This window comes from Nonomuraea fuscirosea, assembly GCF_003001935.1.
Classification (GTDB): Bacteria; Actinomycetota; Actinomycetes; order Streptosporangiales; family Streptosporangiaceae; genus Nonomuraea; species Nonomuraea fuscirosea.
Genome location: NZ_PVNG01000009.1, coordinates 337,349 through 389,560 on the forward strand (window position 1 = coordinate 337,349; position 52,212 = coordinate 389,560).

Below are 52,212 nucleotides of genomic sequence, written 5' to 3' on the forward strand. Positions count from 1 at the left end.
GTGCGGGGCGGTGCGCTTGCCCGCGGTGTAGACCGGCGCGTGCTCCAGGATGAGGACGGTGTCGGTGAGCTCACCTGCGGCCCGCTTGCCGTGCACCCAGCGCTGCAGCGACCAGGCCTGCTCGTAGGGGACGTCGACACCGAGTCGGACGATGGCGAGTGCGTGGGGATCGTCCCCTTGGATGGGGCGCATGAGCCTATTGTGCCGTTCCCTCACCCTTGAAGGGTAATCAGGGGGTCAGCAACCGTGGTTCGATCCTGAACTCCTTTACCCTTCCTTCGCTCTCGCTCTCCACCCGGTACGCGTACGCGCCCGGCTCGACGCTCACCGCCTGGATGAACTCCGTGCCGACGTAGTGCAGGCCCACGCCCTCGTCGGCGGCGTAGCCCATGGGCAGCTCGCCGCTCGCCACCGAGTCGTGCAGCAACTGCCTGCGCTGCGGGTCGGAGTCGTAGTGGACGCCGCACGAGTACGGCAGCAGCGCCATGCCCTCGGCCCACACCCGCAAGTCGGGGCCGAAGGAGTCGGTGTTGCCGCCGACGTGCCAGCACAGCGCGCCCGCGCTCTGGCCGGACAGCACCACCCCGGCCCGCCACGCCTCCTCGAACGCCTCGTCGAGCCCGTGCAGCCGCCACAGCGCCATGAGGTTGGCCACGCTGCCGCCGCTGACGTAGATGACGTCCTGTTCGAGCATCCAGGCCCGCGGGTCGGCCACGTTGGGCATCGGGAACACCGTGAGGTGGCTCAGCTCGACGTCCCAGCCGGCGAACGCGCCGTACATCTTCAGCGTCCAGTCCGACGAGTCGCCCATCGCCGTGGCCACCAGGCCCACCTTGGGGCGGTCCTGGCCGGTCAGGTCGAGGGCGTAGCGCAGCAGCGCGCTGGCCTCGATCTGGTTGTGGCGGCGGCTCGGGCGGAAGGACCCGCCCCCGATGGCGAGGATGTGTGATTGCCCTGACCGGGTCATGTCGGAGTTCTCCCAGCTGCTGAACGAGGATCGGGCACTAGATTACGGCGCGCAGGGCGTCGCCGAGACTCGTATGGGAGAAGGCGTAGCCGGCGGCGGTCAGCTTGGCCGGCTCGACGCGGTGACTGGGCAGCAGTCCCTCGCGGGCGAACTCGCCGATGCCCGCGGCCAGCGCGAACGCCGGCACCGGGATCGGCATCGTGCCCCTGCGCAGGGTCTTTCCGAGCGTCCTGGTGAACTCGGCGTTGGTGACGGGTCCGGGGGAGGTGAAATTGACCGCCCCCTCGATTTCCCGATTTTTCAGGACATGGAGGGCGGCCCCCACCCAGTCGTCGACGGTGATCCACGACCAGTACTGCTTGCCCGATCCCAGCGGCGCCCCCAGCCCCATCCGGAAGATCGGCAGGATGCGGCCGAGCGCGCCGCCGTGCCGGCTCAGCGCCAGCCCCGTGCGCGACCGCACGGTCCTGATCCCCGCCGTGCCCGCCCGCGCGGCCTCGTTCTCCCAGCGCTCGCACAGATCGGCCAGGAACCCGCTGCCCCGGCCCCGGCTCTCGTCGATCACCTCGTCGCCGGTGTCGCCGTAGAAGTCCACGCCGGACGCCGACAGGAGCACCTCAGGCGGCCTGGAGAGCTGGACGAGCGCGTCGACGAGCACCCGGGTGGCGTGCACCCGGCTGGTGACGAGCTCGCGCTTGTAGGCCGGGCTCCAGCGCCTGTCGCCGATCGGCGCCCCCGCCAGGTGCACGACGGCCTCGGCGCCCTCCAGCGCGGCCAGGTCGACCACCTCTTCGCCCGGCTGCCAGTACGCCTCGTCGTCCTTCGCGGGGGTGCGGCGGACGAGCCGGACGACCTCGCGCCCGTCCGCCCGCAGCGCGTCCACCAGCGCCGTCCCCAGCAGGCCCGACGCTCCGGTCACGATGATCGTCATGCCCTCACAGTACGCCGAGGCCGGCCGGAGACGCGAAAGGCCGGGCCGGTCCCCGGAGGGACCGCCCGGCCGATCGGAGAGCCGTGTTACGCGAGCCCGAGCTGCGCCTCGAAACGCCCCTCCTCCAGACGGCGCTTGACCGTCGTGAGGAAGCGGGCGGCGTCGGCGCCGTCGACCAGGCGGTGGTCGTAGGTCAGCGCCAGGTAGACCATCGAGCGCACCGCGATGACCTCGCCCTCGGCGGTGTCGATCACCACGGGCCGCTTCACCACGGCGCCGGTGCCGAGCATGCCGACCTGCGGCTGGTTGAGGATCGGCGTGTCGAACAGCGCGCCCCGGCTGCCGGTGTTGGTCAGCGTGAACGTGCCGCCGGTGATCTCGTCGGGCGTCACCTTGTTGGCGCGCGTCCGCTCGGCCAGGTCGGCCGTCTTACGGGCCAGCCCGGCGAGGTTGAGGTCACCCGCGTTCTTGATCACCGCCGCGATCAGGCCGCGCTCGGTGTCGACCGCGATCCCCAGGTGCTCGACGTCGAAGTACGTGACCTCCATGGTCTCGTTGTTGATCGTCGCGTTGAGCTTGGGGTGCTGCTTGAGCGCCTCGATGGCGGCCATCTCGAAGAACGGCATGAACGTCAGCTTGACACCCTCGCGGCGCAGGAAGTCGGCCTTGGCCTGGTCGCGCAGCCGCGCGATCTTGGTGACGTCGACCTCCACCACGGTGGTGAGCTGGGCGGCCGTCTGCAGCGACTCGACCAGGCGCTTCGACATCGTCTGACGCAGGCGCGACATCTTCTCGGTGCGGCCGCGCAGCGTGGTGTCCACCTCGACCGGCTCGGGCGCCGCGGCGCCCGGAGCCTGCGCGGCCGGAGCCTGGGCGGCGGCGGCCGGCTGGGCGGCGGGCGCGGGAGCGGCGGCGGGCTGGGCCGCCGCGGCCTTCTCGCGCTGCGCCTTGGCGGCCTCCAGCACGTCCTGCTTGCGGATCCGGCCGCCCACGCCGGTGCCGTTGATGGCGTCGAGGTCGACGCCGTGCTCGTTGGCGAGCTTGCGGACCAGCGGCGTCACGTAGGGGCTGTCGCCGGAGGAGGCGACCGGGGCGGGCTCGGCGGCCGGCGCGGGCTGCGCCGGAGGAGCGGCCTGGGGGGCCGGCGCCGGAGCGGGGGCAGGGGCGGGCGCGGCCTGCGCCGGAGCCGGCTGCGGGATCGAGGAGGCCGGGGGAGCCGGGGCGGGCTCAGGCTCGGGCTCGGGCTCAGGCTCGGGAGCCGGCTGGACGGCCGCCTCGGGAGCCGGGGCCGCGGCGCCGGGCTGGCCGTTCTCGTCGATGACGGCGAGCTCGGCCCCGACCTCGACCGTCTCGTCCTCAGCGACGACGATCTTGGTGAGGACACCCGCGGACGGCGACGGGATCTCGGTGTCGACCTTGTCGGTGGACACTTCGAGGAGCGGCTCGTCGGCCTCGACGCGCTCGCCCTCCTTCTTCAGCCAACGGGTTACCGTGCCCTCGGTCACGCTCTCGCCGAGCTGGGGCATCTGTACGGAGACCGGCATCGTTATTCTTCTCTCGCGTTCTGATCTCGAGGGCTGGACTAGTTGTGGACGTGCAGCGGCTTGCCGGCCAGGGCCAGCATCGCCTCACCGACTGCCTCGGACTGCGTCGGGTGTGCGTGGATGAGCTGGGCGACCTCTGCGGGCAGCGCCTCCCAGTTGTAGATGAGCTGGCCCTCGGTGACGAGCTCGCCGATGCGGCGGCCCACCATGTGGACGCCGACGACGGGGCCGTCCTTCTGGGCGATGACCTTCACGGCGCCCGAGGTGCCGAGGATCTGGCTCTTGGGGTTGCCCGCCAGGTCGTAGACCTGCTCGACGATCTCGATGCCGCGCTCGGCGGCCTGGGCGGAGGTGATGCCGACCGAGGCGACCTCCGGGTCGGAGTAGGTGATGCGCGGCACGCCCGCGTAGTCGATCGGCGGCGGGTTGAGGCCGGCGATGTGCTCGGCCACCATGATGCCCTCGGCGAAGCCGGCGTGCGCGAGCTGCAGGGTCGGGATCAGGTCGCCGATGGCGTAGATCCCGGGCACGGAGGTCTGGCAGTGCTCGTCGACCACGACCGCGCCGCGCTCGACGGTGATGCCCTGCTCCTCGAAGCCCATGCCCGCCGACACCGCGCCGCGGCCGACCGCGACCAGCAGCAGCTCGGCGTCGAGGGTCTTGCCGTTGGCCAGGGTGACGACCACGCCCGTCTCGGTGGTCTTGGCGCCGTCGAAGAAGACGCCCAGCTCGTACTTGATGCCGCGGCGGCGGAAGGCCCGCTCCAGCAGCTTGGAGCTGGACTCCTCCTCGGTGGGCAGCAGGTGCGGCAGCGCCTCGACGATCGTGACCTCGGCGCCGAAGGAACGGTAGACGCTGGCCAGCTCGACGCCGATGACGCCGCCGCCCAGCACGATCACGGAGGCGGGCACGCGCTCCATCCTGAGCGTGTGCTCGCTGGTGATCACCCGCTCGCCGTCGATCTCCAGGCCGGGCAGCGTCTTGGGCGCGGAGCCGGTGGCCAGGACGAGGTTGCGGCCCTCGTAGACCTCGGAGCCGACCTGGATCCTGTTGCCGCCGACCAGGCGGCCCTCGCCCTCGACGACCGTCACGCCGGCGCCCTTGAGCAGGCCCTGCACGCCCTTCCACGCGCGCGTGACGATCTTGTCCTTGAAGGCGTGGACGCCCTGGACGTCGATGCCCTCGAAGCTCGCCTTGACGCCGAAGGACGCGCTCTCGCGGGTCTCGTCGGCGACCTCGGCGGAGTGGAGCAGGGCCTTCGTGGGGATGCATCCCCTGTGGAGGCAGGTGCCGCCGATCTTGTCCCGCTCGATCAGCGCGACCGACTTGCCCAGCTCGGCCGCCCTTAGCGCGCAGGCGTAACCGCCGCTGCCGCCCCCTAGGACGACGATGTCATAGGCCACAGGAAGGCTCCTTGTCGGGGTGTTCGTGATGCCGTCATCTTTTCATTTGTTTCAGATGCTCGCGTGCCGCTCTGCGAGTCCGATGAGGGTGCGGGTGAAGGCGCCCGTGCCGCCCTTCGGGATGTAACCGTACGGTTCGCCCTTGTTGAAGGCGGGGCCGGCCATGTCGATGTGGGCCCAGCGCACCCCCTGGGGCACGAATTCCTTGAGGAAGATGCCCGCCGCCAGCATGCTGCCCCAGCGCTCCGGCTGGAGGTTGGCGATGTCGGCGATGGGCGAGTCAAGGCCTTTGCGCAGTTCCTCGGGCAGCGGCATGCCCCACGCGCCCTCGCCCGCCTCGCCCGCGGCCTCGACCACGAGTTCGCGTACGGCGTCGTCGTTGGACATGACGCCGGCGGTGCGCCAGCCGAGCGCGACGATCTGGGCGCCGGTGAGGGTGGCCACGTCGACGATCAGGTCGGGGTCGTCCTCGGCGGCCCGCGCGATGCCGTCCATGAGCACCAGGCGGCCCTCGGCGTCGGTGTCGAGCACCTCGACGGTCTTGCCGCTGTAGCTGTGGATGACGTCGGAGGGGCGCTGCGCGGTGCCGCTCGGCAGGTTTTCCGCCAGGCAGAGGTAGCCGACGGCGTTGACCGGGAGGCCGAGCCTGGCGATGCCGATCACCGCTCCGAGCACCGCGGCCGCGCCGCCCATGTCGGATTTCATCCAGTCCATGGAGGCGGACGGCTTGAGCGACAGGCCGCCCGAGTCGAACGTGATGCCCTTGCCGACGAAGGCGAGCGTCTTGGCCGCCTCGGGGTGGCTGTAGGCCAGGCGGACCAGGCGCGGCGGGTTGACCGAGCCCTGGCCGACGCCGACGATGCCGCCGTAGCCGCCGTCCTTGAGCTGCTTGTCGTCCAGCACTTCGACGCTCAGCCCGGCCTTGCCGCCCGCCTGCTCGGCGAGCTCGGCGAACCTGGCCGGCCACAGGTCGGACGGAGGCGTGTTGACCAGGTCGCGCACGAGGGAGACCGACTCGGCCAGCACGGTCGCGCGCTGGGCGACCTCGTCGGACTGGCCGGTGACCACGGTGAGCTCGGCGACCGGGGCCTTCTGCTCGCCGTTCGTGCGGTAACGGGAGTAGGAGTAGGCGCCGAGCAGACCGCCGAGCACGACCGCCTCGGCCTCGCCCGGGGTGCCGGCCGGCAGCGCGAGCACGGCGCGGGAGGTGCCGGCCAGCGCGCGCACGGCGGCGCCGGCGGCGCGGCGCAGATCCTCGGGCCCGGGGGAGTCTCCGAGGCCGACGGCGACCAGCAGCGGGGCGGCGATGGCGCCGAAGGCCGGCAGCTTGGCCAGCTCGCCGGGCTTGCCGGAGAAGCCCACGGCGCCGAGCGAGGCGGCGAGCTTGCCATCGAAGGCCGCGTCGAGGGAGTCGGCGCCCGACGCGGGAACCGGGCCGTCCTCGCCCGGTCTGAAGCCGACGATCAAGGCGTCGGTGTCGATGGAGACGGGATCTGCTGAGTTCAGCCGCACAGTGGTCACGTAAACCGATGCTATCCACGGTTTCTGCGTACTCACAAACAGGGGTTCATCCTACCAATCGCTGGTGGACGCCCGGGTGAGGAATAGTGCTAGTGTCATTAGCATCATGTTGCTGACGCTCGATCTCCACGACGCCCGCCCCCTGCACGAACAGGTGGCGAGCGCCATCCGCCGCGCCATCGGCGAAGGCTCCTACCGGCCGGGCGACCGCCTGCCGCCGGCCAAGGACCTGGCCGGGGCGCTGGGCATCAACACCAACACCGTGCTGCGGGCTCTGCGCGACCTGCGGGACGAAGGGCTGCTGGAGTTCAGGAGGGGCCGCGGGGTCAGCGTGGCGGGCCGCGCGGACGGCCGCGCCCTGCTCGCCCAGCGGGCGCGCGAGCTGCTGCAGGAGGCCAAGAAGTACGGCTACAGCCGTGACGACCTCATCACCATCCTGGAGGAACTGAAATGAGACCCCGTGCCATAGCCGCCGTCTGGTGGCTGGCCGTGACGGCCGTGCTCATCCTGGCGCCCCTCGCCCTGCGTGACCGGCTGCCCGATCCCATGGCCACGCACTGGGGCTCGGCGGGCACCGTGCCCGACGGTTCCTCGTCGTTGACGGGACACGTGGTCACGAGCTCGGTCACCTGGGCCGTGATGTGGCTCGTCCTGTTCGCGCTGACCAGGCGGGGCCAGGCGCGGCGCGCCTTCAGGTCCACCTGGTGGGGCTGCCTGTTCGGGTTCGGCACGCTGATGCTGGGCCTGACCGCCTCCACCCTGTCGGTCAACCTCGACGCCCCCGGCTGGCGCGCGGCCGAACTACCGGTCTGGCACGTCCCCCTGGTGCTGCTCGGCATGGTCGCCGCCGGCCTCGTGGCCGCCCGTCTGGGCCGGGGCCCGGAGGACGAGCCGTCCGCCGGCGAGCAGGCGCCGCCACGGCTGCGCCTGCGCCCCGGCCAGCGGGCGGTCTGGGTCAGCCACCTGGTCAACCCGTGGCTCACCGCTCTCACCTTCGGCGCGCTGGTGCTCATCGTGGCGGCGATCACGCTTCGCCTGACCGGCAGGTTCGACGCGACCGCCTTGAGCGCCGCCCTGCCCGGGTTCGTCATCGTGCTCGTGGTCGGTCTGGCCACCATGTCGCTCACCGTCAAGGTGGTCGGCGAGAAGGTGGTGATCGGGTTCGGGCCGGTCGGCTGGCCGACACGGACCATCCCGCTGGCCAAGGTCGAGTCGGCGTGGGCCGAGGAGCGCCGGCCGGGCGAGGTCGGCGGCTGGGGCTTCCGGGGCGTGCCGGGAAGCGCCACCATCATGCTGCGCGGTGGCGAGTGCCTGATCCTGCGTTACCGTTCCGGCGGCCGGCTCGCCATCAGCATCGACGACGCCGAACGGGGCGCATCCCTCATCAACACCCTCATCGCGGAGCGTGTCTCGTCGTGAAAAAACCCCTCATCGTCTTCCTTGTCCTGGCCTTCGGGCTGTCCTGGGCCGCGGCGCTGCCCCTGTGGTTCGGCGGCGGGCTCGGCTCGCCGCTGATGCAGCCGCTGGGCGCGCTGATGATGTTCACCCCGTCCGTGGGCGTGCTCGGCGTGTGGGCCCTGTCGCGCACGCCGTTCCGCGAATGGGCCCGGCACACCGGGCTCACGCTGGGCGAGCGCAAGGGCCGCACCATCGCGATGATGCTGGCGGCCTGGCTGGGCGTGCCGGTCCTGACGTTCCTGTCCCTGTGGATCAGCGCCGCCGTCGGGCTCGTCTCGCTCGACCTGTCCGGGCTCAGCCTCTTCGGCGCCGGCCTGCGGGCGAACGGCGTCCAGCCGCCCGTGGACCTGAGCACCCTGGCCATCGTGCAGATCCTGATCGCCGCCGTGGCCGGGCCCGTCCTGAACGCCATCCCGGCGCTGGGGGAGGAGTGGGGCTGGCGGGGCTGGCTGGCGCCCCGGCTCGTCGCCTCGAACGGCGTGTTCGCCGGGCTGCTCATGTCCGGGGCCGTCTGGGGCCTCTGGCACGCGCCGCTCACCCTGCTCGGCTACAACTACCCGCGGCTCGGCTCGTGGGCGGCGCTGGCCTTCATCGGCTTCTGCATGCTGGCCGGGGTGCTGCTGGGGTGGCTGCGGCTGCGCACCGGGAGCGTGTGGCCCGCGGTGGTGGCGCACGCCTCGCTGAACGCCGTGGCCGGGGTCGCGCTGCTGCTCGGCGACGCCGCCGCCCCGCCGAACGAGGTGCTGGCCGGCATCACCGGTGTGATGGGCTGGGTGGTGCTCGCGCTGCTCTGCGTCGTTCTGCTGCGCTTCTTCCCGGTACGTCCGCCGCAGCGGGCGCCGCAGCCGGCCCCGGCCGAGTCGGAACCGGCCACCTGAACGAGCGGCGGCCCGCAGGGCCCTCCCGTGCGGCCGGTCGCCTTCGTGGTGGCCGGCCCGTTCAGGGGAGGAGGACCCAGATCACCAGCGTGGCGGCCGTGGTCGTCTCCACGAGCGCGCCGAGCACGTCGCCGGTGATCCCGCCGAGCCGGCGCCTGGCGTGGCGGAGCAGGAGCAGGGCCACGCCCGTCCCGGCGAGCAGCGCGAGGGGCGCGCCGGCCGGGCCCGACAGCCATCGGACGACGTCCCGCATGAGGAATTCGGCCTCGGTCGGGTAGGTCCTGACCATGCCGTACACGTCCGTTCCCGGCGGAACCGGCTCGGACGACCAGGACACGTCGCCGGGGACGCCGCTCCAGACGCCGGCGAGCAGGCCGATCAGCACGGCCGTGAGCGAGGCGGCCAGGGTGGCCAGCCAGGCGGCGGGGCGGCGTACGGTGCCCGCGACCATCGCCCCCAGCCCCTCGGAGCGGGCGGCGGGCACCCCCTCCCGGCAGGCCCACGCCAGCGTCAGCCGCCCGGCCACGCAGGCCGTCGCCAGGGCCCAGTAACCGGCCTCCGCGACCGCCGCCACCTGGACGAGCAGCGTGCACACCAGCGTCATCACGCCGAACGGCCCGATGTCCGACTTTTTCATGATGTCGAGTGCCTGATCGGCCGGCTTGCCGCTCCCCAGCCCGTCCGCGAGATCGGCCAGGCCGTCCAGGTGCAGCCCCCGGGTGAGCAGTGCCAGCAGCCCCACCGCCAGCGCCGCCCCCAGCAGGGGCGGGGCGGGAAGCAGCAGCGGCAGCCCGGCGAGGAGCCCGAGCACCAGGCCGACGGCCGGGGCCAGGACCATGGCCTGCCCCGCCACCTGCCGATCCACCCGCCGCACGCGTACGGGGAAGACGCTGAGCGTGCCCACGGCCAGCCGCACACCGTCCATCAGCCGCATAACGCACGATCCTAGGGCCCACTAGTGTGGCGGGATGCACGTGGTTGAACTCGAAGGCGTAGGCGTCCGGGTTGTCGGCAAAACACTGCTCGACGGCGTCGATTGGCAGGTGGACTACGGCGACCACTGGGCCGTCCTCGGCCCCAACGGCGCGGGCAAGACGACGCTGCTGTCGCTGGCGGGCGCCGTACGGCATCCCAGCGAGGGCGCCGTCAAGGTGCTCGGCCACCGGCTCGGCCGGGTCGACCTGCGGGAGCTGCGCCGCCACATCGGCCTCGTCGCCTCCAGCCAGCGGCTGGTGGACGAGGAACTGATGGAGGAGGAAGGGGCGACCGCGCTCGCCGTGGTGCTCACCGGGCACACCGGGACGAGCGTGCCGCTGTGGGACAAGTACGGCGACGGCGAGCACGACCGGGCCTATCGGCTGCTGGCCGACCTGGGCTGCAAGGACCTGGCCGAGCGGAAGTTCCGCGTCTGCTCCCAGGGGGAGCGGGCCCGGATCCGGGTGGCCAGGGCGCTCATGGGCGATCCCGCGGTGCTGCTGCTCGACGAGCCGTTCGCCGGGCTCGACCTGCCGGCCCGCGAGGACCTCATCACCGCCGTCGAGGACCTGGCCACCACCCGGCCCGTGCTCACCACCGTCACGGTGACGCACCACCTGGAGGAGGTGCCCGCCACCACCACGCACGCCATGCTCATGCGCGACGCCAGGGTGCTGGCGGCCGGCCCCGTGGCCGACGTGCTCACCTCCGGCCATCTCAGCGACTGTTTCGGCCGTCCGCTGAACGTGGACCGCATCGACGGCCGCTGGTACGCCCGCGCCGCCCGCCCCTGATTCGCCCGTCCTTCCTGCGGAGGTGCTCGTACGGTGAGGGCGGGGTCATAGTTCGAGGGGGCGGCCGGCGACGACCAGCGCCACGTACTCGGACTCGGCGGCCAGCCGTTCGTTGAGCCGGCCGAGCGCGTCCCTGAACGCCCGCCCGCTGGCCGTGGCGGGCACCACGCCCATCCCCACCTCGTCGGAGACCGCCACGACCGGCCGCGGCGCCTGACGCCACGCGGCCACCAGGGCGTCGCAGGCGGCGGCGACCGGCGCGCGGTCGCCCTCCCAGGCGCCGTGCTCGTCGAACACCGCCGTCAGCCAGGTGCCCAGCCCGTCGATCAGCAGCGGGGTGGTGGCGGCGCCGATGGCCGTGACCAGGTCGGTGGTCTCGGCGGTGGCCCAGTGCGCGGGCCGCCGCTCCCGGTGCGCCCGCACCCGCGCCGCCCACTCCCCGTCACCCGCGCCCGCCGGTCCCGTGGCCACATAGGTGACGTACGGCTCGCCCGCCAGCCGCAGCTCCGCCTCGGCCGACTTCCCGGACCTGGACCCGCCCAGCAGCAGCGCCCGCCACGGGCCGGGCTCCCGTGCCGCGCCGATGCCCGCGTCCGGGGCCCCCAGAGGCCGTGACGCCGCTGTGAGGCCGCGTCCCGGCGTGATCTCCAGCTCCGTGCCGTCGGGGACGCTCAGGGCCCCCCACAGGCGCAGCCGCCGGTTCAGCTCCCGCTCGGACCTGATCCGGTGGTCGAGGCCGGTCGCCACCACCACGGTCGCGTCGTCCGCCGATCCGGCCCTGCGCAGCTCGCCGAGACGCTCCGGCCGGTCGAGCAGGTCCATCAGGACGACGTCGTGCCTGCCGTCCGTGGGCACGGCCCGGTCTTCGGGCAGGTACAGCAGCCGGCCGCCGTCCGGGGCGGACAGCCCGAGGCCGCCGGCGTGGGAGCGGTAACCGTCCGGCGGGGCGTCGAAGGGGAAGCCCGCCACGCCGTCCACGACGACGCCGAACGGGCGGCGGTGACCTGGGGGCGGGCTCGCGCAGGAGACGCACCGGCAGCCGGGCTCCGGCCGGCCCGCACCGCCCGCCGTACCGGTGAGAAGGACTTTCACCGCGCCGAGCGTACAAGGAGCGGGAAAACCTGGCGGGGCGGTCTGAGGGGTCAGCGGCGGGCTTCCGCGGGGGCGCGGGTACGGCGGCGGGTGGCCACGACGGCGCCGGCCGTGAGCAGGGCCAGCGCGCCCGCCCCGCCCGCGATCAGCAGCGCCGACGGCCCGTCGGGGGCGGCCGGGGCGGCGGCGGTCAGCTCGGTGCCGCCGCGCTCCCGCATCGGGTACCCGGACACGGACACGACGTCACCCCGGTCGTTCACCCGGACCTGGGCGGCGGAGGCGAGGAGCCGGGCGGTGGTGGCGTCCTCGGCGCCCGCCACGCACCGCAGCACCCCCTGCGCCGGCGGCTGGTCGCCCGGGTAGGCGTCGGCGTCCCCGTCGCCGAAGTCCACCGTCACCGCCACCCGCTTGTGCCCGGAGGCCGCGGTGTCCCTGCCGCACACCGACGCGAACGACGGCAGCTCCCCGCCGGGGGAGTCGCCCGCGGCCCCCTCCGGCGACACGGAGAAGCGCCAGCCGATGACGGAGCCGTCCGGCGGCGAGTCGGCGGGATCGGCCGCGAGCCAGGCCGTCCCGTCGCTGCGCCAGGCGCTCCACGACCGCGTGGCGCCGGGATCGGCCGCTCCGGGGGCCGGCCCGCCGGGGGCGACGGGCGGGGCGGCGAGTGCGGGAAGGGGAAGGGAGAGGAACGCGGCCGCCCCGAGGGCGACCCCGGCCGCAACACGATACGCGCGCAGCATCGATTGACCTCCGAGCTCGGGAGTAGGGTTCCAGTGCCTGCGGAGGGTGCGCCGGCGAACCCGCGGAAAAGGAGCGTATGGCATGACATGGCGGTGGCGTTATGAGAATGCAAAGGGTGGTGAGGTGACGGATCGTCCTTTGCCGCGAGAGGTTTTTCCCAGCCAGGCGGACGCGGAGTCCTGGCTCGGCGAGAACTATCGTGACCTGCTGGAATCCGGGGTCGAGCAGGTCGCTTTGCTCGAAGAGGACCGTGTTGAATACACGGGATTGTCATTGCGCCAGCAGTGAGTCCCGGATAAAAGAAAAACCCCTTGAGCGTCTTGCGGCTCAAGGGGTTTTTGTTACGGGGGCGGGTTATGGGCGGGTCTGGGGGCTCACGGTCTTGGCGGGGTCACGCTCCACGACGTCACCGAGCACCTCGTCGATCCGCTTCAGCACGCCGGCCTCCAGCTTGACGCCGGACGCCTTGACGTTGTCGCGCACCTGCTCCGGGCGGGTGGCGCCGACGATGGCACTGGAGACGTTCTGGTTCTGCAGCACCCAGGCGATCGCCAGCTGCGCCATGGTGAGGCCCAGGTCGGCGGCGATCGGCTTGAGCTCCTGCACGCGGGCCAGCACGTCGTCCCGCATGAACCGCGCGATCATGGCGCTGCCGCTCTTGTCGGTGGCCCTGGAGCCCTCGGGCGGCTGCTGACCGGGGACGTACTTGCCGGTGAGCACGCCCTGGCCGATCGGGGACCAGACGATCTGGCCCACGCCCTCCTTCTCGCTCAGGGGCACGATCTCGGGCTCGATGATGCGCCACAGCATGGAGTACTGGGGCTGGTTCGACACGATGCGGTCGAAGCCCATCTCGTCCGCGATCTTGAGCGCCTGGGCGATCTGGTCGGCGGTCCACTCGCTGACGCCGATGTAGAGGACCTTGCCCTGGCGGACGAGGTCGTCGAAGGTCTTGAGCGTCTCCTCGAGGGGGGTCTCGTAGTCGAAGCGGTGCGCCTGGTAGAGATCCACGTAGTCCGTCTGCAGGCGGCGCAGCGAGCCGTTGATCGACTCGGTGATGTGCTTGCGCGACAGGCCGCGGTCGTTGCGGCCGGGACCGGTCGGCCAGTAGACCTTGGTGAAGATCTCCAGCGACTCCCTGCGCACGCCCTTCAGCGCGCGGCCGAGCACCTCCTCGGCCTTCGTCCCCGCGTAGACGTCGGCGGTGTCGAACGTGGTGATCCCCTCGTCGAGGGCCGCCTGCACGCAGAGTTTGGCGGCCTCCTCCTCGACCTGGGAGCCGTGGGTGATCCAGTTGCCGTAGCTGATCTCACTGACCATGAGGCCGCTGCGGCCGAGGTGTCGGAATTCCATAGGTCCGACCTTAATCCCGGCGCGTGGGGTGATTCGTTTCGGGATAGGGTGCGCGACGTGCTGAAGCTAGTACGGCTGGCGCTGACGGCGGCCATCATGACCGCGATCGCGGTACGGCTGCGCCGCCGTGCCCGCCTGCCGCGGAACCAGCCCGCCCAGCCGGCGGCGCCCGCTCGCGCCCGCCGTACGGGCATGGGGGTGATCTGGGCCGGCATCGCGGCGATCGTGGCGCTGACGCTGGCCCTCGCCCTGCTGCCGGCCGGCGGGTGGCAGGCGCGGGCGGCGTACGAGGAGGCCCTGCCCCAGGACGAGAACCTCGCCACCGTGCCGGAGCCCGTCGCTCCCCCCGTGCTGTCCTCGCCCGCACCCACGGCGAGCGAGTCACCCGATCAAGACCCCGGTTGCGCGCCCGTGCCGCGGCCGGTGACGGTGCGGCCGATCGACCCCAGGGTGAAACGGGCCGTCGACCGGCAGTGGCGGCGGATCGAGCGGTGGCTGGAGGCGAACGCGCCCCGCACGTACCGGACGCTCCGGGCTCCCGGCAAGGCGCGCACGATCGCCGTCGCCGAGGCGCAGATGGGCGTGGACTTCCCCGACGACCTGCGGGCCTCGCTGCTGCGTCACAACGGCTCGCGCGGGGCGGCGGCGTTCGGGCTGGGGCTCGGCGTCCGGTCCGGCGGGGCGTCCCACCTCGGCGTCCGCCAGATCAGGGACGTGTGGCGGACGTTGTGCGCCTCGGAGCCCGGTTCGGGCCGCTGGAACGGTCGGATGATTCCGTTCCTGTCCCGCCAGGGGCGCGCGACGGAGCACTTCACGACGTACGCGGTGGTCGACTCCACGGACGGAGCCGTCGGCTGGGAGGGCGCGGACGGCATGACAGGCCGCGCGCCGTCGTACTACGCGCTCATGCGAGCGGTGGCCGACGCCCTGGAGCGGGGCACGGCCCTCAAGCTCGGCGACGAGCCGGAGGGCCGGCACCCCACGGTCGAGCGCGGCGTCCTGCGCTGGGAGTGAGGGCACCGGAGACCGTGCCCTCCGCCGGACCCCCGGCGACCAACGTCGCACCGCGAAACGCGGGGGCGCTGTACCGGGGAACGGCCGAAATTTCGGAAAAAATCCGTTACTTCTTGGGCGGGACCGGCTTGCCGCCGGGCAGCACCGTGGGCGGCGGGAAGCGCAGCTTGCGGATCTGCAAGGCCCGCATCGCCGCGTAGAAGCCCACGCCTCTGACGCTCTCGTCCGGGAACTTCTCCGCGACCACCTTCTTCACCTTCCAGGCCACGTAGACCGAGGTGAAGAGCACGCCGATCATCATGATCGGCCAGCCGATCGTCACCACGTAGCCCAGCACCTGGGCCCGGATGGCCATCGGCCAGGGAACCCACGTGGCGAGCAGGATGACTAGCGAGAACGGCAGGAAATACTGGCTCGGCAACCGCCGCGAGTCGACCCATTCGCGCGCGAACTTGCGCGCGGGGCCCTTGTCACGAGCGGGAAAATACCGCTCGTCACCAGCGAGCATGCCCTGACGGGCACGATCGCGCTCGGCGGCCTGCTTGGCCCGCATCTGCCGATAGGCCTCTTTGCGGTCTTTCGGCGCGGAGACGTATTGGCGCCGTTTGCCTTCGGCAACGCGGCGCTTGGGTGTGGGACGACCTTTACCCTGGGGCTTAGGATCGTCAACGGGGACGGGGGTGTCGTCCACGGAGGTCTGGGAACGGCGTCGCAACACAGCGTCAACCCTACCTGGACTGCAACTTAGTGACGCCCTCGTGCGTTATGCGTAGGGTAATCCCAAGGCGGCTGCGCTGCACGGGATAACACCAGCACGACCTAGAAGGGGACGGCCGACGCGCATGAGCGTGATGAAGAGACTTTCGATGATCTTCAAGTCCAAGGCCAACAAGGCCCTGGACAAGATGGAGGATCCGCGCGAGACCCTTGACTACTCCTATCAGCGGCAGCTGGAGCTGTTGCAGAAGGTGCGCAGGGGGGTGGCCGACGTCGCCACCTCGCGCAAGAGGGTGGAGTTGCAGATCAACGGCCTGGAGAGCCAGGCCAAGCGTTATGAGGAGCAGGGGCGCAAGGCGCTGTCCGTGGGCCGTGAGGATCTGGCCCGCGAGGCGCTGCAGCGGCGGTCCAACCTGCAGTCGCAGATGACCGACCTCAAGGTCCAGCACGACAACCTGCAGGCTGAAGAGGAGAAGCTGACCACGGCTTCGCAGCGGCTGCAGGCCAAGGTCGACTCCTTCCGCACCAAGAAGGAGACGATCAAGGCCACCTACACCGCGGCCGAGGCGCAGACGCGCATCAACGAGGCGTTCTCCGGCATCTCCGAGGAGATGGGCGACGTCGGCCTGGCGATCCAGCGCGCCGAGGACAAGACGGCGCAGATGCAGGCCCGCGCCGGCGCGATCGACGAGCTGCTGGCCAGCGGCGCGCTCGACGACTACAGCGGCACCCGCGGCGACGACATCCAGGCCGAGCTCGACCGCATGGGCGGCGGCATGGACGTCGAGCTGGAGCTGGCCAGGATGAAGGCCGAGCTCGGCCAGGGCCCGGCGCCGCAGAGTGCCATCGAGCAGGGGCAGCCGCAGCAGCAGCCTCAGCCGCAGGCCCAGCCGCAGCAGCAGGGCGGCACCCAGCAGCTGCGCCAGCCTGGGGAGGGCGCATGATCGTCAGGATCATGGGCGAGGGTCAGGTGGAGATCTCCGCCGAAGACATCTCGGTCCTCAACGAGCTGGACACCGAGCTCGAAGCGGCCATCGACGCGGGTGACGAGCAGTCGTTCCGGGTCAAGCTGCACGCGTTGCTCGACAAGGTGCGCCATGTGGGCAAGGCGCTTTCCGACGACAGCCTTGAGCCGTCAGAGCTGATCCTTCCCCCCGCGGACGCCTCGATCGAGGAAGTCCGGGAGATGCTGGGCGACCAGGGCCTGATCCCGGGCTGAGCCCGTGAGTACGCGGTTCGCGTCCGATCGCGGCCTGACCAGCCGCATGGTCGTGACGATGTTCCTGCTCGGCCTGCTCTACGTGGTGTTCGTCGGCGTCCTGATCGCTCTCGGCGTACAGGCACTGACCGTGCTGGTGCTGGCGGGCGGCCTGCTGCTGGTGCAGTACTTCCTGTCCGACCGCATCGCCCTGTTCGCGATGCACGGGCGGGAGGTCTCCCCGCAGGAGGCCCCTGAGCTGCACGGCCTGATCGACCGGCTGTGCGCCATGGCCGACATGCCCAAGCCACGGGTGGCGATCGCGGATTCCGACGTCCCCAACGCGTTCGCCACCGGCCGCAACCAGAAGAAGGCCGTCGTCTGCGTGACGACGGGCATCCTGCGCCGCCTGGAGCCGCAGGAGCTGGAGGGCGTGATCGCCCACGAGCTGTCCCATGTGGCCCACCGTGACGTGGCCGTCATGACGATCGCCTCGTTCCTCGGGATCGTGGCGGGGCTGATGACCCGCTTCGCGCTCTACACGGGGCTCGGCGGCCGCCGGTCCTCCAACGGCCAGGGCGGCGTGCCCATCGGGCTCGTGATCCTGCTGGTGTCGGTCATCGTGTACGCCGTCAGCTTCCTGCTCACCCGGGCCCTGTCGCGCTACCGCGAACTGGCCGCCGACCGGGCCGGCGCCCTGCTCACGCAGCGCCCTTCCGCCCTGGCCAGCGCGCTGACCAAGGTGAGCGGCGAGATGGCCAGGATTCCGACCAGGGACCTGCGCGAGGCGGAGCCGTTCAACGCCTTCTACTTCGCGCCCGCCCTGGCCAAGGGCCAGACGCTGGCGACCTTGTTCTCCACGCACCCGCCGCTGGAGCGCCGGCTGGAGCAGCTGGCGAACATCTCGCGGCAACTCGGAAGGGGCTGAAGCATCTCATGGGCTGGCTCGACTCGCTCCTCGGCCGGTCGAAGCCGGTCAAGCCCAACCTCGACGCGTTGTTCGCGCTGCCGTCGGCGGCCGTGACGCTGCAGGCCGCGACCGGGCTCGTCCCCACCGGTTCCGGCTCCGTGGCGTTCAGGGCCGCCGAGGGCGGCGCGTTCGCCACGCTCGAACGCGACGTCAAGGCGCTGCTCGGGGAGCGCGTCGAGGAGTCCGACGACGGCTACGGCTACACCTGGCTCCTGGTACGCCGCTCGCCCGACGCCCTCAGCGACCTGGTCACCGAGCTGCACGCCGTGAACTCGTCGCTGGAGGACGCTGGGTTCGGGCCGTCGCTGCTGTGCTCGCTGGTGTCGTTCGCCGGCCCGGACGGGGGGCGGCTGGCCGTGGTGTACCTGTACAAACGCGGCACCTTCTACCCTTTCGCCCCTACCTCCGGACAGAAGCGCGACAACGCGCTCGAACTGCAGGCCAGGGGGGCGCTGGAGGGCGAGCTGCCCTTGGAGAAGGACCTCAGCCGCTGGTTCCCCGTCTGGGGCGCCCCCGGCCTCTGACCGCGCCTTTCGCGAGAGGACTTGTCCACGCGGGGCTCGGTCCCGGTGGGTTGCCTGCCTCTGCGGGTTTCGTGCGAGGCCTCCAGCTGGGGTGCTTATGTGTGACGATCGCCCACAGTGATCTAATCATTACGTGGAGCGAAGGTTGTTCGTGTTCGCCGCGTCCGCGTTCATCGTGGCGGCGGTACTCGGCAGCGCCTGGATGACCGGCCAGTTCACCACTCCCGCCGTGGACCGGACCGACGGCTACGTCGGCGAGCTGGCCGCCCGTGACCAGCCGTGGACGCGCCTGTTCCGGGTCAGCGACGTGCTGGCCGGGCTGGCCTGCCTGCTCGGCGTGACGCTCGTGCCGAGGGTGGCGCGCGAATGGCCCGGCTGGCTGGCGCTGGCCGCCTTCGGGCTGCTCACCGTCGTGACCGGGCTTTTCCCGCTGGACTGCGCCACGGTGAGCGACCCGCTCTGCGGCCGCCAGGGGACCTCGATGGGCCACCTGATCCACCTCGCGGCGGGCGGGCTGGGCACGGCCGCCGTACTGGCCGCGATGGCGCTGCTCGGCGTGAGCTGGCGCTCGTGGGTGTCGTGGCTGTTCACCTGGCTCACCCTGGCCGCCACGGTGCTCACCGTGGCCGGTCTGGCCGGCGGACGCGGCGCCGGGCTCGCGCACCGGGCCCAGCTCACCATGATCGCGTTCTGGCTCGTGTACGTGGCCTTGCGCCTGCTCATCGCCGACGACCAGGAGGGGAACGAAGCCCTGACCCCCTCCATGAGAATCGCGCCCGGCCGCATGGGCGGCGTGGGCGGCGCCAGGGTCCGCCCGGAGGGCGCGGGAGAGGGGTTCGGCGTAGTGAGCGGGGCTGGACACCCGCTGGAGGCGGTGAGTGGGGCGGATGCCGGACGGCTCGCCGGTACGGCAGAAGAGTGGTGCCGGGCTGACACCGCAGGCGGAGGAGGTGAAGAGGGCGGGGACGGCGTCGCGGGTCGGGGTGTCGAGGCGAGTCCGGGTGGGGGCGGTGCTGGGGGTGCGGGCGTCGGGGTGGGTTTGGGTGGGGGCGGTGCTGGGGGTGCGGGCGTCGGGGTGGGTTCGGGTGGGGTGGTTGCCGGGTGTGGGAGGCAGCACGTTGTCGTGCAGGGGGAGGGGCCTGCGGTGCTGATCGCGGTGGGGGCGGCGGGGGCCTGGTTTCATTGGGATGCGGTGGCCGGTCTGCTCGTCGCCGCCGGGCATCGGGTCATCCGGTTCGACCGGCCCGGGCTCGGCCTCAGTCCGCCCTCGTCCGCGCCGCCGACCCTGTACGGCGAGGTGGCCCGGCTGGCCGCGCTGGCTCCGGCTCATCCGCAGCAGGTCACCGTCATCGCGCACGGTGTCGCCTGCTGGCATGCGGAGGCGTTCGCCCGGTTGCATCCGCTGTGCCTGGCCCGGCTCGTCCTGGTGGATCCGGCCTGCGTCACCGAACGGCCCCCGCCGGCGGCGGCCACCGGGACGGCGGGACGCTGGCTGCCCGCGCTCGGCGGGACGTGGGGTGCGACCGTCCTGGCCCGGCTGACCGGACCGGCCGCGCACCGGCTGCTCACCGGGCTGCCCGACCCGTCGGGGATCTCCCGCACCGGCACGACGATCTCCGCGATGGCGGGGGAGTGGCTGGCGCGGGGCGGCATGGCCGCTGACCTGCGCAGGCTCCGGGCCGAGAAGCCGTTCCCCGGGGCGCCGGTCGTCGTGATCAGCGCGGGCGACCCGGACGGCTGCCGGGAGCGGCTGGCGTACGAACTCGGGGGCGAGCACGTCCGCGTACCAGGCCCGGGACGCCGCATCCACCTCCACCACCCACACACCGTCGCCGACGCGGCCCTGCCTTCCGTTCACGCTCACGCTCAGCATCAGCGGCAAGTACCCCAGATGCCCCAAGCGCCCGAATTCGGTGCGGGGCCGCCCGGCAAGCCCGCCACCGGCGACGACCCTCCAGCAGGCGGCGATCAGCGAGACAGCGGCGGTCCCTGAGCCGGCAACGGCCCTCATGCGGGCGGCGGTCACTGGGACGGTGGCGGCCCTTTGGTGGGTGGGGGCGTTGAGCTGGGGGTGGGGGTGGCGTTGGGGGAATGGGTGACGGATCTGTGGGCCACCCACCAGAATGGCGGGGAAAGAGGCCATTTGTGGGGGTGCCAATGCCTGACCTGGCGGGTCTGCGGCCAGGGGATCCGGCGACGGTGGGCGCGTACGGGCTGTCGGGGCGGCTCGGCGAGGGCGGGCAGGGCATCGTCTACCTCGCCACGGCGCCGGACGGCACCAAGGTGGCGCTCAAGCTGCTGCGCGCCGACCTGGCAGGCGACGCCGAGGCGTCGGAGCGGTTCGTCCGCGAGGTGGCGATGGCGCGGCGGGTGGCGCCGTTCTGCACGGCGCAGGTCGTCGAGACCGGCCTGTACGGCGGGCGCCCGTACATCGTCAGCGAGTACATCGACGGCCCCACCCTCGCCGACGTCGTACGCCGGCAGGGCCCCCGCACCGGCACCTCCCTGCACCGGCTCGCCATCGGCACCATCACCGCGCTGGTCGCCATCCACCAGGCCGGCATCGTGCACCGCGACTTCAAGCCGTCGAACGTGCTGCTGGCCTCCGACGGTCCCCGCGTGATCGACTTCGGCATCGCCAGGGCGCTCGACCTCAGCTCGACGCTCACCGTGGCCGTGATCGGCACGCCCTCGTACATGGCTCCCGAGCAGCTCACCCAGTCGAACCCGGGGCCGCGGTCGGACATGTTCGCGTGGGCGTGCACGCTGCTGTACGCCGCCTCGGGGCAGCCGCCGTTCGGGCAGGACAGCGTGCCCGCGGTGGTCAACCGGATCATGCACACCGAGGCCGACACCGGCTCCATCGCGGATCCCGCCCTCCGCGCCCTCGTCACGGAGTGCCTGGCCAAGGACCCCGCCGGACGGCCGTCGGCGAGCGACGCCCTCATGCGCCTCCTCGGCCACGCCCCCGCCCCAGCCCCTCGGACGGCCTCCAGCGGGCAGCGGTTACCGGGCGTGCGGGGATCCGGGCTGCTCCAGGAGGGAAGCGCGGCGGCGGGCCCGCACACGCCGACGACCGGCTCGCACATGGCTGCCGGCCCGCACACGACAGCCGGCCCACAGGAGGGAGCAGGCCCGTACGCGGGGGCAGGCCCGTACGCGGGGGCGGGTTCGCAGGCGGCCCATCCGCACGTGGGAGCCGGGCCGTACGCGGCGGCCGGCCCGCACGCGCCTGGCCGGCAGGCGCGGCCCGGGCCGCACACGTGGCCCACCCGGCGCCGGCGTACCGGCTGGGTGGTCACGGCGGTCGTCTCGGGCGCGCTCACGCTGGTCGCCGCTACGGCGCTGGTGGCCGTCCGGCTCTCAGAAGGATCCGGAGGCGGCGGTACGACACCCACGTCCACGGCCGCCCAGGTCGCCACCTCCGCCCCCGCCACCACGCCCACGACGGCGCCGGCGACCCGCCCCGCCATCCGTTCGATCGCCCTGCCGGGCACGTCGGTGCGGGTCGAGGAGCGCGCCGGCGACCCCATGGAGCTCGTCTCCTACACCCTCGACAGCGGCAAGCGCCTCTACGTCAGGCAGCACGCCACCGGCGCCTTCACCGCCGACAGCCGCTACTTCGAGTACGCCCTCGACCCCAGGACCGGCCGCGCGCTCGCCACCGACGCCGACTACACCACGGACGGCTACGCCACCGTCTCGATCGTCGACCACGCCACCGGCGGCAGGCGTGCGATCAGGCTCAGCCCCAGGCCGGTCTTCCCCACCACGCCGCGCTGGTCCCCCGACGGCAAGTACGGCCTGGTCACCCTCTTCAAGGGCGCGGAGAACAACACGGTCGAGTACGGCTACGGCATCGTCGACGTCACCTACGAGAAGGGCCGCGTGTTCGAGATCAAGGAGCAGGGCGCGGGGAAGTGGCGCTTCTTCTGGGACGCCGGCGGCCAGGCGGTGGGCACGTGGGTCGGCGACCGGATGACGTTCTACGACCTCAACGGCAGGCTCGTGCGCACGCTGCGGGACGTGGGCGCGCCGGTGTGGGTGGAGGGCGACGACGTCTCGCCGACCGGTTCCCGCTTCCTGGCCCACTGCACGACGGACGCCACCACGCTGTGCGCCCGCTCCACCTCCGGCGGCGGCGCGGACGCGGTGACGATCCCGTTCGCCGCCGTCCGCCTCATCGGCTGGTGGGACGACGAGCACCTGGCCGTGTGGCGGATCAAGGACAAGGGTTACGAGGCCGTCGTCATCGACCTGAAAGGGCAGGTCTCGCGGGTGCTGGCGACGGCGGCGGAGAAGGCCGAGTTCGACAAGATGGGATTCCGCTTCGCCCGCGTGCCCGCGTAGCCTCCTGCGGCGTCCTAAGATCGGGGTGGAACCCATGCGAAGGGGCTGGGCCTCGTGGACATCACCGTGATCGGCCAGGGTTCGGTCCTGGCCACACCCGACATCCTGCGCCTGCACGCGGGCGTCGAGGTGCGCAGGACCTCCGCCGCCGAGGCGTTCGCCGCGGTGCGGGCCGCCGCCGCCCGGCTGGCCGAGGCGCTCAGGCGGGAGGGCGTCGCCCCTGACGACGTGACCACGGTGGAGCTGTCGCTGGGGCCCGAATACGCCAACTACCCGGAGGTGGCCGCGTACCGGGCCGTCCAGGGCGTCGAGGTCGTCGTCCGCGACCTGAGCAGGGCCGACCACGTCATCGACACCGTGGCGGGCGTGGGAGAGGAGGCCAGGCTCAACGGCGTGGCCTTCGAACGGTCCGACCCGGCCGGGGCGCTGGCGGAGGCGCGGGTGCGGGCGTTCAGGGACGCCGCGGCCAAGGCGGCGCAGTACGCCGAGCTGGCCGGGCGCCCGCTGGGGCGGGTGACGGAGGTGAGCGAGGACCTCTCCGCGGGGCCGCCGCGGCCGATGGCGCGGATGGCGGCGAACTTCGCGGCCGACTCCGAAGCCTCGATCAGCCCGGGCCGCCAGTCGCTCACCGTCACGGTACGCCTCGGCTACGACTTCGCCTGACCTGAGCCCAGCCGGCCACACGACGCACCGGCCCCAGGCCAGGGCCCGCGTGCGCCGGGCGAGGGCGGCGGCATCACCCCGATCCGCCGTGCGCCGGGCGAGGGCGGCGGCATCGTCCCAGGCCCGGCGCGGCGCCGTGCCCTACGGAAGGGCCAGCATGCGGTCCAGGGCGACCTTGGCCCAGTGGGTGGTGTCCTCGTCCACCGTGATCTGGTTGACGACCTCGCCCAGCACCAGCGACTCCAGCGCCCACACCAGGTGCGGCAGGTCGATCCTGTTCATCGTGGAGCAGTAGCAGACGGTCCGGTCCAGGAACGAGATGTCCTTGTCGGGGAAGGTCTGCGCCAGGCGCTTGACCAGGTTGAGCTCCGTGCCGATGGCCCAGCTCGACCCCGAGGGGGCCGCCTCCAGCGTCTTGATGATGTGCTCGGTCGAGCCCACGTGGTCGGCCTTGAGCACCACCTCGTGCCGGCACTCCGGGTGCACGAGCACGTTGACGCCGGGGATGCGCGCGCGTACGTCGTCCACCGACTCGGCGGTGAAGCGGCCGTGCACCGAGCAGTGGCCCCGCCACAGGATCATCCTGGCCCGCTCCAGCTGCTCGCGGGTCAGGCCGCCGTTGGGGCGGTGCGGGTTCCACACCACGCAGTCGTCCAGGGACATGCCCATCTCCAGCACCGCGGTGTTGCGGCCGAGATGCTGGTCGGGCAGGAACAGCACCTTCTGCCCCCGCGTGAACGCCCAGTCGAGCGCGCGGCGGGCGTTGGAGGAGGTGCAGACGGCGCCGCCGTTCCTGCCGCAGAACGCCTTGATGTCGGCGCTGGAGTTCATGTACGTGACCGGCACCACCTGGTCGGCCAGCCCGGCGTCCTCCAGCGCCTCCCAGCACTCCTCGACCTGGTCGAACGTGGCCATGTCCGCCATCGAGCAACCGGCCGCCAGGTCGGGCAGGACCACCTTCTGGCCCGCGCCCGTCAGGATGTCGGCGGACTCGGCCATGAAGTGCACGCCGCAGAAGACGATGAACTCGGCCCCGGGCCGCGCCGCCGCCTGCTGGGCCAGCTTGAACGAGTCGCCCGTCACGTCGGCGAACTGGATGACCTCGTCACGCTGGTAGTGATGGCCGAGCACGAACAGGCGGTCGCCGAGCGCCTCCTTGGCCTTGCGGGCCCGTTCCACCAGGCCGGGGTCGGAGGCCGGCGGCAGCTCGCCGGGACAGTCGACCCCCTTCTCGCTGTGCGGATCGGCGCCCCGGCCGAGCACGAAGAGCGGCAGTCCAGTCTGGGTGGCCATGGCAGTACCCCCTTATCGTCGTTATGACGATACCCATCATGACACACGGATAAATGTGGTCATTCCGGGGGATGGGGCCCCGGGAATGTGTGGCATCGCCCAGGTGTTGGTAGCGTCATTAGCAAGGACGTCGAAAACAGACAGCCGGGTTAGGGAGTCAGCAGATGACGGTTGAGAGCAGCGAGACCACGGCACAGGGCCTGATCCTGACTGACGCGGCCGCCGCCAAGGTCAAGAACCTGCTCGAACAGCAGGGCGAAGAAGGTCTGCAGCTGCGGGTCGCCGTGCAGCCGGGAGGTTGCTCCGGCCTGCGCTACCAGCTCTTCTTCGACGACCGTTCGATGGACGGCGACGTCGTGTCGGACTTCGGCGGCGTCAGCGTGGTCACCGACCGGATGAGCGCCCCCTACCTGATGGGCGCCTCCATCGACTTCGTCGACACGATCGAGAAGCAGGGCTTCACGATCGACAACCCCAACGCCACGGGCTCGTGCGCCTGTGGTGACTCGTTCAACTAGAACGGGTCGCCCGCGGCCGGCAGGTCCCGCTCGCCTTTGTGCGTGCGGGACCTTCGCGTATCCTCGTGGGGCTCATTGGCCTGCTGACAACGAGGAAGAAGAATCCCGTGCGCATCGCCGTAACCGGCTCCATCGCGACAGATCACCTGATGACCTTCCCTGGGAGCTTCGGCGACCAGCTCATCGCCGAGCAACTCGATCGGGTGTCGCTCTCTTTCCTGGTCGATGACCTCCAGATCCGCCGTGGCGGCTGCGCCGCGAACATCGCCTTCGGAATGGCCTGTCTCGGCCTCAAGCCGATCCTCGTGGGGGCGGTCGGCAACGACTTCGCCGACTACCGCTCGTGGCTGGAGCGCCATGGCGTCGAGTGCGGCTCCGTGCACGTCTCGGAGACCCAGCACACCGCCCGCTTCCTGTGCACCACGGACGAGAACCACAACCAGATCGCCTCGTTCTACACCGGCGCCATGGCCGAGGCGCGGCTCATCGAGCTGCAGCCCGTGGCCGACCGCCTGGGCAGCCTCGACCTGGTCCTGATCAGCCCCAACGACCCCGACGCCATGCTGCGTCACGCCGACGAGTGCCGCCAGCGCGGCATCCCGTTCGCCGCCGACATCTCCCAGCAGCTGGCCCGGATGGAGGACGAGCAGATCCGCCAGCTCGTCGACGGCGCCGCCTACCTGTTCAGCAACGACTACGAGAAGGGGCTCATCGAGCAGAAGACCGGCTGGTCCCACGAGGAGATCCTCGGCCGGGTCGGCGTCCGGATCACCACGCTCGGCCCCAAGGGCGCCGTCATCGACCGCCAGGGCGAGCCGTCCATCCAGGTCGCCCCCGCCCCAGAGCGGGGCAAGGCCGACCCCACCGGCGTCGGCGACGCCTTCCGCGCCGGGTTCCTGGCCGGCGTGGCCTGGGGCCTGCCGCTGGAGCGGTGCGGGCAGATCGGCAACCTGACCGCCACCCACGTGCTGGAGCGCGTGGGCGGCCAGGAGTACGAGCTCGGGCAGAAGGCGTTCCTGGACCGGTTCGGCGCCGCGTACGGCGCGGAGGCCGAGGCGGAGATCGCCCCCCACGTCCGCTGCTACCACCCCTGAGCCGGAGAACGTGAGACGGGCCGCCCCTCATGGGACGGCCCGCCACAGGACCGCCGGCCCGTCCGGCCGCCGTCAGGACGCCTGCCGAACGGCGTTTCAGCCCATGGCGTAGACGCGGTGCACGAACTCGGCGAGATCGCCGTCGGGCAGGTGCCTGGCCAGGTCCGCCTCGGTGATCATGCCGACGATGCGGCCGTTCTCCATCACCGGCAGGCGCTTGATCCGGTGCTCCTCCATCCGGGCCAGCGCCTCCTCCACGGTCGCGTCCGACGGCACCCAGACCAGCCCGACGGCCAGCTCGCCCGCCGTCACGCGGGACGGATCGTGACCGGCCGCGACACACTTCAGCACGATGTCGCGGTCGGTGATGATGCCGGTGACGCGGTCGTCCGGCCCGCAGACGGGCAGGGCGCCCACGTTGCTCTCGCGCATCATCTGCGCCGCCCGGTCAAGGGTCTCGTGCGCCGCGATGCACTCCGCGCCCGTGCTCATGACGTCGCGGGCGGTCTCGTGCGGATTTCCGCTGATCATGACTTCCCCCCGGTTGTCGATGACTCCTCAAGGGAAGGCCCTACCCGCTGTGCGGGCGTGAATCGGCTGGTGAGCGACAGGCCGGAGATTTCAGTAGTTGCGCCGCACGTGGATCGCCCAGCCGCCCTCAGGCAGCTCGTACGACCCCACGTGCCGATGCGACTTCAGCCTGCACCACGCCGGCACGTCCGTGTAGGCCGCGGGATCGTCGGCCAGCACGGCCACCACGGCGTTCAGCGGAACGTAGTTGATCTGCTCGGCGAGCATGATGATCGGGATCGGGCACTTCTTGCCGAGCGCGTCGATGGTCAAAGCCGGCTGGGTAACCTCGGTCATGCGACTCCCGCGTCCTGCCGGATCCGGCGCACCAGGTCGGGCAGCGCGGCGAGGAAGGCGTCGACCTCGTCCGCGCGGGTCCCCCTGGGCAGCGACACCCGGACATTGCCATGCGTCAGCACGCCCATCGCCTCTAGGACGTGCGATGGACGAAGCGTACTAGCGGTGCACGAACTTCCGGACGATACGGCGAAGCCCGCCTTGTCGAGCTCGGTCAGCAGCGCCTCCCCGTCGACGTACAGGCACGAGAAGGTCACGATGTGCGGGGCCCGGCCGACGGGGTCGCCGATGACCTCCACGTCGGGGACGGTCTCCTTGACCCTGGTCCTGATCCGGTCGACGAGCGCGGAGAGCCGCGCCTGCTCCCGCTCCGCCTCGGCGCGCACCGCGCGCAGGGCCGCGGCGGCCGCGACGACGGCGGGCACGTTCTCGAAGCCCGGCACCCGCCGCCGCTCCCGCTCGTCCTCCGGCAGGAACGAGCGGAACCGCGTGCCCTTCCGCACCGCCAGCACACCCACCCCGGCCGGGCCGCCCCACTTGTGGGCGCTGGCCGCCAGCACCGACCAGCCGGGCGGGATCGGCATCCGGCCCGCCGTCTGCGCCGCGTCCACCAGCAGCGGAACGCCGTGCGCGCGGCAGGCCCCGGCCGCCTCGGCCACCGGCTGGGTGGTGCCGACCTCGTGGTTGGCCGTCTGCAGGCAGGCCAGCGCCGTGCCGGGCGCGGCGACCGCCTCGGCGAAGCGCGCCAGGTCCACCCGCCCGCTCAGGTCGACGCCCACCGTCTCGACCGTGCCGCCCTCGCGTTCGTGCACCTGGCCCGCGTGCAGCACGCTGGAGTGCTCGACCGCGCTCGTCACCAGGTGGCGTCCGGCCCTGCGTCTTCCGTGTAGGGTGCCGAGCACGCCGAGATGCACGGCCTGCGTGCCCGACGCGGTGAACGACACCTCGTCAGGACGCGCGCCGAGCGCCTCGGCCACGTCCGTGCGGGCCTGTTCGAGCAGCAGGTGAGCGCGGCGGGCCGCTCCGTAGAGTCTCGCCGGATCGGCCCAGCCGGCGTCGATCGCCGCCAGCAGCGCCTCGCGCGCCTGGGGGTGGAGCGGCTCGCTGGAAGCCGCGTCGAAGTAGGCCACGGGATACATCGTCCCACTTCCGGCGCCATCGAGGGGTCGAGAGGTAGGGCGAGGCACCCGCACGCTAATGTGTCTGCTTGTCAGTCTGTGCTTGATGCAGAAAACAGCAATACGAGCGCCCAAGGGAGAGACTCTTGGGCTTCATCTGTGGGGTAGGCGATCCGTGAGTCCGACTCGCCGTACGACGCGGCGTTCGTTGGCCCGGCGCAGGGTGCCACGAGCCGCCGCTTTGGCGTTGCTGCTGGCCACTGCTACGGCGTGTGCTAATGACGTCCCCGAGGCCAACTGGTCTCGCGGCCTTCTTCCTGACCACATCACCGAAGAGGCCGGTGTGGTGCAGAGCCTGTGGAACGGGGCCTGGATCGCCGCACTCGCCACGGGCGCGGTCGTCATCGTGCTGATCCTGTGGGCGTCGTTCTTCCATCGCAAGCGCAGGGCCAAGGCCGAGCTGCCGCCGCAGGTGCGTTACAACCTGCCGATCGAGATGCTCTACACCCTGATCCCGCTGGTCATGGTGTCGGTGTTCTTCTTCTTCACCGCCCGCGACAGCGAGGTGCTGTCCAAGGTCGACGGCGACGCCACGGTCAAGGTCAAGGTCGAGGCGTACCAGTGGAGCTGGCGCTTCACCACGACCGTCAACGGCAAGACGCTGCCGCCGGTCGCGGGTGTGCCGGTGAACGACTTCCACCAGGGCCCGCAGCTGGTCCTGCCGACGAAGACGAAGGTCGAGTTCGACCTGTCGACCGACGACGTCATCCACTCGTTCTGGGTGCCGGAGTTCCTGTTCAAGCGTGACGTGATCCCCGGCATCCCCGAGGACAACCCCGGCCGCAAGTTCCAGATCAACACGCTCGACAGGACCGGCGTCTTCGCCGGCCGCTGCGCCGAGCTCTGCGGCGTCGACCACAGCCGGATGCTCTTCTCGGTGAAGCTCGTAGACAAGCCGGACTGGGACCAGTACCTCGCGACCCAACAGGCTGGGAGTGCCCAGTGACCGCCATCCACGAACCACTGACGACAGCGCCGGTCAGGCCCATCACCAAGGGCCAGATCATCGCCAAGTGGATGTCCTCGACTGATCACAAGATCATCGGGCACATGTACCTGATCACGTCGTTCGCCTTCTTCCTGATCGGCGGCGTCATGGCGCTGATCATGCGGGCCGAGCTGGCGCAGCCCGGCCTGCAGATCACCAGCAACGAGCAGTTCAACCAGCTGTTCACCATGCACGGCACGATCATGCTGCTGATGTTCGCGACGCCGCTGTTCGCCGGCTTCGCCAACGAGCTGATGCCGCTGCAGATCGGCGCCCCCGACGTGGCGTTCCCGCGCCTCAACATGGTCAGCTACTGGCTCTACCTGTTCGGCAGCCTCATCGCCGTGTCGGGCTTCTTCACCCCGGGCGGCGCGGCCTCGTTCGGCTGGTTCGCCTACACGCCGCTGTCCAACGCGATCAACTCGCCCGGCATCGGCGGCGACCTGTGGATCATGGGTCTGGCGCTGTCCGGCCTCGGCACGATCCTCGGCGCGGTGAACTTCATCACCACCATCATCTGCATGCGCGCGCCCGGCATGACCATGTTCCGGATGCCGATCTTCACCTGGAACATCCTGCTGACCAGCATGCTCGTGCTGATGGCCTTCCCGGTGCTGGCCGCCGCGCTGCTGGCGCTGGAGTCGGACCGGAAACTGGGCACCCACATCTTCACCTCGGAGAACGGCGGGGCGCTGCTCTGGCAGCACCTGTTCTGGTTCTTCGGCCATCCCGAGGTGTACATCATCGCGCTGCCGTTCTTCGGCATCGTCACCGAGGTCCTGCCGGTCTTCAGCCGTAAGCCGATCTTCGGTTACATCAGCCTCGTGGCCGCGACGATCTCGATCGCGGGCCTGTCCATCACGGTCTGGGCGCACCACATGTTCCCGACCGGGCAGGTGCTGCTGCCGTTCTTCTCGTTCATGACGTTCCTCATCGCGGTGCCGACGGGCGTGAAGTTCTTCAACTGGATCGGCACGATGTGGCGAGGCCATCTGAGCTTCGAGTCGCCGATGCTCTTCTCGGTCGGCTTCCTCATCACGTTCCTCCTGGGCGGCCTGACGGGCGTCATCCTGGCCTCGCCGCCGCTCGACTTCCACATCAGCGACACCTACTTCGTCGTCGCCCACTTCCACTACGTGGTCTTCGGCACCGTCGTGTTCGCCATGTTCGCCGGGTTCTACTTCTGGTGGCCCAAGTTCACCGGCAAGATGCTCGACGACAAGCTCGGCAAGCTGCACTTCTGGCTGCTGTTCATCGGCTTCCACCTGACGTTCCTGATCCAGCACTGGCTCGGCATGCTGGGCTTCCCGCGGCGCTACGCCGACTACAGCCCGGCCGACGGCTTCACCGACCTCAACCTGCTGTCCTCGGTGGGCGCGTTCGTGCTGGGCGCCTCGACGCTGCCGTTCTTCTACAACGTCTGGAAGACCTGGCGCAGCGCGCCCAAGGTCACCGTGGACGACCCGTGGGGCTACGGCGGCTCGCTCGAATGGGCGACCTCCTGCCCGCCGCCGCGGCACAACTTCACCTCGCTGCCGCGGATCCGGTCCGAGCGCCCCGCGTTCGACCTGCACTACCCGCACGCGTCCGCCAAGTCCACCCAGGAGGTCGAGGGCTGATGAAGGTCCAGGGTTGGCTCTTCCTGCTGTGCGGCGTCTTCTTCGCCGGCGTCGACATCGCCTACTGGTTCTGGACCAAGGCGGCGACGGGCCACGGTGAGCCGGTCGGCACCACGGCCATGGCCATCTCGGTCGGCTTCGCGTTCATGGTGGGCTACTACCTGATGTTCACCGCGCGGCGGATCGGCGCGCAGCCGGAGGACGACAAGCAGGCCGAGATCAGCGACGGCGCGGGCGAGATCGGCTTCTTCAGCCCGAGCAGCTGGTGGCCGCTGTTCCTCTGCCTGGCGGCGGCCTTCGCCTTCGCCGGGTTCGTGATCGGCTTCTGGATGTTCCTGATCGGCGTCTTCCTGATCATCATGGCCATGATCGGATTCGTCTTCCAGTACTACCGGGGCCACTTCTCGCACTGAGGCACCACACCTGGAGCGGGCGTCTTCCTCTTGAGGAGGGACGCCCGCTTTTTGGTGTTCTTTACCAGTGTACGGATGTGGTGAATCAATTACTCAGGGTAATAAAGGAGGCGGAAGGGGTTCGATCTCGGGCGAGGGAGTACTTCGTGGGGCGAGGAGCGTATGGATCGGCCGGCTTGCTGGCCTTGGCGCTGCTGGCGGCGTGCTCGGCGCAGAGCCCGGTGCAGGACCCTCAGGGGGCCGCCATGGCCGGAGGGGCGCCCGGCGCCTCTGTGGGGTTCTCTCCGGCCGACAAGACGGCGAACGTGCCCACGGACCAGCCCGTGGTCGTCTCGGTCCAGGGAGGCACGCTGAAGAGCGTGCGGGTGGACGGGGGCAAGGCAGGGGTCCTCAAGGGCGTCCTCAGCGCCGACGGCACCCGGTGGCGCAGCCTCGGCACCGCCAGGCCCGGCACCTCGTACACGGTGACCGCCGTCTCCGCCGACGCGGCGGGCAAGCGGAGCGAGACCCGCAGCGGGTTCAGCACGGTCAAGGGCGGCAAGACGTTCGACATCGCCACCATCACCCCGAACAAGGACGACACCGGTCTGACGGTCGGCGTCGGCATGCCCGTCATGATCGCCTTCGACCAGCCCGTCACCGACCGGGTGGCCGTCGAGCGCAACCTCAGCGTGCACAGCTCCAAGCCGGTCGAGGGGGCCTGGCACTGGTTCGACGACCAGCACGTGGACTTCCGGCCGCGGAAATACTGGCCGGCGCACACGAAGGTGCGGGTGGAGGCCAGGCTGGCCGGCGTGCGCGGCGGCCCCGGCATGTACGGCAAGCGCGACGTGAAGCTCGACTTCAAGATCGGCCGCTCGCAGATCACCAAGGGCAGCACCAACGAGCACGTCCTGATCGTCCGGCGGGACGGCAAGCGGATCCGCAGCATGCCGATGAGCGCCGGGCAGGGCGGCCAGTGGAAGTACCACACGACCTCGGGCGTGCACCTGGCCATGTCGCGCGAGCCCGTGACCGTGATGACCTCGCCGGGGATCGGCCCCGGCTCGGCCGGCTACTACCGGCTGACCGTCTACAACACCGTGCGCATCTCCAACAGCGGCGAGTACGTGCACAGCGCGCCCTGGTCGGTCGGCTCGCAGGGCAACTCGAACGTCAGCCACGGCTGCGTGAACGTCAGCCCGGCCAACGCGGCCTGGTTCATCAAGAACACGCTGATCGGCGACCCGATCATCATCACGGGCACGCCGCGCAAGCTGGAGCCCACCAACGGGTGGGGGCACTGGCAGGAGAACTGGAAGGAGTGGCTCAAGTGGAGCGCGCTCAAGGACGGCCCCACCAACCTGCTCGACCGCTGACCGCCGCCCGGCCGGGCTACTACGGAGTGTAGGAGGCGGCGGTCTAGGCGGGGCGGAAGGAGCCGCTGGCCTCGATCCAGCGGTCCAGCACGGCCGCCGCGCCGCCGGAGTCGACCGCCTGCACCGCGCGGGCGTAGGCGTCGATCATGGCCGAGTCGAGGTCGTCGCCGGGCCCGTCGAGCGCCACCAGGGCCGCCGCCGCGTTGAGCAGCACCGCGTCGCGCACCGGCCCCGTCTTGCCGCGGACGAGGTCGTGCACCGCCTGCGCGTTGAACGCCACGTCGCCGCCGCGCAGCGCGCCCACGTCGGCGCGCGGGATGCCGAGCACCGCGGGGTCGAACGTGGTCTGCGTCGCCGTGCCGTCCTTGACCACCCAGACCGTCGAGGTGGCGGCGATGGTGAGCTCGTCGAGGCCGTCGTCGCCGCGGAAGACCAGGGCCGAGACCCCGCGCTCGGCGAAGACGCCCGCGAGCACCGGCAGCATGCCCGCGTCGTAGACGCCGATGGCCTGGGCCGACGGGCGGGCCGGGTTGGTCAGCGGGCCGAGGAAGTTGAAGACCGTGGGGACGCCGATCTCCTTGCGGGTCGGCCCGGCGAAGCGCAGCGCGGGGTGGTAGACCGGCGCGAAGCAGAACGCGATGCCGGCCTGGCGGGCCACCTGCGCCGTCTGCTCGGGCGTGAGGTCGAGCCGGATGCCCAGGTGCTCGAGGACGTCGGCGGCGCCGCAGGAGGACGAGGCGGCCCGGTTGCCGTGCTTGACCACGCGCGCGCCCGCGGCGGCGGCCACGACGGCGGCCATGGTGGAGACGTTGACGGTGTGGGCCCGGTCGCCGCCGGTGCCGACGACGTCCACCACGGGGCCCTCGACGCTCAGCGGCGTGGCCAGGTCGAGCATGGTGCGGGCCAGGCCCACCACCTCGGCCACGGTCTCGCCCTTGGCGCGCAGCGCGATCACGAAGCCGGCGATCTGGGACGGCGTCGCGGCGCCGGACATGATCTCCCGCATCGCCCAGGCCGACTCGTCGGAGGTGAGGTGCTCTCCGGACAGGAGAGCGGACAGCAGCGTGGGCCAGGTCGTCCGGGAGTCCATGGGCACCTACTTGGCGTTGAGTCGGGTGGCGGAACGACGGCGCATGAGGTCGGCCACGGCGTCGGCCAGGACCATCGGCTCCAGCGGCTGCGGCACGACGGCGTCGGCCTTGGACCACTCGGCGAGCCAGCGGTCGTCGCGCCTGGCGATGATCAGGCAGATGGGCGGGCAGTCGTAGACCTCGTCCTTGGCCTGGCGGGCGACGCCCATGCCGCCGGCCGGCTGCGTCTCGCCGTCGAGGATCGCCACGTCGATCTCACCGGAGGCCAGCCACTGGTGCACCTTGGGCTCGGTGGCGCACTCCACGATCTCCACGAGCGGTACGTCGGCCGCGGGACGTCTGCCGATGGCCTGGCTCACCTCGGCCCGGGTGGCGGCGTCGTCGCTGTAGACGAGAATTTTCATCTTCTCGTCGGTGCTCCCTGTGGACATCGGTCGCGCTCACTATCAGTCGAAGAGGTAGGGTCACCTGGATCGTACCGGTGCGACGGGGTGCGGACCCAGGCCACCATGCCTGCTGGGCGTTTTGTTCCAATTATCCCAGGTTGGCAGGCGGTTTGTACCTGCTAACGGGGGGTCGTGCGACCGACCGACCACCGGAGCCGCAATAATGCTGCCCGTGGCGACAGCATCCGCAATAACTTCGACGACGACAGCACAGTCGTACCGCAGACCGAACCTGGTCAGCGTCGGTACGATCGTCTGGCTGTCCTCTGAGCTCATGTTCTTCGCGGCGCTGTTCGCGATGTACTTCACCATCCGGTCGGTGAGCGAGGGCAAAGGCATCGAGTGGGGACCAGCGTTCCTGCAGGCCGGCGCCGACGCCTCTGAGGCAGCTCACCTGAACATCCCGTTCGCGACGGTCAACACGATCATCCTGGTTCTGTCGAGTGTGACGTGCCAGCTCGGCGTGTGGGCCGCTGAGAAGGGGCAGGTCGGCAAGCTCCGCTTCTGGTACATCATCAGCTTCCTCATGGGCGCCGTCTTCGTCGGTGGGCAGCTGTACGAGTACATGGAGCTGGCGTCAGAGGGCGCGACCCTGTCCGCTAACGCTTACACCTCGGTGTTCTACCTGACGACGGGCTTCCACGGCCTGCACGTGACCGGTGGCCTGATCGCGTTCCTGTTCATGCTGGGACGCACGTACGCCGCGAAGCGCTTCACGCATGAGCAGGCCACCAGCGCGATCGTCGTGTCCTACTACTGGCACTTCGTCGACGTCGTCTGGATCGGTCTTTTCGCGACCATTTACATCATTCGTTAAGGAACGGGATCTCTGTGACTAGGATCACCGCTTGGCGGCGGCATCCCCTCGCGAGATACGCCGTCCTGATTTTGGCGTTGGCGCTGGTCGGGATGGTATACGCCGCCTTTGTCCAGGTGGGTAAGCCTGCCGACGCGGCACTGGCGGCGGGCAAGGTCGATGACGTGGCCGAGGGCAAGAGCCTGTTCATCCAGCACTGTGGCAGCTGCCACGGCATGAGCGCGCAGGGCACCGGCACGGCGCCCACGCTCATCGGCGTCGGCGCCGCCGCGGTCGACTTCCAGATGAGCACCGGGCGCATGCCGGCCGCCGCCCCAGGGCCGCAGGCGCCGCGCAAGCCTCCGGCGAACTGGGTCAACGAGACGACCACCCGCCAGATCGCGGCGTACGTGCAGTCGCTCGGCGGCGGCCCGCAGGTGCCCGGCCACGAGCAGGTCGACCCGGCCATGGGCGACGCCGGCAAGGGCGGCGAGCTGTTCCGCGCCAACTGCATCCAGTGTCACAACTGGGCCGGCGCGGGTGGCGCCCTGACGCAGGGCAAGTACGCCCCCAACCTCAACTCGTCGACCCCGACGCAGATCTACGAGGCGATGATCACCGGCCCGCAGGCCATGCCGGTCTTCAACGACACGACGATCACGCCGGAAGAGAAGCGCAGCATGATCGCGTACATCACCCAGGTTCGCGAGCAGCGGGACCCCGGAGGTTTCGGCCTCGGGCGTATTGGCCCGGTCACCGAAGGTCTCGTAGCGTTCGTAGTGGGCATCGCCGCCCTCGTACTTGCCGCCATCTGGATCACCGCGAAGAAGCGACAGAAGTCATGACAGACAACGAGCACGAGATCGAGCAGGCCGACGAGCGCGTACCCAAGCGCGTCATCGGCACCCCCGCGCCGGGCACCTCGATGCTCGGCGCCGCGGAGGCGCCCGAGGCCGCCGAGGAGGACGTCCCCGGCGTCACGCTGCAGGACGAGGCCAAGGCGCGCAAGGCCGAGAGGATCGTGGCGCTCTGCTTCACGATCACGTTCCTGGCCTCCATCGCGTTCATCGTCTCCTACGTCTACTTCCAGGTGGGCAGCCCCGAGGCGACCGGCACCTCCAACCTCGCCCTGGGCAGCTCGCTCACCATCGCGATCCTGGGCCTGGCGGTCGGCATCGTGATCTGGGTCCGCCAGATCATGCCGAAGTACTCGCTGGTCCAGGAGCGCCACCCGATGGCCTCCGCCGAGGAGGACCGCGAGGTCGTCGGCGAGACGTTCCTGCGCGGGGCCAACGAGAGCGGCTTCGTCAAGCGCAAGCTGCTGCGCCGCACGCTGCTGCTGGCCGCCGCGCCGCTCGGCCTGGTCCCGCTGGTGCTCCTGCGCGACCTGGACAACAGCAAGATGCCGGGCGCGAAGTTCAACTCGATGCTGCGCCACACGGTCTGGGGTGAGAAGACCAAGGAGGGCAAGCCGCTCAGGCTCGTCGTCGAGGGCACCGGCCAGCCCATCAGGGCCGCCGACTTCAACTCGCCCGGCGGCATCCTGTCGGTCGTCCCCGAGGGCTACCAGCACGACCTCAACGCCCTGGCCAAGGCCACGCTGATCCTGATCAAGTTCCGCCCGGAGGAGATCAAGAGCGGCGTCCGGCAGAACTGGACGCACGACGGCATCGTGGCGTACTCGAAGATCTGCACCCACGTGGGCTGCCCCGCGGCCCTGTACGAGCAGAACACCCACCACATCCTGTGCCCCTGCCACCAGTCGACGTTCGACGCCGCCGACGGCGCCAAGGTCATCTTCGGCCCGGCCGCCCGGCCGCTGCCGCAGCTGCCGATCACCGTCGACGCCGAGGGCTACCTCATCGCCCAGGGCGACTTCGAGGTGCCGGTGGGTCCCAGCTACTGGGAACGCGGTGACGCCGAGGCCGAGGTCAGGGAGAAGGGAGGCCAGGCATGAGCGACGAGCTGAAGGCAACGCCGAAGGCCATCGCCGGGCCGTCGAACTTCCTCGACGAGCGTCTCGGCGGGGCGAGCTTCCTCAAGCGCAACATGCGCAAGATCTTCCCCGACCACTGGTCGTTCCTGCTCGGTGAGATCGCCCTCTACTCCTTCATCATCCTGCTGCTGACCGGCACGTTCCTGACGCTCTGGTTCAAGCCCAGCATGGGTGAGGTGCCCTACGACGGCTCGTACGCGCCGCTCAGGGGCGTCATGATGTCCGAGGCCTACGCGTCGTCGCTGGAGATCAGCTTCGACGTCCGGGGTGGTCTGCTCATGCGGCAGATGCACCACTGGGCGGCCCTGCTCTTCGTGGCCGGCATGATGGTGCACGCGCTGCGCGTGTTCTTCACCGGCGCCTACCGCAAGCCGCGCGAGATCAACTGGATCATCGGCGTGCTGCTGCTGACGCTGGCGCTGGCCGAGGGCCTGACCGGCTACTCCCTGCCCGACGACCTGCTCTCCGGCGCGGGTCTGCGGATCACCGAGGGCGTGGCGATCTCGCTGCCGCTGGTCGGCACGTACATCACGTTCTTCCTGTTCGGCGGCGAATATCCGGGTGAGGATGTCGTCTCCCGGTTCTACTCGCTGCACATCCTGCTCATCCCCGGCATCATCCTGGCGCTGGTCACGGCGCACATGGTGCTCATGTGGGTGCAGAAGCACACGCAGATGCCGGGCAAGGGCCGCGACAACGCGAACGTGGTGGGCGCGCCGTTCTACCCGGCCTTCATGGCCAAGGCGGGCGCGTACTTCCTGTTCACGCTGGCGGTGGTGGCCGGGCTGGCGACCTTCACCCAGATCAACCCGATCTGGCTGTTCGGCCCCTACACGCCCGCCGACGTGTCGGCCGGCTCGCAGCCCGACTTCTACATGGGCTTCCTCGAAGGCGCGCTGCGCATCATGCCGCCGTGGGAGATCAACCTCTTCGGCACCTCCCACGCGGGCACGCTGCCGCTGAGCGTCATCATCCCGGCGCTGGTGCCGATGGGCATCATCATGACGGGCCTGGCGCTCTACCCGTTCCTCGAACGCTGGGTGACCGGCGACCACCGCGAGCACCACGTCGCGGACCGCCCCCGTAACAACCCGCACCGCACCTCGATCGGCATGTCGGCGATCACGTTCTACGGTGTGCTGTGGCTGCTGGGCGCCAACGACGAGATCGCGGCGAACTTCCACATCAGCCTCAACTGGACGACGTACGCCGGCCGGGTGCTGATCTTCGTCGCGCCGGCGCTGGCGTACGTGATCACCTACCGCATGTGCCTCGGCCTGCAGCGTTCCGACCAGGCGATCATCTCGCACGGTGTGGAGTCCGGCGTGATCAAGCGGCTGCCGCACGGTGAGTTCATCGAGGTCCACACGCCGCCGGCGGAGGACATCGAGGCCCACATGCGCGGCAAGACGCCGGTGCTGATGCTGCCGGTGGCCGAGGATCCCGCGGGCATCCCGCCCAAGGGCATGCGCGGGCCGCTCGGCAAGCTGCGCGCGCTCATGTCGAAGGCGTACGGCGGGGAGAAGATCCCGCTGGACGACGGGCACGGGCACGGCGACGGGCATGGCGACGGGCACGGGCACGACGAGGACGAGCACGCCGCGATCGGTTCCGGCAACGGCTCCGCCGGCGACGACCGCAGCATCACTCACTGACACCTGACGCCACACACCGGACGGGCCCGGACGAGTTCTCTCGTCCGGGCCCGTCCGGCGTTCGCGGGGCGTCTGCTTCGAGCGGCCGAAGCAGGCGCACAGGGTGGCTGCTCTCAGGGTGCGGCGGAGTCGGACCGCGGCACCGGGAGGGGTCAGTCGGCCTCGGGGAAGCCGATGGAGAAGGCCGCGTCGAGGTCGTGCTTGGAGTAGGCGCGGAAGGCGATGTGGGTCTCGGTGTGGAGCACCCCGGCCACCTTGTTGATCCGCCCCGGCACCACCTCGGCGATCTCCTCGTAGGCGGCGACCCTGACCATGGCCAGCAGGTCGTATTCGCCGGTGATGGAGTAGACCTCGCTGACGCCCTGGATCTCGGCGATCGTCTCGGCGACCTCCGGGATCCGGTCTACCTCTGCATTGATGTGGACGATAGCCGTGACCATGCATCAACTCTATCGTTTCACCTCAAAGGTCGCCCCTCCCGTTCGCGCCGCTGATCGAGATGCCGATAGGCGAGGTCGATGCGGGCCTTGTGCCGGGCCGCGCCCCGCGCGGGCAGGCTCCACTCGCCGTCGACCTCCACCAGGCGCACCCCCGGCGACTCCAGCCAGCGCAGGATGCACTCGGTCTCCTCGGCGCTGGCGGCGTGGACAGGGCCAGGACCCGGCAGCACGACCTCCGCGGCGGCCGTCAGCGAGGCGACGAAAGGGGTCGGGTGGGTGCCCTTCTGCATCACCCCGGCCGCCGCCAGCCGCCCGTAGCGGACCACGTGGATGTCCCAGCCGCCGCCGAACGCGGGGCTGGCCGCGACGAGCTGCGGGATGCGCGTGATGGCGCTCAGCCGCTGCATGCGGGCCGCCGTGCGGACGAACGCGGCCAGCCGGTCGCGGTCGACCGAGGCCTCCTCGTAACGCTGCTCGACCGACAGGCGCTCCATCCTGGCCGACACGGCGGTGAAGACGGGGGAGGCGTCGAGCGTCATGGCCCGCCGGGCGCTCTCGACGTGGACCGCGTATTCCTGCGGGCTTTCCCTGCCCTCGCACGGCGCCCCGCAGCGGCCCATCTCGTGCAGCGCGCAGGCCGCCCTGCGGGTGCGCAGCGTGACCGGCTGGGTGCACTGGCGCAGCGGGACCGCCTCGTGCAGCGCGATGCGGGCGTCGTCGGCCAGCCGGGCACTGGTGAAGGGGCCGAGGTAGGTGGCGCCGTCGTCCTTCAGCTCGCGCACGATCGACAGGCGCGGGAACACCTCCGCCGTCAGCTTGAGCCACAGGACCTTCTCCGGGAAGCGGGAACGGCGGTTGTAGCGCGGCTTGGCGCCGCCGATCAGCCGCAGCTCCCTGACCTCGGCCTCCAGCCCGGTGGCGCAGACGATGTGGCGCACCCGCTCGGCGATGCCGATCATCTCGCGGATGCGCGGCCGGGTCTCGGCGGCGGTGAAGTAGGAGCGCACCCGGTTGCGCAGGTTGGTGCTCTTGCCGATGTAGAGGACCTCGCCGCGCTCGTCCTCGAACAGGTAGACGCCGGGCGCGTGCGGCACCGACTCGGCCAGGTGGCGCTTGCGCTGCTGCTCGGGCGTCGGCGCGCGGACGAACGACTTCAGCTCCTCCAGCGTGTGCACCTGGAAGGAGCCGGCCCGCTCGATCAGCCCGTGGAGCACGTCGACGGTGGCCCTGGCGTCCTCCAGGGCGCGGTGGCACGGCTCGACCGGGCTGCGAAAGAACCGGGCCAGCGTGGCCAGCTTGGCGTTGGGCGTCTCGTCGCGGGTCAGCACGCGCCTGGCCAGGTCGACGGTGTCGACCACCGGGTTGGCCGGCGGCGGATAGCCGAGCGCGGCGCAGGCGGCCTTGACGAAACGGGTGTCGAACCCGGCGTTGTGGGCCACCAGCGTGGCGCCGCGGATGAACTCGAGGAAGCTCGGCAGCACCGTCTCGATCTTGGGCGCGGCCATGACCATGCTGTCGGTGATGCCGGTCAGCACCGAGATGAACGGCGGTATCGGCCCTCCCGGATCGACCAGCGTGGAGAACTCCCCGAGCACCTCGCCGGCCCGCACCTTCACCGCGCCGATCTCGGTGATCGCGTCTTCGGCGGGCGAGCCGCCGGTCGTCTCGAGGTCGAACACGACGAACGTGACGTCGCTCAGCGGAGTGCCGAGCTCGTCGAGAGTGCCTTGAACCGGATCCACGAACCAAGACCATAGAGAGGTCGACCGACAGGAACGAGTCACCACCCCTCTTGGCGATTAGTTACCCTTCCCTTTATGTCCTCGGGAAGACTCGCCGGCCGCTACACCCTGCAACGCCCGCTCGGCGCGGGCGGCATGGGGAAGGTGTGGCTGGCCAGGGACGAGATGCTCGACCGCGAGGTCGCGGTCAAGGAGCTCACCCTGCCCGAGGGCATGGCGCCCAAGGATCGGTCACACTCGGTGACCAGGGCGGTGCGCGAGGCGCAGGCCACCGCGCGGCTGCGCCATCCCGGCATCGTGGCGCTGCACGACGTCGTGGTCGAGCAGGACCGGCCGTGGCTGGTCATGGAGCTGCTGCGGGGCCGCACGCTGGCCGAGACCGTACGCGAGTTCGGCCCCATGCCGGCCGCCCACGCCGCCAGGATCGGCGCCGACGTGCTGGAGGCCCTGAGCGCGGCCCACGCCCAGGGGCTGCAGCACCGCGACGTCAAGCCGGGCAACGTCTTCCTGACCGGGAGCGGCCGGGTGGTGCTCACCGACTTCGGCATCGCCAGGCAGGAGGGCCAGGCCACGCTGACCGAGCAGGGCCTGATGATCGGCTCGCCCGGCTTCATCGCGCCCGAGCGGCTGGAGGGTCATCCCGGCGGCCCCGCCAGCGACCTGTGGTCGCTCGGCGCCACCCTCTACGTCGCGCTGACCGGCGCGCCCGCCTTCGAGGGGTCGGTGGCCCAGCGCGTGCGCGACACGCTCACGCGGCCCGTGCCCGTCGTGCCGGGGCCGCTCGGCCCCCTGGTGGCCGCGATGATGGCGACCCAGCCTGGAGCCCGTCCCGACGCGCGGGCGGCCGTCCAGGCGCTCAGGCAGGTCGCCGCCGGCGGTCCCGCGCCGCAGGTGCCCGCCGGCGGCGACACGACCGCGCCCACCAAGGTGCGCGGGCGCGGCAGGCTCGCGCTGTGGGGGGCCGCCGCCGTGGTGGTGCTCCTCGCGGCGGCCACGGGCGTGTTCTTCCTGCTGAGAGAGCAGGAGAGCACGCCGCCCGCGGCGTTCGACGTGCCGATGGACGTGTGCACGCTGCTCGCCGCGTCGGACGTGGGCGGCCTGCTGCGCACCCAGAGCCCGCCCAGGGCCCAGCCGGGCTCCGACGCGGTGGGCCCCAAGTGCGGCTGGCCCGCCCAGGGCACCGGCGTCGGCGTACAGGTGCAGAAGGACTCCGACACCGTCGACCCCTGGTCGATGACCGACGCCTCGGCCCGCGCGCTCTTCCGCAACCAGAAGCGCTACTGGGCCAAGTACGACGACATCGACTGGACCTGGCCCGAGATCGGGGTGAAGAACAAGGAGCGCGCGAAGCGCACCCCGCTGCACGACATCGCCGGGCTGGGGGAGGAGGCGTTCGGCTTCGAGCTGAAGGGCCCCACCGGCCGCGTGCACTCCGCCCACGTCTACTACCGGCTGGCCAACCTCGTGGTGAGCGTCGAATACACCACGCTGGCCGACCGGCCGACCGACGAGGACGTCAAGCGCTCGGCCCTGAGAGCCGCGCAGGCGAGCGAGCGGACGTTGCGCGATGCCGGGTGACCTCTACCTGCTGGCAGGCCGCTACCGGCTGATCGAGCGGCTCGGGCAGGGTGGCGCGGGCACGGTGTGGCGCGCCATCGACGAGACGCTCGACCGGCAGGTCGCCGTCAAGCAGGTACGCGTGCCGCAGGGCATGGGGCCGCGCGAGCGGGCCGCGTTCGCCGACCTGGCCATCCACGAGGCCAGGTCCGCCGGGCGGCTGCGCGACCCGGCCATCGTGCTCGTGCACGACGTCGTCCTCGACGGCGACCAGCCGTGGATCATCATGGACCTGGTCACCGGCCGCTCGCTCGACAAGGTGATCAAGGAGAGCGGGCCGCTGCCGCCCCAGTTCGCCGCCCAGGTCGGGCTGCGGGTGCTGTCGGCGCTGGAGGTCGCGCACGCCCACGGCATGCTGCACCAGGACGTCAAGCCGGCCAACATCCTGCTCGACGCCGACGGCTCCGCCATGCTCACCGACTTCGGCATCGCCACGCCGATGGGCGGGCGGGGCGACCGGTTCGGCAGCGCGGGCTCGCCCGGCTACATGGCTCCGGAACGACTCAACGAGCAGCCCTCGGGCCCCTCGTCCGACCTGTGGTCGCTGGGCGCCAGCCTGTACACGGCGGTGGAGGGACGCGCGCCGTTCGAGCGGGAACTGCCCGCCGCGATCGCGGCGGCGGTGCTGCTGCACCAGCCGCCCTTCCCCGTCAGGGCGGGCCGCGACCTGGGCGGGCTGCTGATGGCCATGCTGGCCAAGGACCCGGCGGCCCGTCCCGACGCCGCCCGGGTCCGCGCGGAGCTGACCAGGCTGGCCGGCGCCACCGGCGGCGGACGTCCGCGCCGCCGCGCGGCCTGGGCCGCCGCGATCGCCGCCGCCGTGGTCGTGCTGGGCGCGGGCGGCTGGTACGCGGCCTCGGCGCTCGGCGATCCCGCCCAGGACACCGGCCGGTACGCCGCGGCGCCCGACCCGTGCGCCCTGCTCGGCGACGACGAGGCCGCCCGGCTGATGAAGGGCGCCGTCGAAAGCGATCCCACCAGGGCGGGCGAGTGCCAGTGGCAGCTGAGCTCCGGCTCCGGCAGGGGCAACCGCCTCATCGTGCGCGCCTGGGCCGAGCGGCCCACGCGGGACCTCGGCGGGCCCGAGGTGGCGCGGCGCCGCTTCACCAGCGAGCGGAGCACCAGGGCGGCGGCGGAGGGCACGTCCCTGCGGGCCTCCCACGGCAAGGTCAGGGACGTCGCGGGCCTGGGGGAGGCGGCCATCATCCAGAACGCCTTCGAGTTCTACCTCAACTCCACCGAAAGCGGTAAATCGGACAGCGTGCTGCTTTTCCGAACGAGTAACCTGCTGGGCGAAGTGGTCTGGCACCGTGAGGAAGCGACGCGGAAGGCCCCGGCGGACCAGGACACCGCGATCGCCGCCGCCCGCCTCGTCTTCGCGGCGCTGCCGAAGTGAGCCCCGATGCTGCAAGAACCTTGCAAGGGGCATGACTAGCATGTTTCCCCGCAAGTCAGGGCAACCCCAGGAGTCCCCGTGAATCCCGGTAGCGAGTACGAGCCGCCGACCACCCCCTACCAGGCGCCCGGCGGGCCGTCCGAGCCACCGAACACGCCTTACCGGACGCCCGGCGGACAGGCGCCGCACTCGCCGTATCCGGGGGGACAGCAGCACTCAGGGGGACAACCGCACTCAGGGGGGCAGCCGCCGCACTCGCCGTACGGGGCGCCAGGGGGACAATCGCCGGACGCGGCCCAGCAGACGCCCGGCGGGCCGTACCCGCCGTCCGGAGGCCAGTATCCGCCTCCCGGAGGGCAGTATCCGCCGCCGGGCGCGCCGTATCCGCCGCCCGGCCGGCCGTACGACGCCCCTGGCATGGCTCCGACCCTCCCCCCGACCATGCCTCCGACGCCTGGGCCGCCGCGGCGGCCCAGGCCCGCCTGGATCATGCCCACGCTCGCCGCCGCCCTAGTCGTGCTGGTCGCCGCGGGAGGCGTGGGGGCCTACTTCCTCTACGGCAAGGTCACGGGCGCGAGCGCGCCCCCGACCGCAGCGCCGTCCTCACCCGCCGCGACGGCTTCCGCCGCGGCGGCCCCCGACGTGTGCGCCATGCTGCCCGCGGACGAGGCCGACCGGCTGGTGCCCGGCGCGACCGTGGCCAAGCGTTCCAGAGAGGGCGACTACACCGTCGACTTCACCTGCAACTGGATCAACCAGCGCATCTCGTACGGCGAGTTCTGGCGCAGCAGGGAGATCGACGTCAGGATCGAGCAGCACAAGGGCGAGGGCGCCAAGACCGGCCGGGCGATGGCCCAGAACTCCTACGAGGTCGAATACCGCGGCGGCAAGTACGGCGCCACCGCCACCCCGTCCCTCGACCCCGACGAGAAGCAGTACATCTCGCCGGTCAAGGACGTCCCCGGCGTCGGCGACGACGCCTTCGCCCAGTACACCTGGCGCCGCGACGGCAAACTGCTCTGGTACGCCTTCGGCACCGCCCACGCCCGCGTCGGCGACATGACGATCGAGGTCAAGTTCCAGGCCGGCCAGCAGCGCAAGGACTCCCAGGTGCTGTCCAACGAGAGCACCCAGGCCGTCACGGAGGAGAACGCCATCCGCGAGGTGAGCGGCCTGGCCGGGCACTTCGCCAAGGGCGTGGCCGCCTGGCAGGCCCGCAACCCCGGCGTGCTGGCCCAGGCGGAGAAGTCGGCCGAGGCCACGGTCTCGCCGAGCGCCGCGCCGACCCCCTCGCCGAGCGTGCTGGCCGCCTTCCCCGCCGACTGCGGCGCCGTGACGGAGACGGCCACGCGGCTCGTGCCCGAGCCGACCACCAGGGCGCGCGGCACCCAGGCCGGCGCCGACAGCCAGACCGAGTGCCGCTGGCTCAACCTCGACGTGCCCGGCGGCGACGGCGAGAAGAAGATCCGCAGCGCGCTGATCACCGTCCACCGGTTCACGAACCGGGCGGGCGCGGTGGACGAGACCGCGGCCAGGTCCTACTACGCCAGCGGGTACGGCCGCGCCAAGACCACCGCCGGCTCCGCCCTGGGCAACATCAAGTGGGGCCCGCTGGGCGAGGTCGAGGGGATGGGCGACCAGGCGTACCAGCAGTACGTGCAGACCAGGAACGGCGACGTCGCCGCGGCCAGCGGGTCGGTCGTCATCCGCGAGGGCGCGGTGGTGGTCAGGGTCGACTTCTCCGGTCATCAGCGGCCCGAGGGCGAGGAGACCAACTCGCCCAAGGTCGAGCTCATGCCGGAGAAGGAGGCGATGCCGGGCGCGCTCGGCCTGGCCAAGGCCTACCTCCAGGCCCTGGCCGCCCATCCCGCGGGCGACTGACCGAGCCGCCGCAGATCGGCCCGGCAGCCCTTCCGCGCAGCCCCTCGCCGGCCGTCTCGCGCGGTCCCTCGGCCAGTCTCCCGGGCGGACTCCTCATGCGGGGACGTCAGGCGGGGACGTCATGCGGGGACGTCATGCGGGGGCGTCATGCGGGGGCGTCAGGTCGGTAGGTCAGGCGGGGGCGTCGCGGAGGCGTTCGACCCGGATGCCGCGCAGCAGCAGCTCCGACACCAGCACCGCCGCCAGCAGGCTGACCAGCAGGCCGGCGCCCACGACCGCCGCGACCGGCGCCGCCGCGATGTCGTGCGGCAGCGGCGGCGTCACCGGCGGCTCGGTGAACTGCGGGATGCGCCCGAGCGCAGCCCAGGCCGCCACGAGCCCGGCCGTCAGCCCCGCCAGGGTGCCCGCGGTGACCGTGATCACCTGTTCCAGCAGGAGGGCGGCCCGCAGCGCCGCCACGCGGGCCCCCGACGCCTCCAGCGCGGCCAGCTCGTACCCGCGCCGCCTGGCCGCCGTGTACAGCGCCAGCACCGTGCGCCCGAGCGCCAGCGCCGCCGCGGCCAGCGCGGCGACCAGCAGCAGCAACAGCGCCAGCCCGGGACCCTGCGCCGCGAACGAGGCCACCACGTCGGACACGTGCCGCCGCGACACCACCGACAGCCCCTGCTCGGTCAGCGCCCGCTCCAGCGCCTCCGGGTCGTCCGCGCTGGTCCACACCTGGTACTCGGCCGTGTCGTGCACCCCGTACGCCATCCGGTCGGCCTGCGCCAGATCCACCAGGACGCCCGCGCCGGTCAGCCCCGGCCCGGCCGCCGAGGCCAGGACCGGGGCGACGGGGGTGGCGAAGGCGGCGTCCAGGCCGGGCACCGCCCGCATGCCGACGGCGCCGACCGTGATCGCCGCGGGCACCGGCCGGTAGGTGGCCGGGCGCAGCGTCTCGTTGCCGATCTCGGAGACGATGAACGTGCCGTCGCGCGAGCCCGGGTCCTGGTCCACCCGCCAGGGCGGCAGGGGCAGGGCGTTCCAGCGGCCCTTGTCGCGTACCGCGATTCCGGTGACCTTCACGTGCGCGTACGCCATCTCGTCGAACTGCGCGGGCGGCGTCATGTCTCCCGAGAGCGCGCGCAGCTCGCACGCGGCGTCCCGGCAGGCCGGCGGCAGGTTCCACTCATGCGCGCCCCCGCGCCCGCTGAGCGCGCCGAGCGGGATCGCGGCGGGCCGCAGCTGTCCCGGCACGCGCAGCGTGGCGAACAGCCGGACTCCCCACCCCTCGGGCGGCGGGTCGTGCGAGATCCGCACGCGCAGCCGTTCGCCCCGCAGCCACACCCGGGGCGCCGCCGGTCCCGGCAGGCCCGCGACCGCCTCGGGCAGCGGCCGCCCGCCCGCCAGGCCGGGCCGCCAGTGGGCCACGGCGGCCAGCCTGGCCGGGTCGGAGGCCACGAGCTGCGGCGGCCCCGGCACCTTGATCACCGGAGCGGCCAGCCGGCCGCCGGGGTCGGCGGCGTTCACGGCGGCGATCAGCCGTTCCGGCTCGACCGGCCGGACCGCGATCGCCACCGGCGCGCCGTTGTGGAACCTGGCCGTCTCCTCGTAGTCGCCCGACGTGGCGCTCCACGCCGACACCGCGAACGTGGCCAGCCCGAACGCCGTGCCCAGGACGACCACACTGCCCGCCGTCACCGGCCCCCTCGCCACCTGCCGCAGCGCGAGGAACGGCCCCAGCCCGCCGCGCCGCCTGGTGAGCCGGAACAGCCGCCGCGCCAGCACCGGCAGCGCCCGGCCCGCCAGCAGCGCCACCCCGAGCGCGACCAGTCCCGGCACCGCCATCGCGCTCGAACTCTGCCCCGACACGTCCGTGATCACGCCGGTGGCCAGCAGCTCCACCAGGCCGAGCGCGGTGATCGAGAGCACGATCGCGTCGAGCACCCAGCCGCGGGCCGACCTGCGCGGGGTGCGCCGCCACTCCTCGGTGACCGGCCGGTTGGCCGTCCGCCAGGCCGCCAGCGCGGCGGCCAGCACGCCGCCGAACATGGCCGCGACCCCGGCCACGGCCGCCTCGGGCGGGAAGCCGGCCGGGATGCCGGGCGGCAGCAGCGCGCCCACCATCGCCCCCGCCGCGGCGTATCCGAGCAGCAGGCCGAGCGGTACCGCGGCGGTCAGCACGAGCAGCGGTTCGGTCAGCGCGAAGCGCCACACCCGCGCCCGCCGGTGCCCGCGCAGCCGGGCCAGCGCGATCTCCGCGCTGCGCGCCCTGACCAGGTCGCCCACCGTCTGGAAGAGCAGCATCCAGCCGAGCCCGACGAGCTGAACGATCACCAGGAGCGCGGGGACGCCGAGCGAGCCGGCGTTCGCGGTCAGTCCCTTCAGCATGTCGGCCACGCGGGAGTAGACGATGTCGCTGCTCTGCGCACCCGCCGCCTCGGCCGCGGCCTGCATGGCCGACAGCTTCGCGATGTCCGTGCCCTCCAGGCGGGCGGGGTCGATGTAGACGGTGGCGTAGTCGGTCCAGCCGGACTTGACGTCGCCCGCCACGTCCACGGCGTCGGTGACGAGGTAGGTGTCCGTCCTGGTGCTCGGCACGGTGAACAGCGCGTCGGCCTTGTCGTCGGCCGGCTCGCCCGGCGGGCTGAACAGCGTCCTGCCGAACCAGAACGGATCGTTCGCCGGCCCCGGCCGGTAGAGGCCGACCACCTTGAGCGGCGCGGGCTTGCGCCCGCCCTCGGTCACCTCCATGCCGAGTACCGAGGTCAGCCTGATCCGCCCGCCCACCTTGAACCCGGACGTCCGGCCGGCCATCACCTCCCCGCTCGCGCGGGGACAGCGCCCCGCGACCACGACGACGTGCTCGCACTGCCCGTCCTGCCAGACCAGCGAGTACGCGCGCCGATCGGCACGCCGCCCGCTCGTGGCCTCCATCCCGAACACCGGCCGGGTGGTGAACGCCGCGCCCGCGGTGAACGCGGCGACCTTGGCCTCGATGCCGCCTGTGCTGGTGGTGTACCGCCAGCCGCGTCCCTCCAGCGGCGCGGCCCGCACCGCGTCCCTGGCGATCGTGGTGCGGGCGGCGGCGGAGTAGATCGGGCCGACGGCGGCCGAGGCGATCGGGACGAGCGCGATGAGCAGCACGACCAGCGAGAGCGTGCGGCGTTCCCACAGACCGCGCAGGATCACGCCTCGGCCCTCCTGAGCGCGATGCCGTCCTCCAGTTCCTCGATCCTGGCCATCGAGCCGGGCGGCAGCAGATGGTGGTACTCGGGCGGCACCTGCACCGCGCCCTCCCTGCCGACGACCACGAAGTCCTCGCCGCGCCTGCTCTCGGCGCCGACCCGGCCGTCCCTGATCGTCACCGTACGGCTCAGCGCCCGGCTCACGGCGGCGTCGTGCGTGACCACCACCGCGGTCGTGCCGTCGGCCGCCGCGGCCCGCTTGATCAGCTCGACCACGCGCGTGCCCGACTCCTCGTCGAGCTGGCTGGTGGGCTCGTCGGCCAGCAGTAGCCCGGGCTTGTTGGCCAGCGCCACCGCCACGGCCAGCCGCTGCTGCTCGCCGCCCGACATGCTGCCCGCGGGCCGGCCGCCCGCGTCGCCGAGACCGACCCGGCGCAGCAACTCGGCGGCCCGCCGCCGGTCGCGTCCGGCCGCGCGCTGGGCGAAGGCCACGTTCTGGGCGGCGCTGAGGTAGCCGATGAGGTTGCGGGCGGGCTGCTGCAGCACCATGCCGATGCGGGTGGCCCGCAGCCGGTCGAGTCTGCGCTGGTCCAGCCGGCCCAGGTCGGTGCCGTCCAGCCACAGCCGGCCGGCGCTCGGGCGCAGCAGCCCCGCCAGCAGCCACAGCAGCGTCGACTTGCCCGCACCCGACGGGCCGAGCAGGGCCACGGTCTCGCCCGCCTCGATCGTCAGGTCGACGTCACGCAGCGCGACCAGCTCGACGTCACGCGCCTTGTAGATCTGCACGATCCCGTCACACCTGACCAGGCTCACCGCACCACCCACTCCTATCTCGCGGGCGGCCCCGCGCACACAGGGCGGCTCACGGGCCGCTCCTCGAGCGTTGCCTGGCCACGTCGCGTACCTCGATCACCCGGTCGCAGCGCTCGGCCACCTCGGGGTCGTGGGTGGCGACGACCAGCGTGGTGCCGCCGCCGGCGACGGCGAGCAGTTCGTCCAGGACGACGGCGCGGTGGACGGCGTCCTGCTCGGCCGTCGGCTCGTCGGCCAGCAGCACCCGGGGCCGCAGCGCCAGCGCCCTGGCCACCGCGACCCGCTGCTGCTGCCCGCCCGACAGCTCCTCGACCAGGTGATCGGCGAACCTGGCCACCCGCAGCCGCTCCAGCGCGTCCGCGGCCAGCCGCATCGCCTCGCCCGGCGCGCACCCGCCCGCGCGGAGCGCGACCTCGACGTTCTCGGCCGCCGTGAGCAGGGTCAGCAGCCCGTACGACTGGAAGACCAGCGCCAGCCCGGCCCGCAGCTCGGGCTGCTCGTCCAGCGGCACGCCCCGCACCAGGACCCGGCCGCCGGCCGGCGGGAGCAGCCCGGCCAGCGTGGTCAGCAACGTCGTCTTGCCCGACCCCGACGGGCCCATGAGCGCGACCCGCTCGCCGGAGGCGAATTCGAGGGTGAGGCCGTCGATGATCGTACGGCCGCCGGCGCGGCAGGTGAGGGCGCGACAGGCGAGCGCCGATCCGGTCGACACGGGCTGGATCATCTCCCTGACTGGAGAGGCGCGTCAACGGTTAATGAGGCTGCAACCCGGTTGCAAGTGGGACAAATAACGTTATATCTGCAAGCACTTGAGCCGCGCGATCACGTTTGTCCAGTACAGGGGCATGGGCAAACCATGGGGGATCGCGCGGCTCCTTTGTTCTCCCGGGCTCGCGCCGGTCCTCGCCGGTCTTCGCCCCGGGTCCTCGCCGGTCATCGGCTCGGGCCCTCGCCGTGCCTTCATCGCCTCCGGGCGGAGGTTCGCCGGCTCAGGAAGGGGGCGAGCAAGCCCGGCACGGCCCGATCGGCCAGGTCGAGCCCGTCGCCGTGGCCCACGTCCACCACCTCGTAGTGACCCTTCCCCGCCGCCGTCGTGGCGCGCACGGTCAGGAGCCCGGCCCGGCGCTGGAAGTACGACTCGGTGATCGTCCAGCCGGCGATGCCCCTGCGCTCCAGCGCGACCGTCCGCCTGGCCACGGCGCCTCTCCTGATGACCAGATGCCGGGAGCTCAGCGCGTGCCCCAGACTCGTGGCACCCGCCACGGCCAGCCACAGCCCGAATGCCAGCACCACCACAGGCAGTACCCACACCCAGCCCCACACCCACTCGCCCACCCCACCGTCCAGCCAGCCGGTCACCTGACCGTTCATCCGGCCGTCCACCGGCGCCGCTCCCCCCGCCACGCCCGTCGCCGGGCCCGGCAGCGGAGGCGTCACCAGGGCCCTTGTCATGATCGTTGCCAGGGTGGTGACCAGCGCCGTCACCACGGCCGTCACCACCGCCCGGATGATCCGCCTGCGCCGCGCGGCCGGCGGGTGCGGTGTCAGGGCGGGCAGCCCGGCACCGGCGACCAGGGCGGCGATCCGCATGGCCAGGGCGCGGGGGAGCGGCGGGGTGAGCGCGGAGGCGTCCTCGCTCTCGTCGCCCCCCGACGTGCTCAGCCCGGTGGCGACGGTCCTCACCCTGGCCCCGCCGCCCAGCCGCAGCAGCAGCGGCTCGCTGATCTCCACCCCGCGCAGCCTGCGTTCCTCCAGAGTGAGGGAGCGGCTGGTCAGCAGGCCGCGCCGGACCCGGAGCCGGCCCGGCTCGCGTTCGAGGCGGTAGCCGCCCCACGACTCGGCGAACAGCAGCCCCGCGCCCAGCACTCCGACCAGCAGGTTGGCCGTCAGCAGCATGGGCACCGCGAGCAGCGGCAGCGTCACCACCCAGTCCCACACCCCGGCCGCCAGCCGGCCGGTGACCTTCTTCAGCCCGAACGCGTCGAGCGCCTTGTACAACGCGCCGAGCACCACCGCCGCGCCGGTGAAGGTCCACACCGACAGCGGCGCGTACCTGACCCACGACCAGCGCAGCTCCGCCACCAGCCCATCCACCCGCGTCCCGTCCGCCAGCAGCCTGTCCGCCCGCGTCTCGCCCGTCGATGTCCCGTCTGCCAGCGTCTCGTGCGCCGCCAGCCTGTCGGCCCGCGTCCCGCCCACTGGCGTCCTGTCTGCCTGTGACCCGTCCGCTCGCTCGGCCGGCTCGCCCTGGTGCAGCAGGACGCGGCGCAGGGACTCCGCCTCGCGCCTGCCGAGGGAGTCGAGGACGAGTTCGGTGTCGTCGCCCGCCTGCTCTCCCGTGCCGACCTTGACCACGGTCAGGCCGAACATCCGGCGTACGGGGTCGGCGCGCAGGTCCACGCTGCGCACCCGGTCGCGCGGGAGCGAGCGGTGCCGCCGGGTGGTGACGCCTGAGCGCAGTTCCAGGCGCTCTGGGGTGAGCCGCCAGCGGGCGGCACGCAGCCGGAGCACGTCGTACGCGGCCGCACCGGCGACGATCAGCACCGCGACGCCCGCGCAGACCCCGACCACCCCCCAGAACGGCCAGTCCCTGCCCGACAGAAACCGCACGACCCCGGCCACCGCCCCCACCACGACGGCCAGCGACTTCACCCCCGACGCCCACGGACTCCGCCCCGCCAGCCGCCGCCACCCACCCCCGCGCACCGCCTGGCCGCCACCGGCCTGCTCGTGCTGCCGACGCTGCGCGCG

At 71.8% G+C, this 52,212-nt stretch carries 49 protein-coding genes (1 of these 49 running past the window's edge); 26 read left to right on the top strand and 23 right to left on the bottom strand.

Annotation, left to right across the window (positions count from 1 at the left end):
- The 6 genes from lipB to B0I32_RS22675 form a co-directional block, all read right to left on the bottom strand.
- A protein-coding gene (gene lipB / locus B0I32_RS22650) for a lipoyl(octanoyl) transferase LipB (protein ID WP_106242620.1) crosses the window boundary here: on the bottom strand, positions 1-192 show its 5' portion. It extends 501 nt beyond the left edge of the window; 192 of the gene's 693 nt are visible here — the first part of the coding sequence; the start codon lies at positions 190-192; the stop codon falls past the left edge of the window.
- Between the two features lie 37 nt (positions 193-229).
- Complete coding sequence (locus tag B0I32_RS22655) at positions 230-967, bottom strand: Type 1 glutamine amidotransferase-like domain-containing protein (RefSeq protein WP_106242623.1); 738 nt, start codon at positions 965-967, stop codon at positions 230-232.
- A gap of 37 nt (positions 968-1,004) precedes the next feature.
- Entirely contained in the window at positions 1,005-1,898 is an 894-nt protein-coding gene (locus B0I32_RS22660; protein ID WP_106242626.1) for a TIGR01777 family oxidoreductase, read from the bottom strand.
- Between the two features lie 86 nt (positions 1,899-1,984).
- The gene (gene sucB / locus B0I32_RS22665; RefSeq protein WP_106242629.1) at positions 1,985-3,442 is read right to left on the bottom strand and encodes a 2-oxoglutarate dehydrogenase, E2 component, dihydrolipoamide succinyltransferase; all 1,458 of its coding nucleotides are present in this window, start codon (positions 3,440-3,442) and stop codon (positions 1,985-1,987) included.
- A 38-nt stretch (positions 3,443-3,480) separates the two neighbouring features.
- Positions 3,481-4,845, bottom strand: a complete 1,365-nt coding sequence (gene lpdA / locus B0I32_RS22670) for a dihydrolipoyl dehydrogenase (RefSeq protein WP_106242632.1) — start codon at positions 4,843-4,845, stop codon at positions 3,481-3,483.
- A 51-nt stretch (positions 4,846-4,896) separates the two neighbouring features.
- Complete coding sequence (locus B0I32_RS22675) at positions 4,897-6,366, bottom strand: leucyl aminopeptidase (RefSeq protein WP_106242635.1); 1,470 nt, start codon at positions 6,364-6,366, stop codon at positions 4,897-4,899.
- A 106-nt stretch (positions 6,367-6,472) separates the two neighbouring features.
- Here B0I32_RS22675 and B0I32_RS22680 point away from each other — a divergent pair, with 106 nt between their 5' ends.
- From B0I32_RS22680 to B0I32_RS22690, 3 genes are read left to right on the top strand one after another with little or no spacing between them, the layout of a single operon-like run.
- Positions 6,473-6,820, top strand: a complete 348-nt coding sequence (locus B0I32_RS22680) for a GntR family transcriptional regulator (RefSeq protein WP_106242637.1) — start codon at positions 6,473-6,475, stop codon at positions 6,818-6,820.
- Positions 6,817-7,785: an SdpI family protein gene (locus B0I32_RS22685; protein WP_146178274.1), complete on the top strand. Its 969-nt coding sequence runs from the start codon at positions 6,817-6,819 to the stop codon at positions 7,783-7,785. The genes B0I32_RS22680 and B0I32_RS22685 overlap by 4 nt, the downstream gene beginning before the upstream one ends.
- Entirely contained in the window at positions 7,782-8,702 is a 921-nt protein-coding gene (locus B0I32_RS22690) for a CPBP family intramembrane glutamic endopeptidase (RefSeq protein WP_106242641.1), read from the top strand. The genes B0I32_RS22685 and B0I32_RS22690 overlap by 4 nt, the downstream gene beginning before the upstream one ends.
- A 61-nt stretch (positions 8,703-8,763) precedes the next feature.
- Here B0I32_RS22690 and B0I32_RS22695 read toward each other — a convergent pair whose 3' ends face one another.
- Positions 8,764-9,636 carry an adenosylcobinamide-GDP ribazoletransferase gene (locus B0I32_RS22695; RefSeq protein WP_106242644.1) on the bottom strand — a complete coding sequence of 291 codons (873 nt, stop codon included), beginning with the start codon at positions 9,634-9,636 and terminating at the stop codon, positions 8,764-8,766.
- A gap of 34 nt (positions 9,637-9,670) precedes the next feature.
- Between B0I32_RS22695 and B0I32_RS22700 the strand changes: the two genes are divergently transcribed.
- Entirely contained in the window at positions 9,671-10,471 is an 801-nt protein-coding gene (locus tag B0I32_RS22700; RefSeq protein WP_106242646.1) for an ABC transporter ATP-binding protein, read from the top strand.
- 45 nt (positions 10,472-10,516) lie between these two features.
- Here the strand turns inward: B0I32_RS22700 and B0I32_RS22705 are convergent, their stop codons facing one another.
- Together B0I32_RS22705 and B0I32_RS22710 are read right to left on the bottom strand one after the other, a co-directional pair.
- Positions 10,517-11,563, bottom strand: coding sequence for a bifunctional adenosylcobinamide kinase/adenosylcobinamide-phosphate guanylyltransferase (locus B0I32_RS22705; RefSeq protein WP_106242648.1), 1,047 nt, complete (start codon positions 11,561-11,563; stop codon positions 10,517-10,519).
- 50 nt (positions 11,564-11,613) lie between these two features.
- Entirely contained in the window at positions 11,614-12,303 is a 690-nt protein-coding gene (locus B0I32_RS22710) for an SCO2322 family protein (protein ID WP_106242651.1), read from the bottom strand.
- 82 nt (positions 12,304-12,385) lie between these two features.
- Here B0I32_RS22710 and B0I32_RS22715 point away from each other — a divergent pair, with 82 nt between their 5' ends.
- Complete coding sequence (locus tag B0I32_RS22715) at positions 12,386-12,592, top strand: hypothetical protein (protein ID WP_106242654.1); 207 nt, start codon at positions 12,386-12,388, stop codon at positions 12,590-12,592.
- 66 nt (positions 12,593-12,658) lie between these two features.
- Here the strand turns inward: B0I32_RS22715 and B0I32_RS22720 are convergent, their stop codons facing one another.
- On the bottom strand, positions 12,659-13,657 hold the full coding sequence (locus B0I32_RS22720; protein WP_106242657.1) for an aldo/keto reductase family protein: 999 nt from the start codon (positions 13,655-13,657) through the stop codon (positions 12,659-12,661).
- 57 nt (positions 13,658-13,714) lie between these two features.
- On the opposite strand from B0I32_RS22720, the gene B0I32_RS22725 reads away from it, so the two are divergent.
- Entirely contained in the window at positions 13,715-14,671 is a 957-nt protein-coding gene (locus tag B0I32_RS22725) for an SMI1/KNR4 family protein (RefSeq protein WP_146178275.1), read from the top strand.
- 106 nt (positions 14,672-14,777) lie between these two features.
- Here B0I32_RS22725 and B0I32_RS22730 read toward each other — a convergent pair whose 3' ends face one another.
- Positions 14,778-15,362 (bottom strand): DUF3043 domain-containing protein, encoded by a 585-nt coding sequence (locus B0I32_RS22730; protein WP_245955962.1) that lies wholly within the window; start codon positions 15,360-15,362, stop codon positions 14,778-14,780.
- Positions 15,363-15,513: 151 nt separating this feature from the next.
- On the opposite strand from B0I32_RS22730, the gene B0I32_RS22735 reads away from it, so the two are divergent.
- The 7 genes from B0I32_RS22735 to B0I32_RS22765 all read left to right on the top strand — a co-directional run bounded on the left by B0I32_RS22735 (position 15,514) and on the right by B0I32_RS22765 (position 23,093).
- On the top strand, positions 15,514-16,332 hold the full coding sequence (locus B0I32_RS22735; protein WP_181307660.1) for a PspA/IM30 family protein: 819 nt from the start codon (positions 15,514-15,516) through the stop codon (positions 16,330-16,332).
- A complete protein-coding gene (gene pspAA / locus B0I32_RS22740) occupies positions 16,329-16,607 on the top strand; it encodes a PspA-associated protein PspAA (RefSeq protein WP_106242669.1) in 279 nt (92 codons plus the stop codon). Before B0I32_RS22735 ends, pspAA begins: the two co-directional genes overlap by 4 nt.
- Before the next feature lie 46 nt (positions 16,608-16,653).
- On the top strand, positions 16,654-17,514 hold the full coding sequence (gene htpX, locus B0I32_RS22745; protein WP_245955973.1) for a zinc metalloprotease HtpX: 861 nt from the start codon (positions 16,654-16,656) through the stop codon (positions 17,512-17,514).
- A gap of 8 nt (positions 17,515-17,522) precedes the next feature.
- On the top strand, positions 17,523-18,080 hold the full coding sequence (pspAB, locus tag B0I32_RS22750) for a PspA-associated protein PspAB (RefSeq protein ID WP_106242673.1): 558 nt from the start codon (positions 17,523-17,525) through the stop codon (positions 18,078-18,080).
- A 133-nt stretch (positions 18,081-18,213) separates the two neighbouring features.
- Positions 18,214-20,073, top strand: coding sequence for an alpha/beta fold hydrolase (locus B0I32_RS61010; RefSeq protein ID WP_146178276.1), 1,860 nt, complete (start codon positions 18,214-18,216; stop codon positions 20,071-20,073).
- A gap of 164 nt (positions 20,074-20,237) precedes the next feature.
- A complete protein-coding gene (locus B0I32_RS22760) occupies positions 20,238-22,430 on the top strand; it encodes a serine/threonine protein kinase (protein ID WP_181307662.1) in 2,193 nt (730 codons plus the stop codon).
- A gap of 54 nt (positions 22,431-22,484) precedes the next feature.
- On the top strand, positions 22,485-23,093 hold the full coding sequence (locus B0I32_RS22765) for an SIMPL domain-containing protein (protein WP_106242682.1): 609 nt from the start codon (positions 22,485-22,487) through the stop codon (positions 23,091-23,093).
- A gap of 141 nt (positions 23,094-23,234) precedes the next feature.
- Here the strand turns inward: B0I32_RS22765 and nadA are convergent, their stop codons facing one another.
- A complete protein-coding gene (nadA, locus tag B0I32_RS22770; RefSeq protein ID WP_106242684.1) occupies positions 23,235-24,386 on the bottom strand; it encodes a quinolinate synthase NadA in 1,152 nt (383 codons plus the stop codon).
- Positions 24,387-24,550: 164 nt separating this feature from the next.
- Between nadA and erpA the strand changes: the two genes are divergently transcribed.
- Positions 24,551-24,904, top strand: a complete 354-nt coding sequence (gene erpA / locus B0I32_RS22775; RefSeq protein ID WP_106242686.1) for an iron-sulfur cluster insertion protein ErpA — start codon at positions 24,551-24,553, stop codon at positions 24,902-24,904.
- A 107-nt stretch (positions 24,905-25,011) separates the two neighbouring features.
- On the top strand, positions 25,012-25,998 hold the full coding sequence (locus B0I32_RS22780; RefSeq protein ID WP_106242688.1) for a carbohydrate kinase family protein: 987 nt from the start codon (positions 25,012-25,014) through the stop codon (positions 25,996-25,998).
- Between the two features lie 96 nt (positions 25,999-26,094).
- Here B0I32_RS22780 and B0I32_RS22785 read toward each other — a convergent pair whose 3' ends face one another.
- From B0I32_RS22785 to B0I32_RS22795, 3 genes are all read right to left on the bottom strand, one after another.
- Positions 26,095-26,529 carry a CBS domain-containing protein gene (locus tag B0I32_RS22785; protein WP_106242691.1) on the bottom strand — a complete coding sequence of 145 codons (435 nt, stop codon included), beginning with the start codon at positions 26,527-26,529 and terminating at the stop codon, positions 26,095-26,097.
- 90 nt (positions 26,530-26,619) lie between these two features.
- Entirely contained in the window at positions 26,620-26,865 is a 246-nt protein-coding gene (locus B0I32_RS22790; protein ID WP_043638353.1) for a sulfurtransferase TusA family protein, read from the bottom strand.
- Entirely contained in the window at positions 26,862-28,004 is a 1,143-nt protein-coding gene (locus tag B0I32_RS22795) for a cysteine desulfurase family protein (RefSeq protein WP_219911963.1), read from the bottom strand. Before B0I32_RS22795 ends, B0I32_RS22790 begins: the two co-directional genes overlap by 4 nt.
- Before the next feature lie 202 nt (positions 28,005-28,206).
- On the opposite strand from B0I32_RS22795, the gene ctaC reads away from it, so the two are divergent.
- From ctaC to B0I32_RS22815, 4 genes are all read left to right on the top strand, one after another.
- Positions 28,207-28,989 carry an aa3-type cytochrome oxidase subunit II gene (gene ctaC / locus B0I32_RS22800; RefSeq protein ID WP_435831804.1) on the top strand — a complete coding sequence of 261 codons (783 nt, stop codon included), beginning with the start codon at positions 28,207-28,209 and terminating at the stop codon, positions 28,987-28,989.
- The gene (gene ctaD / locus B0I32_RS22805) at positions 28,986-30,650 is read left to right on the top strand and encodes an aa3-type cytochrome oxidase subunit I (protein ID WP_106242695.1); all 1,665 of its coding nucleotides are present in this window, start codon (positions 28,986-28,988) and stop codon (positions 30,648-30,650) included. The genes ctaC and ctaD overlap by 4 nt, the downstream gene beginning before the upstream one ends.
- Complete coding sequence (locus B0I32_RS22810) at positions 30,650-31,063, top strand: cytochrome c oxidase subunit 4 (RefSeq protein WP_106242697.1); 414 nt, start codon at positions 30,650-30,652, stop codon at positions 31,061-31,063. The genes ctaD and B0I32_RS22810 overlap by 1 nt, the downstream gene beginning before the upstream one ends.
- A 176-nt stretch (positions 31,064-31,239) precedes the next feature.
- A complete protein-coding gene (locus tag B0I32_RS22815) occupies positions 31,240-32,421 on the top strand; it encodes a L,D-transpeptidase (RefSeq protein ID WP_245955964.1) in 1,182 nt (393 codons plus the stop codon).
- Positions 32,422-32,464: 43 nt separating this feature from the next.
- Here the strand turns inward: B0I32_RS22815 and trpD are convergent, their stop codons facing one another.
- Entirely contained in the window at positions 32,465-33,511 is a 1,047-nt protein-coding gene (gene trpD / locus B0I32_RS22820) for an anthranilate phosphoribosyltransferase (RefSeq protein ID WP_106242702.1), read from the bottom strand.
- Between the two features lie 6 nt (positions 33,512-33,517).
- Positions 33,518-33,943 carry a response regulator gene (locus B0I32_RS22825; RefSeq protein ID WP_106242703.1) on the bottom strand — a complete coding sequence of 142 codons (426 nt, stop codon included), beginning with the start codon at positions 33,941-33,943 and terminating at the stop codon, positions 33,518-33,520.
- A gap of 178 nt (positions 33,944-34,121) precedes the next feature.
- On the opposite strand from B0I32_RS22825, the gene ctaE reads away from it, so the two are divergent.
- From ctaE to qcrB, 4 genes are read left to right on the top strand one after another with little or no spacing between them, the layout of a single operon-like run.
- The gene (gene ctaE, locus B0I32_RS22830; protein WP_106242705.1) at positions 34,122-34,775 is read left to right on the top strand and encodes an aa3-type cytochrome oxidase subunit III; all 654 of its coding nucleotides are present in this window, start codon (positions 34,122-34,124) and stop codon (positions 34,773-34,775) included.
- 14 nt (positions 34,776-34,789) lie between these two features.
- On the top strand, positions 34,790-35,599 hold the full coding sequence (qcrC, locus tag B0I32_RS22835) for a cytochrome bc1 complex diheme cytochrome c subunit (protein WP_106242707.1): 810 nt from the start codon (positions 34,790-34,792) through the stop codon (positions 35,597-35,599).
- Entirely contained in the window at positions 35,596-36,711 is a 1,116-nt protein-coding gene (gene qcrA / locus B0I32_RS22840; RefSeq protein ID WP_106242709.1) for a cytochrome bc1 complex Rieske iron-sulfur subunit, read from the top strand. The genes qcrC and qcrA overlap by 4 nt, the downstream gene beginning before the upstream one ends.
- Positions 36,708-38,405 carry a cytochrome bc1 complex cytochrome b subunit gene (gene qcrB / locus B0I32_RS22845; protein WP_106242711.1) on the top strand — a complete coding sequence of 566 codons (1,698 nt, stop codon included), beginning with the start codon at positions 36,708-36,710 and terminating at the stop codon, positions 38,403-38,405. Before qcrA ends, qcrB begins: the two co-directional genes overlap by 4 nt.
- 152 nt (positions 38,406-38,557) lie before the next feature.
- On the opposite strand, the gene B0I32_RS22850 is transcribed toward qcrB, so the two are convergent.
- Both B0I32_RS22850 and B0I32_RS22855 read right to left on the bottom strand, forming a co-directional pair.
- Complete coding sequence (locus B0I32_RS22850) at positions 38,558-38,845, bottom strand: Lrp/AsnC family transcriptional regulator (protein WP_106242714.1); 288 nt, start codon at positions 38,843-38,845, stop codon at positions 38,558-38,560.
- A 17-nt stretch (positions 38,846-38,862) separates the two neighbouring features.
- Positions 38,863-40,587: a DEDD exonuclease domain-containing protein gene (locus tag B0I32_RS22855; protein ID WP_106242717.1), complete on the bottom strand. Its 1,725-nt coding sequence runs from the start codon at positions 40,585-40,587 to the stop codon at positions 38,863-38,865.
- Between the two features lie 75 nt (positions 40,588-40,662).
- Between B0I32_RS22855 and B0I32_RS22860 the strand changes: the two genes are divergently transcribed.
- The 3 genes from B0I32_RS22860 (at position 40,663) to B0I32_RS22875 (ending at position 45,481) form a co-directional block, all read left to right on the top strand.
- Positions 40,663-42,165 (top strand): serine/threonine-protein kinase, encoded by a 1,503-nt coding sequence (locus B0I32_RS22860; protein WP_106242720.1) that lies wholly within the window; start codon positions 40,663-40,665, stop codon positions 42,163-42,165.
- Positions 42,155-43,600, top strand: a complete 1,446-nt coding sequence (locus tag B0I32_RS22865) for a serine/threonine-protein kinase (RefSeq protein WP_106242722.1) — start codon at positions 42,155-42,157, stop codon at positions 43,598-43,600. The genes B0I32_RS22860 and B0I32_RS22865 overlap by 11 nt, the downstream gene beginning before the upstream one ends.
- Before the next feature lie 441 nt (positions 43,601-44,041).
- Positions 44,042-45,481: a hypothetical protein gene (locus B0I32_RS22875; RefSeq protein ID WP_181307664.1), complete on the top strand. Its 1,440-nt coding sequence runs from the start codon at positions 44,042-44,044 to the stop codon at positions 45,479-45,481.
- A 171-nt stretch (positions 45,482-45,652) separates the two neighbouring features.
- Here B0I32_RS22875 and B0I32_RS22880 read toward each other — a convergent pair whose 3' ends face one another.
- The 4 genes from B0I32_RS22880 to B0I32_RS22895 all read right to left on the bottom strand — a co-directional run.
- Complete coding sequence (locus B0I32_RS22880; RefSeq protein WP_106242729.1) at positions 45,653-48,652, bottom strand: FtsX-like permease family protein; 3,000 nt, start codon at positions 48,650-48,652, stop codon at positions 45,653-45,655.
- Complete coding sequence (locus B0I32_RS22885; RefSeq protein WP_106242730.1) at positions 48,649-49,461, bottom strand: ABC transporter ATP-binding protein; 813 nt, start codon at positions 49,459-49,461, stop codon at positions 48,649-48,651. Before B0I32_RS22885 ends, B0I32_RS22880 begins: the two co-directional genes overlap by 4 nt.
- Before the next feature lie 49 nt (positions 49,462-49,510).
- Positions 49,511-50,173 carry an ATP-binding cassette domain-containing protein gene (locus tag B0I32_RS22890; protein ID WP_219911964.1) on the bottom strand — a complete coding sequence of 221 codons (663 nt, stop codon included), beginning with the start codon at positions 50,171-50,173 and terminating at the stop codon, positions 49,511-49,513.
- A gap of 248 nt (positions 50,174-50,421) precedes the next feature.
- On the bottom strand, positions 50,422-52,212 hold a 1,791-nt coding region (locus B0I32_RS22895), incomplete at its 5' end, for a PH domain-containing protein (protein ID WP_146178278.1).

What these genes read in the sequence shown, in the direction of transcription:
- sucB (WP_106242629.1), bottom strand. Translation starts at nt 3,442, where the DNA reads ATGCCGGTCTCCGTACAGATGCCCCAGCTCGGCGAGAGCGTGACCGAG.
- erpA (WP_106242686.1), top strand. Translation starts at nt 24,551, where the DNA reads ATGACGGTTGAGAGCAGCGAGACCACGGCACAGGGCCTGATCCTGACT.
- B0I32_RS22785 (WP_106242691.1), bottom strand. Translation starts at nt 26,529, where the DNA reads ATGATCAGCGGAAATCCGCACGAGACCGCCCGCGACGTCATGAGCACG.
- B0I32_RS22710 (WP_106242651.1), bottom strand. Translation starts at nt 12,303, where the DNA reads ATGCTGCGCGCGTATCGTGTTGCGGCCGGGGTCGCCCTCGGGGCGGCC.
- B0I32_RS22875 (WP_181307664.1), top strand. Translation starts at nt 44,042, where the DNA reads ATGCCTCCGACGCCTGGGCCGCCGCGGCGGCCCAGGCCCGCCTGGATC.
- B0I32_RS22790 (WP_043638353.1), bottom strand. Translation starts at nt 26,865, where the DNA reads ATGACCGAGGTTACCCAGCCGGCTTTGACCATCGACGCGCTCGGCAAG.
- nadA (WP_106242684.1), bottom strand. Translation starts at nt 24,386, where the DNA reads ATGGCCACCCAGACTGGACTGCCGCTCTTCGTGCTCGGCCGGGGCGCC.
- B0I32_RS22660 (WP_106242626.1), bottom strand. Translation starts at nt 1,898, where the DNA reads ATGACGATCATCGTGACCGGAGCGTCGGGCCTGCTGGGGACGGCGCTG.
- qcrB (WP_106242711.1), top strand. Translation starts at nt 36,708, where the DNA reads ATGAGCGACGAGCTGAAGGCAACGCCGAAGGCCATCGCCGGGCCGTCG.
- trpD (WP_106242702.1), bottom strand. Translation starts at nt 33,511, where the DNA reads ATGGACTCCCGGACGACCTGGCCCACGCTGCTGTCCGCTCTCCTGTCC.
- B0I32_RS22735 (WP_181307660.1), top strand. Translation starts at nt 15,514, where the DNA reads ATGAGCGTGATGAAGAGACTTTCGATGATCTTCAAGTCCAAGGCCAAC.
- B0I32_RS22720 (WP_106242657.1), bottom strand. Translation starts at nt 13,657, where the DNA reads ATGGAATTCCGACACCTCGGCCGCAGCGGCCTCATGGTCAGTGAGATC.
- htpX (WP_245955973.1), top strand. Translation starts at nt 16,654, where the DNA reads ATGGTCGTGACGATGTTCCTGCTCGGCCTGCTCTACGTGGTGTTCGTC.
- B0I32_RS22715 (WP_106242654.1), top strand. Translation starts at nt 12,386, where the DNA reads ATGACATGGCGGTGGCGTTATGAGAATGCAAAGGGTGGTGAGGTGACG.
- B0I32_RS22685 (WP_146178274.1), top strand. Translation starts at nt 6,817, where the DNA reads ATGAGACCCCGTGCCATAGCCGCCGTCTGGTGGCTGGCCGTGACGGCC.
- B0I32_RS22810 (WP_106242697.1), top strand. Translation starts at nt 30,650, where the DNA reads ATGAAGGTCCAGGGTTGGCTCTTCCTGCTGTGCGGCGTCTTCTTCGCC.
- ctaE (WP_106242705.1), top strand. Translation starts at nt 34,122, where the DNA reads ATGCTGCCCGTGGCGACAGCATCCGCAATAACTTCGACGACGACAGCA.
- B0I32_RS22760 (WP_181307662.1), top strand. Translation starts at nt 20,238, where the DNA reads ATGCCTGACCTGGCGGGTCTGCGGCCAGGGGATCCGGCGACGGTGGGC.
- B0I32_RS22655 (WP_106242623.1), bottom strand. Translation starts at nt 967, where the DNA reads ATGACCCGGTCAGGGCAATCACACATCCTCGCCATCGGGGGCGGGTCC.
- B0I32_RS22860 (WP_106242720.1), top strand. Translation starts at nt 40,663, where the DNA reads ATGTCCTCGGGAAGACTCGCCGGCCGCTACACCCTGCAACGCCCGCTC.
- B0I32_RS22695 (WP_106242644.1), bottom strand. Translation starts at nt 9,636, where the DNA reads ATGCGGCTGATGGACGGTGTGCGGCTGGCCGTGGGCACGCTCAGCGTC.
- qcrA (WP_106242709.1), top strand. Translation starts at nt 35,596, where the DNA reads ATGACAGACAACGAGCACGAGATCGAGCAGGCCGACGAGCGCGTACCC.
- pspAA (WP_106242669.1), top strand. Translation starts at nt 16,329, where the DNA reads ATGATCGTCAGGATCATGGGCGAGGGTCAGGTGGAGATCTCCGCCGAA.
- B0I32_RS22825 (WP_106242703.1), bottom strand. Translation starts at nt 33,943, where the DNA reads ATGTCCACAGGGAGCACCGACGAGAAGATGAAAATTCTCGTCTACAGC.
- B0I32_RS22700 (WP_106242646.1), top strand. Translation starts at nt 9,671, where the DNA reads ATGCACGTGGTTGAACTCGAAGGCGTAGGCGTCCGGGTTGTCGGCAAA.
- B0I32_RS22865 (WP_106242722.1), top strand. Translation starts at nt 42,155, where the DNA reads ATGCCGGGTGACCTCTACCTGCTGGCAGGCCGCTACCGGCTGATCGAG.
- B0I32_RS22795 (WP_219911963.1), bottom strand. Translation starts at nt 28,004, where the DNA reads ATGTATCCCGTGGCCTACTTCGACGCGGCTTCCAGCGAGCCGCTCCAC.
- pspAB (WP_106242673.1), top strand. Translation starts at nt 17,523, where the DNA reads ATGGGCTGGCTCGACTCGCTCCTCGGCCGGTCGAAGCCGGTCAAGCCC.
- B0I32_RS22680 (WP_106242637.1), top strand. Translation starts at nt 6,473, where the DNA reads ATGTTGCTGACGCTCGATCTCCACGACGCCCGCCCCCTGCACGAACAG.
- B0I32_RS22850 (WP_106242714.1), bottom strand. Translation starts at nt 38,845, where the DNA reads ATGGTCACGGCTATCGTCCACATCAATGCAGAGGTAGACCGGATCCCG.